Origin of the sequence: Pelomonas candidula, from assembly GCF_043555985.1 — a bacterium.
GTDB lineage: Bacteria > Pseudomonadota > Gammaproteobacteria > Burkholderiales > Burkholderiaceae_C > Pelomonas > Pelomonas candidula.
Genome location: NZ_JBIGIC010000002.1, coordinates 222,081 through 277,801, shown reverse-complemented (window position 1 = coordinate 277,801; position 55,721 = coordinate 222,081). Strand labels below are relative to the sequence as shown.

The following is a 55,721-nucleotide window of genomic DNA, read 5'->3' as shown; positions in this document are numbered from 1 at the left end:
GCTGAACGCGTGGGAGGTCGAGCGCGACCTGCTGTTCAAGAACAACGAGATCCACGACATCTCCGTCGCGCTGGGCGTGGACCCGCACGGCCCGAACGACACGCCGGACCTGTCCGGCCTGCGCTACGGCAAGGTCTGCATCCTGTCGGACGCCGACGTCGACGGCTCGCACATCCAGGTGCTGCTGCTGACGCTGTTCTTCCGCCACTTCCCCAAGCTGGTCGAGGCCGGCCATGTGTTCGTCGCCCGCCCGCCGCTGTACCGCGTCGATGCGCCAGCCCGCGGCAAGAAGCCCATGGCCAAGCTCTACGCGCTGGACGATGGCGAGTTGGCCGCGACGCTGGACAAGCTGCGCAAGGAAGGCGCGCGCGAGGGCTCGTGGAGCATCAGCCGCTTCAAGGGCCTGGGCGAGATGAACGCCGAGCAGCTGTGGGACACGACGCTGAACCCGGAGACGCGGCGGCTGTCGCGTGTCGAGTACGGCCAGTTCGATTTCGGCGCCACCGTCGAGGCGTTCAACAAGCTGATGGGCAAGGGCGAGGCCGCCTCGCGCCGCGAGCTGATGGAGCTTCACGGCGACTCGGTCGAGATAGACATCTGAGCTTGGCATGAGCCTGCGCCTGCGTCCCACGATGCTGTCGGACCTCGACTGGGTGGCCTCGGTCGAGCGCGACGGCGCCAACCTGCCGTTCATCACGCCCTGGGAGCGCACGCAGCACGAGGGCGCGATCCGTTTCCCCGACTCGCGGCATTTCATCGTTGAAGAAGGCGACGAACTGGCGCGCATCGGCTTCGTCATCCTGCAGGGATGTCGCAATCCCAACAGCTCCGTGGAGCTGAAGCGCCTCGTGCTTCAGCCCAAGGGGCGCGGCCTCGGCCGTGCGGCCGTGCGGCAACTCAAGGCGATGGCCTTCACGCAGTTGAGGGCGCACCGGTTCTGGCTGGACGTGAAGGCGCTGAACATTCGTGCGCTGAAGCTCTACCAGAGCGAAGGCTTCGTCGAGGAGGGTCGGTTGCGCGAGAGCGTGCGCGTGACCATCGATGGCGCCGACGGCTACGACTCGCTGGTCGTCATGTCGCTGCTGGACCGCGAATACCAGGCGCGCGTCGCGCTGGGGCTGGAGTCGGCATGACGCGCTGGCTGCCGCTTGTCTTGCTCGCCCTCGCGCTGCCCGTGCGGGCGGAGCTGTGGGGCTATGTCGACGGTAGCGGCGTGGCCCATTTCGCGCAGCGCCAGGTGGACTCGCGTTATGCGCCCGTGCTCGGCGGCGTCGGTATGCAGCGGGTGCCTGGCAAGACCGACGCGGGCCTGGCTTTGCTGAACTGGCTGGATATCGCGCCCGAGGTGAAGGCCGTCCAGCCCTGGCTGCGCGAGGCGGCCGCCGAACATGGCGTCGATGCCGACCTACTGAAGGCCGTTATCGCCGTCGAGTCTGGCTACCAGCGTGGCGCGGTGTCGCCCCGAGGCGCGCTGGGCCTGATGCAGATCACGCCCGAGGCGGCCAGCCGCTACGCGACGCCGGCCGACGCCGCGCGGCTCATCGAGCCGCGCATCAACATCCACATCGGTGCCCGCATGCTCGCCGACCTGATGCGCCGCTTCGGCCGCATCGACGCCGCGCTCGCAGCATGGAATGCCGGCGAGGGCGCTGTGCGTCGCGCCGGCAACCGCGTGCCCGATATCGAAGAAACCCAGGCCCATGTGCAGCTCGTCCTCGAGCTGTACTGGGCCCTGCTGCAGCAGAGCCAGCCGGCTCACGCGCAGCGCTTAGCCCTGCACCCATGAGTTCCCAGACCACGATCGACTTCAACGGCCCCAACGACGGGGGCAGCAACGGCGGCGATGACGCCAACGCGCTGACGCTGGCGGCCTACGCGCAGCAGGCCTATCTCGAATACGCGCTCAGCGTCGTCAAGGGCCGTGCACTGCCGTCCTACTCCGACGGCCAGAAGCCTGTCCAGCGCCGCATCCTTTACTCGATGCAGCGCCTGGGGCTGGGCTGGAGCGGCGCGTCCGGCGCCAAGCCGGTCAAGGGCGCCAAGGTCGTCGGCGACGTGCTGGGCAGCTACCACCCGCACGGCGACCAGTCGGTCTACGACGCGCTGGTGCGCATGGCGCAGGACTTCTCGCTGCGCTACCCGCTCATCGACGGCCATGGCAACTTCGGCAGCCGCGACGGCGACGGCGCTGCGGCGATGCGCTACACGGAAGCGCGCCTAGCGCCCATCGCCCGCCTTGTGCTCGACGAGATCGACGAAGGCACGGTGGACTTCCGTCCCAACTACGACGGCACGACGCAGGAGCCTGCGGAACTGCCGGCGCGCCTGCCCTTCGTGCTGCTGAATGGTGCCAGTGGCATCGCGGTCGGCCTGGCCACCGAGATCCCCAGCCACAACCTGCGCGAGGTGGCTGCGGCCGCTGTCGCGCTGCTGAAGGACGACCAGCTCGCCGACGACGCACTGTTCGAGCTGATCCCCGGCCCGGACTTCCCCGGCGGTGGCCAGCTCATCAGCGCGCCGGAGGAGATCCGTGCCGCCTACACGTCGGGCCGTGGCAGCCTCAAGCTGCGGGCGCGCTGGAAGATCGAGGATCTGGCCCGCGGCCAGTGGCAACTGGTCGTCACCGAGCTGCCGCACGGCACCAGCGCGCAGAAGGTGCTGGAGGAGATCGAGGAGCTGTCCAACCCCAAGGTCAAGGCCGGCAAGAAAACGCTGACGCCCGAGCAGCTGCAGCTCAAGGCCAGCCTGCTGGCGGTGCTGGACGGCGTGCGCGACGAGTCCAGCAAGGACGCGGCCGTGCGCATCGTCTTCGAGCCCAAGAGTCGCACCGTCGAGCAGCAGGACCTCATCAACACGCTGCTGGCCCACACCAGCCTGGAAAGCAGCGCGCCGGTCAACCTGACGATGATCGGCGACGACGGCCGTCCGACGCAGAAGAGCCTGCGTCAGGTGCTGACCGAGTGGGTGGGTTTCCGCCAGACCACCGTGCGCCGCCGCACCGAGCATCGCCTGGCCAAGGTCAACGAGCGCATCCATGTGCTGGAAGGCCGGCAACTGGTGCTGCTGAACATCGACGAGGTCATCCGCATCATCCGTGAGTCGGACGAGCCCAAGGCTGCGTTGATCGCACGCTTCAACCTGAGCTCCGCCCAAGCCGAGGACATCCTCGAAATCCGCCTGCGCCAGTTGGCGCGGCTGGAGGCCATCAAGATCGAGCAGGAGTTGTCCAAGCTGCGTGACGAGCGCGCCAAGCTGGAGGACATCCTCGGCAGCGCCAGCGCACTGCGCCGCACCGTCATCAAGGAGATCGAGGCCGACGCCAAGCAGTACGGCGACGACCGCCGCACGCTGATCCAGGCGGAGAAGCGCGTCACGGCCGAGGTCAAGGTCGTCGACGAGCCGGTCACCGTCATCGTCAGCCAGAAGGGCTGGGTGCGCGCGCTCAAGGGTCACGAGGTGGATGTCGCCGCGCAGACGTTCAAGGCCGGCGACAGCCTGTGGGGCGCCTTCCGCTGCCGCAGCGTCGATCCGCTCATCGTCATGGGCAGCAACGGCCGCGTTTACTCGGTGCCGGTTTCGGTCCTGCCCGGCGGGCGTGGCGACGGCCAGCCCATCACGACGCTGATCGAGCTGGAGAGCGGCACGCAGATCGCGCACTACCTGGCGGCCGCGCCCGCGCAGCGCCTCGTCATGGCCGGCTCGACCGGCTACGGCCTGATCGCCCAGGTCGGCGACCTTGTCGGCCGCCAAAAGGCCGGCAAGACCTTCCTGGCGCTGGACGAGGGCGAGACGCCGTTGCTGGCCGTCGTGCCGAACCACGCCGTCGCGCTGCAGGTGGCCGTGCTGAGCGACCAGGGCCGCCTGTTGAGCTTCCCGCTCGACGAGCTCAAGCACCAGCCCAAGGGTGGCAAGGGCCTGACGCTGATGGACCTGGAGGCCAAGGATGTCGTGCTGTCCATCGCCTGCTTCGCGACCCAGTTGCGTGTGCTCGGCAGCGGCCGTGGCGGCAAGCCGCGCGAGGAGCTTCTGAAGAACCATTCCCTCGCGACGCACGCCGGCAAGCGCGCCCGCAAGGGCAAGGCTGTGGAGGGGCTGCAGAAGGTGGCCGGCCTCGCACCGGATTGAGTCGGCCGCCCAGAATCGGTAGCACTTGCCTTGGACTGGTGCAAATCTGGCAAATTAGGGGCGTAACCTTACAAGCGGCTACAAATACCAGAGGATGTACCCCTAGGCCGAAGGGGGTGTGAGACTTTTCACCGCTTCGCTGCACTGCACAATGACGTCCGGCGGTTGTGCTTGACCGTCAAAGTCAGGAGCTACGCAAATGAAGTTGAAAACCATCGCAGCCCTAGCCGCTCTCTCTCTGGGAGCAGTTGCTGCACAGGCCACTACCGCGAATCTCGGTACCCTGTCCCCCACCATTTCCTCCAGCGGTGGCGTTGCCACATCGTTCGGCGGCGTCGTGAACGACAACTTCACGTTCTCTTTGTCGGTCAATTCGATCGTTCAGAGCAACGTGACGACCTTCCTCGGCAACCTCAACCCGGCCTTCTACGGCATCTACACGGCGGGTGCCGATTCCATCGTCGGCAACGCTGACGACCAACTGGTTGTCGGCCATGGCTTCACGTCCGTGTCCACCAGCCATTTCGACACCGTGACTGCCGGGAGCTACTACTTCAAGGTGTTCGGTCTGTCGAACTCGGCGCTGTCTGCCTACTCGATCTCGGCCACGGCCACCGCTGCGCCGGTGCCGGAACCCGAAACCTACGCCCTGCTGGGTGCCGGCCTGGGCATCGTCGGTTTCGTCGCTTCGCGTCGTCGCCGCGACTACTGATCCGCGAGCAGGTCAGCGGGATCGACCCGATCCCGCGAGTGAATGTCTCCATCGCCCTGGCGCCACAAGCGTCGGGGGCGTTTTTTTTTCTGGTCAGTCGTCCAGGCCGGGGAAGCGACGGCTGGGGAACACCATGCTCTGTGAGGTGCGCAGCACCCGCCCATCCTTGAAGTGGACGTTGAATCGCATGCCGTAGCCGATCTGGTCGGGCTCGATGGTCCAGTCCCAGACGTCCTCTCCGCTCAGCTGGAACAGCACGCGGCTTCGTTCGGTGCCGAGGATGCGGCTGACCTGCTCCGGCGTCATGCCGGGCTCGATGCGGGCGCGGCTGGCGGGTGACAGGCCGTCCTCGATGCCCACCAGCCGGCCATCGGCGGCCAGTCGGATCATGTAGCAGTGCCGGCCCATCGGCTGGCTCGAATACTCCAGCGTGCGACCACCGTCGGCTTCGGGCCAGATGCGGCGAGGCTGGCCGTAGAAGGCCATGACGTCCTCGCTGCGGCTGACCCCGGGCTGCAGTCGCGCATCGCGGTCGGGCGCCGTCACGCAGCCGGCCAGCAGCAGGCTGCAAATTGCGATGGAGGAGGCGAGGGCGGTGATACGCATGGTGTTGTCAGCGGCGGGCGAGGGCCTTCGCGCAGTCGGTGACGAGACCCGGCCCCTTGTAGATGAGTCCGGTATAGACCTGCACAAGGTCGGCGCCGGCATCGATCTTGGCGCGCGCGTCGGCGCCGCTGAGCACGCCGCCCACGCCGATGATGGGGTAGCCGGCTGGCAGCGCTGCGCGCAGCAGGCGGATGACGCGGTTGCTGGCCTCGAACACCGGCGCGCCGGACAGGCCGCCAGCCTCGTTCGCATGGGCAAGACCCTGTACCTTGTCGCGGGCGATGGTGGTGTTCGTCGCGATGACGCCGTCGATGCCGTTGGCCTTCAGCGTCTGCGCGATGACAGCAACCTGGTCTTCCTCCAGGTCCGGGGCGATCTTGACGAACATCGGCACCTTGCGGCCACTTTGGCTTTCCAGCCGCAGCTTGCGTTCCTGCAGGCGGGACAGCAATGCATCCAGCGCCTCGTCGCTCTGCAGCGCGCGCAGGTTTTTCGTGTTGGGGCTGGAGATGTTGACGGTGATGTAGTCCGCGTGCGGGAACACGCCTTCCAGCCCGAGCAGGTAGTCGTCGGCCGCGTTCTCGATCGGCGTTGCGGCGTTCTTGCCGATGTTCAGGCCCAGGATGCCGCCGGCCTTGCGGAAGCTGTGCGCGCGCTGCACGTTGGCGACGAAGCTCTGCAGGCCCTCGTTGTTGAAGCCCAGCCGGTTGATCAGCGCGTTGGCCTCGGGCAGGCGGAACATGCGCGGCTTGTCGTTGCCGGGCTGGCCCTTGGGCGTGACCGTGCCCACCTCGATGAAGCCGAAGCCCATCGCCCCCAGGCCATCGATGCAGCGTCCGTTCTTGTCCAGGCCGGCAGCCAGGCCGATGCGGTTGGGAAAGCGCAGGCCGGCAATCGTCACCGGGTCGCTGATGCGCTCACCGCACCACAGCGCCTGCGCGGGCGTGTTCTGCAGCTTGGCAATGCTGTTCAGCGTCAGTTCGTGGGCTTGCTCGGCGTCCAGGCCGAAGAGGAAGGGGCGGGCGAGGGCGTAGGGGATCAGCGGCATAGTCCGCGATTCTCTCAGCCGTGCGGCCATTGCTTCGCCCAGCCCTGCGGCGTCAGTGCCGGCGATGCCGGCCGTGTGGAGTGCGGTAGCCTCGCGGCCGCGGAAGATTCAAACATTCAAGGAGGTCGCCATGAGTTACGACTACAGCTCGGCTGGAACGACGCTGGAGTTGCCCAACCCCTACAAGGTCCAGAACGCGCTGCTGTTCGTGTGCAGCGCGGTTCTCGTCGCGGGGGGCTTGTTTGCACTGACGGCGGCGCGGCAGAGCCTGGCGCCCGTGCCTCTGGCGATTGGTATCGCCCTGCTGTTCGCCGGCGTGCTGGCGGCGGGTGTGGCGGCCAAGCGCTTGCGCTTCTTCTTCGGCCGCGGGCGCCCGCATTCGCTGGCACCCGAGATCCCTCCGACCGCGACGGGCAACTCGCCCGCGGCCGACTGGATCAAGCGCCTGCTCCGCGAGGGCGCGCTGCCCTACCCGGAGCCCTCGGGTGCCGTGGACGGCGTGCTCTATCACTGGGTGCCGCAACTCATCACGGCGCCGCTGTCGGTGCAGCAGCAGGCGCGTAGCGCCTTCTTCAATGTCTGCGCGATGGTCGCGGCCTCGCTGAGCTTCGTGCTGGCCTGGGGTGTGTTCGGTGCCGAGGCGAGCCGGCCGCTGCTGTCGGCCGCCTATTTCGTGTTCGGGCTGCTTTTCCTGTTGCGGCCGTTCCTGGGCGGTGGCCGCGCTGGCTTCAGCACCAAGACGCTGGTGGCGCTGATCGCTGCCGCCGTGGTGGGGCCTGCAGTGGTGAGCATGGCCGGCAAGGGCCTGCCGGTGCTGCCGTTCTCGCTCGCCCCGCAGACCTTCATGCTGCTGGTTTCGGGCACGCTCGCCGCCGGGCTGCTGCTGCTGGCTGCTTTGCAGCAGGTTTCGTCCCCACCTCCGACGCAGACCAGCATGGAGCAACTCCGTCTGTCGCTGAATGTGCCGCCCAGCCTGTTGCTGGATGAACTGGAGCGGCGCATGCAGGAACAGTGGACGGAGCGCATCCCCAACCGCCGCTATGCGCGCGCCACGCCGGTCATCCAGCCGGAGCTGCATGCCGGTCCGTTCAACGGCGAGCTGCTGGAGGAGTCCCAGCCCATTCCCATTCCCCGCACGGTGCCGGCTTCCATCGGGCAGGCACTGGGCTCAACGCGCCACCGTTTCCTGGCGGGGCTGGATCTCTACGCCACGTTGCTGACGGTGGTGGCCACCGTCTGCGCCTGCCTGTTCACGCAGCGGATGCTGGCGCAGGACGGCCAGGCGCTGCCGCTGCATCTGTTCGGCGCCTCGTCGATCTTCCTGGTCGTGGCGGGCTTCTGCTTCCGTTCGTCGGCCCAACTGTGGGGGCGTTTCGACTTCCAGTCGGTGCTGGTCTGGGTCGAGATGGACGGCACCTACCAGACAGCCAGCGTGGGCACGGGCAACCAGCTCACGGCCAAGGTGCACACCAGCAACCAGATCGTGCGCACCGAGGCCATGACACTGCGCGTCTGGCGTGCGCGTGTCGAGTCGGTCGTGTTCGGCAAGGATGGCCGGCGCCAGATCACCGCCATGTTCTCCACCGACGCCGAGGCGCGGGAGCTGGGTCAGCATCTCAGCGATTTCGGCCGTGCCCGTGCCAGCCTGGTGGCCCCGGACAGTGCCGAGGACATGAGCCGCATCGCTGCACTGGCGCATGCCGAGCGTGCGCTGACGGCAGCCGTCGGGGCGCCTGCGCTGCCGGGCGAGGCGGCCGCGCTGTTGGGCGCACCAGCCGCAGTGGCGGCAGGGGAGTCGCCCAAGCAGCTGTTTTGCCGCCAATGCGGTGCCAGGAATCTGCCGGATGCGCGCTTCTGCCAGGGCTGCGGCGAGCGGATGACGGCTGCCTGATCAGAGGTCGTCGCGGTCCCATGGCGGCACGTCGCCCGTCTTCTCCAGCATGAAGTCGATCAGCGCGCGCACCTTGGGTGCCTGGTGGCGGTTGGGCAGGTAGACGGCGAAGAGCGTGTCGGCGTCGGCCAGGCCTCCCACTGGCTGCCAGCCGGGCAGCACCGCCTTCAGCCGGCCGGCGCGCAGGTCGGCGCCGATGGCGTAGGTCGGCAGCACCGCCAAGCCCATGCCGGCCAGCGCTGCCACGCGCAGGCTCTCGCTGCTGTTGGCCGTCAACCCGCTCTCGAAGCGCAACACGCCGCGGGTCTCTACCTCGGCGTCGCCGTGTTCTGCATGCCGGAAGCGCCAGCGGTCGGGCGATTGCAGGTAGCCGAAGCGCAGGCAGCGGTGGCCGGCGATGTCCTGAACAGACTGTGGCTCACCGTGCGCAGCGAGGTAGGCCGGCGAGGCGCACAGCACGAAGCGGATGGCCGCCAGCCGCCGGGCGACCAGCCCGTCCGACGGCTTGCTCGTCAGCCGCAGCACGACGTCGAAGCCTTCCTCGGCAAGGTCCACGTAGCGGTCGTTCAATCCCAGCACGACGTCGATCTGCGGATGCCGCGCGCAGAACTCGGCCATCAGTGCCGTGAACTGCAGGTTGCCGAAGGCCGTGGACACCGACAGTCGCAGCACGCCGCGCGGCTCGTCGCGGCGGCCGGCGAGCTCGGTCTCCAGCGCGAGCGATTCGTCCAGCAGCCGCAACGCACGCTCGTAGACGGCGCGGCCCTCAGCGGTGGGGCTGACGTTGCGCGTCGTGCGGTGCAGCAGCCGCGTGCCGAGCTGGTCTTCCAGCCGCACGACCTGCTTGCTGACGGCCGACTTGGTCGTGCCCAGCAGCCGCGCGGCGCCGGAGAAGCCGCGCGCGTCGACGACGCGGGCGAAGGCTTGCAGGTCTTCAAGGCGGCCCATTGTGTTGTGCTCAGTTTGGAAACTCTGAATCAACTTTTCGCTGGATTGTGTCCTGATTAGTTGATTTCTAGAGTCGAGCCCCTCGCTTCCAAGGAGCCGCCATGTCCACCACCAGCTTGTCGCCTTGCATCGCCCGGCCGTTGCGGCCCCGTCGTGTCGACCCACTGCTGCGCGCCGCCGCCGGGTCCAGCCTGCCGCTGCTGTTCATCCTGCTGTGGAGCAGCGGCTACGTGGCGGGAAAGCTCGCGCTGCCGCACACCGGGCCATTGACGCTGCTGACGCTGCGCTTCGGCCTCGCCGCCGTCGTGCTGCTGGCAGTGGCTGCGGCCACCGGCGCGCCCTGGCCGAGAAGCGCGCGAGGCTGGGCGCATCTGGCCGTCGTGGGGCTGCTGATGCAGGTGCTGCATTTCTCCTGCATCTACTTCGCGCTGCGGTCCGGCTTGAGCGCCGGCGTGGCCGGCCTGCTGATCGGCCTGATGCCGCTGGCGACGGCGCTGGGTGCGCACCTGTGGCTGGCCGAGCGGCTCGATGGCCGGCAGTGGCTGGCGCTGCTGGGCGGGCTCGCAGGCGTCGCGCTGGTCATCGCCGACAAGCCGCTGGGCGGCGCGTGGACGGCCTACGCCGTCGCCGGCCTCGGCCTGCTCGGGCTGGTGGCCGGCACGCTGTACCAGAAGCGCTTCTGCGCCAACATGGACCTGCGCAGCGGCGCCGGCGTGCAGATGGCCGTGTCGGCGCTGGCCGTGGCCGCGTTCGCCGGGCCGTTGGAGGGGTTTGCCGTCGACTGGACGCCCGAGCTGGTCGGTGCCTGGCTTTGGCTGGGCCTCGTCAACTCCATCGGCGCTTTCAGCCTGATGTTTCTCATGATCCGGCGCGGCCAGGCCGGGCAGGTGGCACGGCTCTTCTTCCTCATTCCGGGCGTGTCGGCGCTGATGGGCTTCGTGCTGCTGGGCGAGCGGCTGGCGCCGCTGGCGATGGCCGGTTTTGCGCTCTCTGCGCTGGCCGTGTGCGCAGCGGCCGCCAAGCGGTGAGAATCACGGGCTTGCTTGGAGCCCTGCGATGAAACCTTTGGACGATCCTCAACACGACCGCGAAGCGGGCTCCCGCGACGAGACGCGCGACACGACGCGCACCGACGACACCCGCATCGGCGCCGTGCGCGCGCTGATCAGCCCGGCGCTGCTGCTGGAAGAGCTGCCCATCCCCGACGCGACGCTGTCGCTCGTCGAGAAGGCGCGCCAGGAGATCAGCGACGTGCTGCACGGCCGCGACGACCGCCTGCTCGTCATCGTCGGCCCGTGTTCCATCCACGACCATGACCAGGCGATGGACTACGCCCGTCTGCTCAAGGTCGCGCGCGATGAGCTGAGCAAGGACCTGCTGGTCGTCATGCGAGTCTATTTTGAGAAGCCGCGCACGACGGTGGGCTGGAAGGGCTACATCAACGACCCGCGCCTGGACGGTAGCTTCCACATGAACGAGGGCCTGCGCCTGGCGCGGCAACTGCTGCTGGACATCAACGGCCTGGGCCTGCCGGCGGGCACCGAGTTCCTGGACCTGCTGTCGCCGCAGTACATCTCCGACCTGATCGCCTGGGGTGCCATCGGCGCGCGCACGACCGAGAGCCAGAGCCACCGCCAACTGGCCTCGGGCCTGAGCTGCCCGGTCGGCTTCAAGAACGGCACCGACGGCGGCATCAAGGTCGCCAGCGACGCTGTGCTGGCCGCCAGCAGCGCCCACGCCTTCATGGGCATGACCAAGATGGGCACGGCCGCCATCTTCGAGACGCGCGGCAACTCGGACTGCCACGTCATCCTGCGCGGCGGCAAGGCGCCCAACTACGACGCGGCCTCGGTCAACGCCGCCTGCGACGCGCTGAAGACCTCCGGCCTGCGCGAGCAGGTCATGATCGACTTCTCGCACGCCAACTCCAGCAAGAAGTACGAGCGCCAGGTCGATGTCGGCCGCGACGTCGCCGGCCAGATCGCCGGCGGTGACGCGCGCATCACCGGCGTCATGATCGAGAGCCACCTGCAGCCGGGCAGGCAAGACCTGGCCGAAGGTCAGACCAGGGCCGACCTCAAGCCGGGCGTGTCGATCACTGACGCCTGCCTGGGCTGGGCGCAGACTGAGCCGTTGCTGCGCGAACTGGCTGCCGCCGTGCAGAAGCGCCGCGGCTGACGCGGCCAGGCGCCGCCCGCGCCTGCAGAAACGCCCTGAACACCCCGCCACGGCGGGGTGTTTTGCATTCGGCGTGGCCATCGCATGTCCCCTCAATCAGGCGGACAGCCCCGGAGCAAGGGGACTCCACATTGACAGGTCCAGGCCAAGGCCATATGGTCGCCGTCGCCATTGAAAGCGCTTTCAGAAAGCGCTTTCAATTTGTGCTGACAGGCGGCAGGCATCGCAGTTCGTCGTCGCCTCGTTCGGGATCAAACCCTCGATGAAAACCATGGAGACGACATGCTGAAACTGAAGACCGGGGCGGCGCTTGCCGCTGCCCTCCTGCTTGCCGGCACGGCCGGCGCCGCCACCACCGATGGCGTCGCCAACGGCGGCTTCGAGTCCGTCGACGCCGGCAGCCACCTGCCAACCGGCTGGGTCGTGGGCGATTCCTCGCCCGCCACGCTGTCCAGCGATGCCCACTCGGGCGCGTATTCCGTGTTGCTGAGCGCACCCGGCGGCTTCGGGGGCTCATCGCTGCTGCAGAACTCCGTGGCCAACGGCGGCCTGCCGGCGTTGACGGCCGCGAACCTGGGCGATACGCCGCTGCTGAGCTTCTGGACCAAGGGCGACGCCAGTACCACCGGCAACGCCAAGTTCGCACTGAGCTACATGGGCGCCGGCGGTGCCGTGCTGTACGACAGTGGCCTGCAGTTCTTCCAGAACAACATCAACAGCAGCGGCTGGACGCAGATCAGCTTCCAGGGGGCCGCGATCCCGGCCGGCACCCAGGCGGTCTACCTGCTGTTCAACACCGCCGTCGGCCCGCTGCTCGATGGCCGCCCCAACGCCGTCTACATCGACGACGTGCAACTCACCCTGCACACCGCGGCCGTGCCCGAGCCGTCGAGCTACGCGCTGCTGCTGGCCGGCCTCGGCGCCGTGGGTGCCATCGTCCGCCGCCGCGCCTGACCTCCAAGGAGACATCCCATGACATTCCAAGCTCACACGCTCTCCAAGACCACCGCCGCGCTGCTGCTGTGCGGCCTGGCCGCGCATGCCAGCGCCACAGGCGCCGTCGTGCTCGACACCTTTGGCCCCGGCGACACGGCGGACCAATGGGCCTCGGACCTGTACCGGGCCGGCTCGGATCACCAGGACATCGCGCTGTCGTTCACGCTCGGCAGCGCCGGGTCGATCCAGTCCATCCTGACCTCCATCGAAGGCTTCGGCCTGCCCGGCGGCGTCACACTGGGCATCATGGCCAAACAGGGTGCCCTGCCGTCCGGCAGCACCTTCCTCTACAGCGCCCACCTCGACAGCCCCACCGCCAACACGCTGCTGTCGCCCACCGGCTGGACGCTGGCCGCCGGCAGCTACTGGCTCACCGCCACGCCCGACGACGGCTTCAGCGGCATCTGGCAGAGCGGCACGAACACGCCCGGCACGGCCTGGGCCTACGGCAGCGCCTCGGGCTGGCAGCCCGTGGCGAGCTCGCTCATCGGCCCCGCCGCCGCACGCATCACCGTAGCCGCGGCCGTGCCCGAGCCGGCTACCTACGGCCTGATGCTGGCCGGCGGCCTGCTCGTCGCCGTGGCCGCGCGCCGCAAATCCAACACCCGCCAGCAAGGATGAATGCCATGAACCGTCAACACATCGTTCGCGCCCTCGCCGGTGCCGCGCTGGCGGTTGCCAGCATCGCCGCCTCCGCCAGCGTCACCAGCCCCGTCATCGGCAAGCTGCTCTGGTCCGAGGAGTTCAATGGCGCCAGTCTGGATGGCAGCGTCTGGAACAGCTACAACGGCAACGGCTGCCAGATCGGCCTGTGCGGTTACGGCAACCAGGAGCTGGAGTACTACAGCCCCAACAACCTCAGCATCGTCAACGTGCCCTTCGAGCCCGGCACGCGAGCGCTGGCCATCGCGGCCCGGCGCGAGACCGTCGGCAGCAATGTCTTCACCTCCGGCAAGATCGATTCCGCCGGCAAGGTGCAGGTCAAGTACGGGATGATCGAAATCCGCATGGCCACGCCCTCGGTCGGCGTGGGCCTGTGGCCAGCAGCCTGGATGCTGGGCACCAGCCTGCAGCCCTGGCCACGCAAGGGCGAGATCGACATCATGGAGCAGGGCGGCCGCCAGCCCGCCGGTGTGCCGGCCGTGTCGCCGGACCGCTTCGTCGGCTCCAACGTCATCACCTATGCCGATGCGGCCTGTGTGCCGGGCAATGAGAGCTGTGCAGCCTCGACCGCGTGGCAGACCAAGAACTGGGTCACTCCCGCCCGTTCGCTGGCCAACCGTTTCGTGATCTATCGCCTGTACTGGACGGACACGCAGATGCGCTTCACGTTGGTGGACGGCGCCAAGGAAACCGACATGTACAACGCCCCGCTGGCCGTCAATTCGACCGCCTTGCAGGCGCCGTTCTACCTGCTGATGAACATGGCCGTGGGCGGCAACTTCACGAACGCCGCCACGCCCGACCAGGTCACCGCGCCGCTGCCGGCCACGATGTATGTGGACTACGTGCGTGTCTACCAGCTGGACGGCCTGGGTGAGGTGAAGTTGGGAGTGGGCATCTCGCCCGAGGTCGGCAAGTTCGGCGTGTTCACCGACACCACGCCTGTGGACAACGGCCAGGCGCTCGGCACGTCGGCGGACTTCTACATCTGGAACACCGGCTCCATGGGTGGCGGCAACATCCCGCCGTACGAGGGCTCCAACGTGCTGGCCCTGAACTATTTCGCCCCTGGCCAGTGGTTCGGCGGTGCCGTCGCGTCCCGCCAGGCGCATGACATGAGCGGTTTCCGCAACGGCAACATCAAGCTCAAGATCAAGGCGCCCGCCAATGTCGCGTTCAAGATCGGCATCCTGGACAACTACACCAACCACAGCTGGGTGACCTTCCCCGCCAACACCACCGCCTACGGCCTGGTGCGCAATGGCGAGTGGGGCACGGCGACGATCCCCGTGGCCGAGATCGCGGGGCCGCTCGTCGCCCTGCAGTCCATGAACTCGCTGTTCGAGTTCCTCAGCGTGGACGGCGCCAACCCGACGGCGCCGTTCCAGATGGCCTTCGACGACATCGTCTGGGACTCCGGCAGTGCCAGCACGCCGCAGGTGGCCGTCAAGGCGCTGGCCGCCACGACGACCACCAGCAGCACCGGTGCGTCCGGCGCCACGCAGACCGGCACCAGCACGCTGCAGTTCTCCGCGACGGCCTCGGGCTGGGTGGATGTGCACTACCGCGTCAATGGCGGCGATCTGCAGAGTGTGCGCATGCGCCAGGACGGCACGACCAGCCGCTACACGGCCGGCGGCCTGAAGGCGGGTGACGTCGTCGAGTACCGCTTCACGGCCTGGGACACGCAGCGCCAGGTGGCGACCGACTCGGCGGCCAAGACCGTCGTCATCAGGTAGCCGACAGAGCGGATCGGGCGGGGTGCCCGCCCGATCCGCGAAAATCGGTGCCATGAACCAAGACCAGCTCAAACAACTCGTCGGCCGCGCCGCGGTCGACTACGTCACCCCGGGCCAGATCGTCGGCGTCGGCACCGGCTCCACGGTGGACTGCTTCATCGACGCGCTGGCCGCCAGCGGCGTCGCCGTCGCGGGCGCCGTGTCCAGCTCGGAGCGCTCCACGCAGCGGCTGCAGAAGCACGGCATCAAGGTGCTGGACAGCGCCGACGTGACCGGCCTCACTGTCTACATCGACGGCGCCGACGAGATCGACGGCAACGGCTTCATGGTCAAGGGCGGCGGCGCAGCGCTGACGCGCGAGAAGATCGTCGCCGACCTCGCCGAGAAGTTCGTCTGCATTGCCGATGCGTCCAAGCTCGTGCAGACGCTGGGCAAGTTCCCGCTGCCGGTCGAGATCATCCCGATGGCCGCCGCGCAGCTGACACGCCGCTTCGCCAAGCTGGGCGGTGAGGCCAGGCTGCGTGCCGGCGTCGTCACCGACAACGGCGGCCACATCCTCGACGTGACGGGCCTGTCCATCACCGACCCGCTGGCCTTCGAGGCCGAGGTCAGCCAGTGGCCGGGCGTCGTCACCGTGGGCGTGTTTGCGCGCAACAAGGCCCAGGTCTGCCTGCTGGGCGGCGCGGACGGCGTGAAGACGCTGATCTTCTAAGCACACCGCATGTCGCGCCGCCCGTTCGGCTTCGACGCGGTCTCGCACGAACGCCACCACTGGTGGCGTAGCGTGCTGCTGAAGCTGGTGATTGCGGGGCTGATCGTCGCGCCGGTGTGGTGGGTGGTCGGCGGCAGGGCGGGGATGCTGCTGGGGCTGCTCATCGTCATGCGTGCGCTCGGGCAGGCGCTGGCGCCGGACCTGATGGCGCTCGTCGCCACGCTGTGGCGCAGCCTGCGGGCGCTGGCCTTCCGGCCGGTGCAGGGGCGCTTCTACCAGTTCAAGGGCCACCGCATCCGCGTCGAGGACGACGAGTTGCTGCGCCAGCGCTGGCTCGCGCTGGACGACCTCGCCACCGCGCTGGGCTTTCCCATGCCGGCCGTCTCGCTGCGTCGCCGCTGGCCCGACGGGCTGCGTCAGCAGTCGGACGGCGTCTACGTGCTTGACGACGTCGCGCTGGCCTGGCTGGGCGAGCAGCGCGACGACCGTGCCGGCCGCCTGCGGCTGTGGGTTGAGCGCGAGGTCTGGTATCCGGCGCGTGGCCGCAAGGCGAGCTACGCGCAAAAAGGGGCGCCGGCAGGCGCCCCTCCACAGGACTGACGGCGCTGCTCAGTTGCGGCCGACCGCGCTCCAGGCGGCGGCCACCTGGGACGAGTAGTCGGCTCCCAGCGTCGTGGCCAGTTCCTGCGCGGCGGCGATGGTCGCGGCACGCGCCCCGGCGTAGTTGGTGCTGGACGTCATCTTGGTCGTCAGCGCCCGGTACCAGATCTTGGCCGCGGCGTTGCGGCCGATGCCCGCCAGCGTGGCCGAGCCGGTGGCGACGCGCGTGTTGCCGCTGACGCAGGTCGGGCTGGTGCCGTAGCTGCTGTTGGTGCCTTCGGCCAGCAGGAGGAAGAAGTGGTTGGCCACGCCCGAGCTGTAGTGCACGTCCAGGCTGCCGACGCCGGAGTACCAGCAGTCCGACGAGCCGCCGTCGCTGCTGGGCTTGACCATGCTGCGCAGCGCGCCGCCGCCCACCATGATCTTCTCGCCGATCAGGTAGTCGCCCGGGTCGGTCGCGTTCGCGGCGTAGAACTCGACCATCGTGCCGAAGATGTCCGACGTCGCCTCGTTGAGCCCGCCGGACTCGCCCGAGTACGTCAGGTTGGCCGTGCGGCTGGTGACGCCGTGGCTCATCTCGTGGCCGGCCACGTCCAGCGACACCAGGGCCTTGATGCTGGTGCCGTCGCCGTCGCCGTAGGTCATGCAGAAGCAGGAGTCCGACCAGTAGGCGTTGGCGTAGTTGCGGCCGTAGTGCACGCGGTTGTAGGCCCCTTTGCCGTCGTTGGCGATGCCGGTGCGGCCGTGTACGTTCTTGTAGTAGTCCCAGGTCACAGCGGTGCCGTACTGCGCGTCGGTCGCGGCGCTGGCGGTGTCGCTGGTGGTGTTGTTGCCCCAGGTGTTGTCGGTGTCGGTCAGGATGCTGCCGCCACTGGTCCTGTTCTTCAGGTTGATCGTGTAGGTGTTGCCGCGGCTGGGGTCACGCAGCTCGTAGCCGCCACTGATGCTGTTGGTCGTCAGCACGACGTTGCCGCTGTAGAGCGTCCTGCCGGTGCCGTTGGCGGCAGCGGTGTGGATGTCGTCCCAGGCGTCCAGCTGGCGGCCCGTGCTGGCGTCGACGATGACGTGCTTCTCGCTGGGCGTGCCGTCGGCCTGCTCGCCGGAGACGGGCACGTCCCAGGCCAGTGCGGGTGCCTGGTCACGGGCGTAGATGACGAGCTCGGGCTTGCCGACCGTGCCGCCCTCGGTGCGCAGCGTGTTCAGCGTCGCGCGGCTGGCGTTCAGGGTGGGCTTGAGGCTCATGTCGATGCGCCAGCGCAGGTTGTGGTGCATGGCGCGCAGGTTGCCAAAGCGGTCGTTCTGCACGACGAGGTCGCCGCCGATGACGCGCAGGCCGCCCACCGTGCGATCCATGCGGACGTGGCTGCTGCCGTCGTCGTCGACGATGACGTCGCGCACCTGGTAGCTGTGGTTGGCGCCGTCCAGGCTGAGGCCGGGGAACTGGCGCACATGGGCCTCGGCGCGGCTCAACGCAGCTTCGGCGCGAGCAGCGCTCAGCGTCTGTGCCTGGGCCAGCGGGGCTGAAAGCAGCAGGCCCAGCAGCGAGAGGCGAAGGAGGGTGGGGTGCATGGAATCTCCTGTCATGTGGGTGCGGCGGGTCTGCCGCGGAGTGCGCCGGTGCGGCGCAGCCATGACTTTGATCACCCCCTTAGGGTGCTGTACCGGGGGGCATCCCGGGTTGGCGCCGCCGCGCAACAGCGACGGGCCGATCCGTGGCGCCCGGGCCAGGTGCGCCCAGAGGAGGGGAGCCGTGCCTGCCCGAATCAGTGACGGGTCCGCCCCGATTCACAAAGGAAAAAGCCGGGCGTTGCCCGGCTTGGTGAGGTGGCGGCGAGCGCCGTTCAGAAGGTTTCCCAGTCGCCGTCGTCCGTGGTCGCCGGCGCGGTCGCGGGCGCAGGACGCGGCGTGGCAGCGACGGCAGCCGGCGCAGCCTTGGTCTTGACGGCCGCAGGCTTCGCTGCGGTTGCCGCCGGCTTGGGCGCCGCAGCCTTGACGGCGGGCTTGAGCGCCGGTGCGGCGAACTTGGCGGCGGCAGGTGCAGCCGCACGGTGGCTGGCGCCGCCGAGGCGGAACACGCTGATGGATTCGGTCATGCGGCCCGACTGCTCGCGCAGGCTCTCGGCGGCGGCAGCGGATTCCTCCACCAGCGCCGCGTTCTGCTGCGTCATCTGGTCCAGCTGCACGACGGAGGCATTGACCGACGCGATGCCCTCGCTCTGCTCGCGGGCGGCGGCGCTGATCTCGCCAATGATGTCGGTCACGCGCTGCACGCTGGCGACGATCTCGGTCATCGTGGCGCCCGCGGCCTGGACCTGCTCGGTGCCCGAGTCCACGCGCTCGACGCTGGCGCTGATCAGGCTCTTGATCTCCTTGGCCGCCTCGGCGCTGCGCTGGGCCAGCGTGCGGACCTCGCCGGCCACGACGGCAAAGCCGCGGCCCTGTTCGCCCGCGCGGGCGGCTTCCACGGCGGCGTTCAGCGCCAGGATGTTGGTCTGGAAGGCGATGCCGTCGATGGTGCCGATGATGTCGTTGATCTTGCGCGAGCTCTGGCTGATCTGGTCCATCGTCGCGACGACCTGCGACACGGCCTCGCCGCCGCGCTGTGCTACCGAGGCTGCGGAGCTGGCGAGCTGGTTGGCGGTCATGGCGGCATCGGCCGTCTGCTTGACGGTGCCGGTCAGCTCGGCCATCGACGACGCCGCGTTCTGCAGGTTGCTGGCCGTCTGCTCGGTGCGCTGGCTCAGGTCCAGGTTGCCGGTGGCGATCTCGGCGCTGGCGGTGCCGATGCTGTCGGCCGCGCTGCGCATGTCACCCATGATCTTCTGCAGCGAGCGCTGCGTGCCTTCCAGGGCCGTCAGCAGGCGGCCCACGTCGTCGGAGCCGCCGCTGGGGATGTTGTGGGTCAGGTCGAAACGGGCCAGCGCCTCGGCGGCCTCGGTGGCCGCATGCAGGCTGGAGCCCTTGCCGCCGCCGCTCGTGACGAAGCCGTAGAGGCTCGCCAGCCATGTGATCACCAGCGTGGCGATGAGCCAGGTCTTGGCCGAGCCGGCGCCGTCGCCAAGGCCGGAGAGCGCCACGCCGACGCCCACGGTCACCACGCCGAGCACCACGCCCAGCACTACTTTCTGCTGCGAACCGCTGCCAGAACCGAACATGCCGTCGTCTCCATCAAGAATAGAAAGCCGGTCCAGCCGGCAACGCCGCGCAGTGTGCTACCGCACCCACCGGGGTTGAGTGGCGATGGGTGCGCCAAAGCGGCAATAGTTGCGCGAACGCGCGGCTCAGCGGCCGGGCCTGCGCTGCCGGCGCAACGCGAAGCGCAGCGGGTCCACGGCATCCAGCAGCTCAGCCTCCAGTGGCCGCGGCGCGCCCAGCGCCAGCGCGGCGACGAGCTGGCCGGCCAATGCCGCCCACGTGATGCCACGCGACGCGAACGCCGTGCAGACGACCAGGCCGGGCCGGCGCGGCTGCAGGCGCAGTTGGTCCGCCAGCGCGCCGGGGGCGGCCAGGCCGCCGATCAGCGGCAGGCGGTCCGGCGCGACGAGGCGCCAACCGACGCGGCCAGCCAGGGGTGCCTGCGGCGGCGTGGCCAGGCCGGCGAGGCGGGCGTAGCGCGTCAGGTTCTCGGTCTGGTCGGCGTCGCGCAACGCGGGGTCGAGGTCGCCGTCCTGAACCGTGGCGCCGCACCAGGCGCCGCCGCGGCCATCGGCAATCGCGTAGCCGTCGCCGGCCACCGGCAGGCCCGGCTGCCAGGGGGCGTCGGCCAGGTGCGTGAGCTGGCCGCGCTGAACGACGAGGCCCTGGGCCCATTCACCCAGGTCACCCAGCAGCGACAGCTGGCCGTGGCCGCCGGCCAGCACGACGAGCCGGGCTTGCTCGATGAGCTGGCCGTTCGCATCCAGCAACTGCCAGCCGCCATCGGCTTCGCGCAGCGCGGCGACGGGTGTGCTCAGCCGCAGCTGCGCGCCGCTCGCGGCGAGCATGGCGCGCGTGTAGGCGGCCGGGTCGACGGCGCCACCGCCGGGATAGAGCCAGGCCGGGTGCGCGAAGCCCGTGCCGGCCTGCGCCGAGGCCTCATCGGCCGACAGGGCCTGGACATAGCCCGGCGCCTCCAGCATCTGCTCAACGGCCAGCCGCGTCTCCAGCCGCAGCAGGCCGGGCTGATGCGCGACGCCCAACTCCGCCAGCAGGCTTTGCGTGGCCAGCGCCGCGGCGCGGTTGAAGCGGGCGTGCGGGCCGTCGTCCGGGTTGACCGTGCCGTGGAACAGGCCGGCCGGGTTGCCCGAGCTGGCCTGTGCCGGGCCCGGCAGCGCGTCGACGACCGTGCAGGCCACGCCGACGCGGGACAGCGCCAGCGCGCAGGCCGCCCCGGCCAGGCCCGCGCCGACGATGACGGCGCGTTTCGCGCCCGGCGCCAGCGGCTCGCGGCCGGCGGGCCGCTGTGGCACGTGGCGCGGCGCGAAGCGGGCGACCGTCATCTCCGGCTTGTTGGCAAAACCCGGTGCCAGCTCGACGTCGAAGCCCAGCGACGCCAGCGTGCGGCGCATCGGGCGGTTGATGCTCCACGTCGCGACGGTCGTGCCGGGCACCGCGTGGCGGGCCAGGCTTTTCAGCAGCCAGTCGTCCCACAGCTCGGGGTTGAGCTTGGGCGAGAAGCCGTCGAGGTAGATCGCATCCGCGTCCAGCACCAGTTCGCGCGACAGCGTGCGCGCATCCCCCAGGCCCAGCAGCAGCTCGACCCGGCCACCGTCGAAGCCCAGCGTGTGCAGGCCGGCCGTCAGCGGCGGCCAGCGCTCGACGAGCTGGGCGGCCAGTTCCGGCAACGGGCTGGCCGCGTGTGCGCGGGCCAGGTCGTCGCGGCGCAGCGGGTGCTTCTCGACGCTGACGAACACGAGCCGCCCGCAGCGTGCCGGGTCTTGCCGCCAGGCGTCCCAGGTCGCGAGGAAGTTGTTGCCCAGGCCGAAGCCTGTCTCCAGCACGACGAAGCGCTCGCGCCCCTGCCAGCGGCCGGGCAGGCCGTTGCCGGCGACGAAGACGTGGCGTGCCTGTGCCAGCGCGCCGGCGCGCGAGTGGTAGACGTCGCCGAAGGCGGGCGAGGCCGGTGCGGCGGGGTCGGAGAAATCGACGTCGGCCGGGAGGATGCTGGGAGACTTCAAGAGGCGGTCGTGGAAGGCGCGGTGACAGCGCCGGATTGGAGCATTGGCCGGCCTCAGCCGGCGTGCAGCAGCGCAGCCAGCCCGCCGCACAGCGCCAGCGGCACGGCCAGTGCCGGGATGATGATGCGCGCGAAGCGCCAGCCGCCGGCGGCGGCCGCGGTGATGCAGCGTGTCACGCTGTTGCAGGTGAAGGCCAGCAGCAGGCCCAGCAGCAGCGGGCCGGTGCTGATCGTGCCGGCGGCCCGCAGGCCGGCCAGCGAGGCGATCGGCGCGTGCACGTCGGCAAAGGCGGTCAACGCCACGGCGCCGTACAGGCCTTCGCTGCCGAACCGCTCGCGCGCCCACGTGACGGTGACCGTCACGGCGCTCAGCATCAGCGACAGCAGCAGGGCCTCGCGCGGGCGCAGCGGCCCGCTGCGCCCGGCGACCGCGGCTGCCGAGGCGGCGTCCTTTTCCAGCCGGTGCGAACGGTGCGCCAGCAGCACCCCCAGGCCGGCGCACAGCAGGCCGCCCAGCAGCGTGACGGGCAGCACGCCCAGCGCGGCCTGCGGAGCGATCGCGAACACCATGGCCTGGGCCTGCAGCCAGGAGGCCGCCGTCGACATGACCGCGCCGGCCACGCAGGCCAGGCGCAGGCCCGGCTGGCTGCGCGACCGGCTGCCCATGGCGGCGATGGTGGCCGTGCTGGACACCAGCCCCGACAGCAGGCCCGACAGCGCCAGCCCCGCCTGCGGGCCGGCCAGGCGCAGCGCGATGTGGCCCGTGGCCTGCAACGCCAGCAGCATCAGCATCAGCCCCATCAGCGAATGCGCCTTCATGTCGGCCAGCCACGGCAGCGGCTGCTGTGGCATCAGCGGCAGCACCACCAGTGCCAGCGCGCCCAGCAGCAGGCCGTCGTGCAATTCCTCCTCGCGCAGCACCTCCGTGGCGAAACGGTGCAGCCTCGGGCGTGCGGCGAGCAGGGCCGTCAGCACGACGGCCGCAGGAGCGCCCAGCAGTGGCGCCGTCACGCACAGCGCGCCGATCAGGCAGGTGACCAGCAGGGCCAGCGCGCGCGTCAGACCGGGGTCGCGGCCGTGGCTGCGTGCGTAGGACAGGCCGCCCAGCGCCGTGACGGCCAGCGCGGTGACGGCCACCAGTCCCGGCAGCGCCAGCGCCTGGGCCAGCGCGCCGCCCAGCGAGGCCAGCGTGAACGTGCGCAGCCCGGCGGGCTCGCCATGCGGACCGCGCTGCTTGTGGCGTTCGCGCTCCAGCCCGATCAGCAGACCGCTGCCCAGCGCCGCGGCCAGCCCGGTGATGAGGTCGGAGGAGACGCCGAAGGCCGCGCCGTCCATCACCAGGCGACGGTCTCGCCGTGCTGCGGCACGCGCACTGGCCAGCCCAGCTCGTCCTGGATGCGGCCGCGCAGCGCGTCGGCGGCGGCGGGTTCGCCGTGCACGACGTAGACCTGCTCGGGCGGTCGTGGCAGCGCGCGCAGCCACTGCAGCAGCCCGTCGGCATCGGCGTGTCCCGAGAAGCCTTCGAGCTGGCTGATCTCGGCATTCACCGGCACCCAGCGGCCGCGGATCTTGATCTCGCGCTCGCCCCCCACCATGCGCGCGCCCCGCGTGCCGCCGGCCTGGAAGCCGGGAAAGGCGATGTGGTGGCGGGGCTGCGGTGCCAGCGTTTCGAGGTAGTTCAGCACCCGGCCGCCGGTGGCCATGCCGCTGGCCGAGATGACCACGGCCGGCTTCGCACGCGGCGCGGCCAGGCTGGCGGCCAGCTTGACGCTCTGGGCCTGCTTGGTGACGTAGCGCACGCGGTCGGTCAGGCTGGCGGCCTCGCTGGCTGAAATGCGCAGCAGCTTGGCGTGCCTCAGGGTCAGCTCGGTGGCCTGCTCGGCCATCGGGCTGTCCAGCCAGATCGGTACGTCCAGCGGCAGCTCACCGGCGTTGCGCAGCCGTTGCAGCACCAGCAGCAGCGCCTGCGCGCGGCCGACGGCGAAGCTGGGCAGCAGCACGGAGCCACCGCGCTTGAGCGTCGTTCGCAGGATCTGCCCGAGCCGGGCCTGCGCGTCCTCGGGCGGATGCAGGCGGTTGCCATAGGTCGACTCGATGAGCACGATGTCAGCCGCCGGCGGCACCTGCGGCGTGGGCATCATGAGGTCGCCCACGCGGCCCACGTCACCCGAGAACAACAGCGAGCGCGTGCCCTGGCGCACGTGGACGGACGTGGCGCCCAGCAGGTGGCCGGCGGGCGTGAAGCGCACCTCGGTGCCGCCCAGCGTGACGCGGCCATCGCGCGGCACGGCGACGAACTGCTTCATCGTCGCCTCGGCCTCGCGCACGCTGTACAGCGGCAAGGCCTTCTCGTGGCGGCTGGAGCCGTCCTTGTTGGCGCGGCGGGCGTCCTCCTCCTGCAGGTGGGCGCTGTCGCGCAGCAGCACGTCGCAGAGGTCGCGCGTGGCGGCCGTGGCGTAGATCTGGCCCTTGAAACCCTGGCGGCGCAACGCGGGCAGGTAGCCGCAGTGGTCCAGGTGGGCGTGGGACAGCAGCACGGCGTCGAGCTGCATCGCGGGGGTGCCGAGGGGCATCCAGTTGCGCTCGCGCAGGGCCTTGAAGCCCTGGAACAGGCCGGCGTCCAGCAGCAGGCGCTGGTCACCCAGCGTCAGCAGGTGGCGCGACCCGGTGACGGTGTCGGCCGCGCCGAGGAAGGTCAGCTTCATGGGGTTCCCAGGGTTTGCAGGTCCCCGGATTCGAGCACCTGCACCGCCGGGCCGGGCTGATCCAGCGCAAGCCGCAGTGCACGGGCCACGCGCTGCGGCGAGATCGGCCGCCAGCGCCTGGGGATGAGGCCGGCGACGGGGCGCACGAGCCGCAGCGTCCAGGCCTCGCCGTTGCGGCGCGGCTGGTCCAGCGCCTCGCGGTGGCCGTCCAGCAGCGATGGCCGGGCGATGACCAGGCGCTCGAAGCCCAGCGCGATCAGCGCGTCCTCGGCCTCGCCCTTGACGCGGTTGTAGAACACGCCGGAGCGCGCGCTGGCGCCCAGCGCCGAGACCAGCCCGCAGTGCGTTGCGCCGCGCTCGCGGGCTGCGCGCGCAACGGCGACGACGGCGGCGAAGTCCACGGCGCGGAAGGCCGCCTGCGAGCCGGCCTGGGCCATGGTCGTGCCCAGCGCGATGAAGACGCGACGCGGCGCGGGCAGGTCGGCAGGCAGGGCTTGCAGGTCGACGATGGCCTCGCGGCGCCGCGCGTTCGGCGGCAGGCCGGCGAGCGGCCGTCGCACGAGGGCGAGCAGCGGTGCGTCGCTCAACTGCGCCAGCAGCTCCCGGCCGATGAGGCCGCTGGCGCCGGCAACCCAGGTCAGGTCGGGGGAAGGCATGGCCCGATCTTAGAGAGGGCCCAGTCGCGGCGCGGAAGGGGCCTGGCGCTTCATCGGCGGGGTGTCATTCGAGCGTGATCTGCAGGGCCTGCAGCGAGGCGGCTCCGGGCTGCCAGCGGCCGCGCACGGTCAGCGAGCGGCCGTTGCGCAGGCCCAGGGCGCTGCCGCTGCCGAAGCGGGTGGCAGCCGTCCACTGCACCTGCCAGCCCTTGAGCATGAAGCTGTTGCGGGTGCGGTCCAGGCCGCTCAGCCGGCCGCTGATCTCCAGCGGCTCGGCCGCCTCGGCGGACACCTCGGTGGCGACCAGCACGCCATTGACCATCTTGCCCCGCACCTCGGCCGTGGCGCCGGCCTGCAACTGAGCCAGGCCTTCGATCTGGGCGTGGCTGGCGTCCACCGGCACGCCGTCGAGCGCGAACTGGCGTGCCGATGTGAACTGCGTGACCAGGCCCTGGAGCTCGGCCTCGAGGCCGTCGGGCGGGCGCAGCGCGTCGTCGCGGGCCTGCAGCAGTTGCCAGCTGCCGTCGGCCAGCGGTGCGCCGAGCACGAGGCGCACGACCGCGCCCGCCGCGAGGCCGGCCGGGATGATGGAGGCGTCCGCCGCCCGTGCGACCAGCGTGCCGACCTGCAGCCAGTCGGCGCCGCGGTCGCCCAGCACGCCGCGCAGCATGGGCGCGTCGTTGGGCTGGGCTCGTTCTATCCGGGTCGCGACGATGCTGCCGGCGGCCAGGTCGAGCCGGCCCCAGACCTGCACGTCGGGCGGCGTGCCGGCCGCATTGGGGCCGCGCAGTGCGCTAGTCGGTGCGCTGACGTGCTGGCCCAGCACGAGCAGGCTGCGGCTGTCCAGCCAGATGGCGGGGCCGACGACCTGGGTGTCGACGATGACCGAATAGGCCTGCGCCGATGCGGCGACGACGGGACCGGCCAGCACGCGGGCCGTCATGCCCGCGGCGATGTCGTTGCCGTGCAGCGCCTCGCCATTGCCGTCGCTGAGCTCGGCGTCGCGTGTGTCGAGGCTGACGCCGCCGACCGTCAACGGCGACGTGGCCGTGATGGCCGCGCTCAGGAAGCTCCGGATGCGCCCGGTGCCGCCGGTTGCGACGCCCAGTGGATGGGCCGTGGGCTCGGCGGCGGGCTGCACATCGGGCAGGTCGCCGCCACCGCCGCCGCAGGCGCTCAGGCTGCCGGCACCGGCGAGGGCCAGCCACTGGCGGCGCGTCAGCGAGGAGGAGTCATGGCTGGGGCAGTGGGTCATCGTCGGGCTCCGATTCGGGCTCGTGGTAGGTGAAGACACCCAGGCGCGCGCGGTGCGTGCCGGGGCGGCCGGCGGCCTGGTCGGCGGCGATCAGGCGCTCCAGTTCGGGGATGAGCTCTGCGCGCAGCCGGGTCCACTGTGCGCGGGCCAGGTCGCCGATGGCGGCGGCTGACTGCTCACTCAGCTCGTCGGCATAGATGGCCTGCTCGAAGTGCCGGCGGTCGCGGTGCACGACGTTGTCCGTGGCGGCGGCGAGGTGGTCGCCGACATTGGCGCCGAGGAAGCCGAACATCTGCGCGTCGTCCTGCGTGGGCGATACACGGTCGGGCTCGAAGTGCACGGTCTGGCCGTCGTCCGACAGGCGCACCAGGCCCAGGCGCAGCATCTCGTCGAGCAGGCTGCGAGGATGGACGTGGCGGGTGATGGCCTGGGCGATGCTGTCGAAGCTGGGCGCCGGGCCGCTGCGCGGCAGCGGGCCTGGCTGGCCGTCGGGGCCGGCGCAGTCGGGGTGGGTCATCCAGTGCGCATAGAGCCGCCCGGCCGGGCTGGGGCGCTGTGCGGGCAGGGGGGGCAGTTCGCCACTGAGCCGCGCCACCTCGCGCCGGCTCAGGCCGGTGGCCGTGGCGACCTGGCTCACGTCGCGCGCTCCGCTGGCTCCCGTGGCCTGGCGGGCGTCGCGAGCGGCGCGCACGAAGGCGCGCTTGAGCAGTTCCTCCACGGGCGCATGCGCCAGGCCGTGGGCCACGCACAGGCGCGCCAGCGGCACGAGCAAGGCCTCGAGGGCGGGAAGTAACAACTCATCACGTTTGTCCATTTGACGGCTTGATTCTGGTCGCCCAACATGAAATGCGCAATTTGCGCATTTGTTCGAAATCGTAAGCGACGAGGAGACGCCAGATGCCGACCTACACCCTCAATGTGAACGGGCGGGACCAGCAGGCCGCCGTCAGTTCATCCGACATGCCTCTGCTGTGGGTGCTGCGTGACGTGCTCGGCCTGACCGGCACCAAGTACGGCTGCGGCATCGAGATCTGCGGCGCCTGCACCGTCTGGGTCAACGGCGAGCCGCAAAAGAGCTGCGACATGGACGTGTCGTCCGCCGTGGGCAAGCGCATCACCACCATCGAGGGCCTGTCCCCCGACCGCAGCCACCCGGCGCAGAAGGCCTGGGTGCTGCATCAGGTGCCGCAGTGCGGCTACTGCCAGAGCGGCATGCTGATGAGCGTGGCGGGGGCGATGAACGCCGGCCACCACGGCGCCGAGATCGCGGGCGAGGTCAGCAACCTCTGCGTCTGCGGCACCTACCAGCGCATCCGCACGGCCGTGGCCGGGCTGTGAGGAGGGCGCCATGAATGCACGCATCCCCGACATCCCCGAAGCAGCCGGCCTGGACCGACGCCAGTTCCTCGCCGCCGGCACCGGCCTGACGCTGGGCCTGGTGCTGGCCGGCAAGGCCGAGGCGGCCACCGCCACCGCCGTCAACGCCTGGCTGACCATCGCCGGTGACGGCAGCATCACGCTGGCCAGCGGTGCGTCCGACATGGGCCAGGGATCGTTCTCGGGCCTGGCCCAGATCCTGTGCGAAGACCTGATGGTGGACCCCGCCGCCGTGCGCGTCGTGCCGGCGGCGCCGTCCCTGGCCAGCCCGGCGCCTGTCGGCGTGGCGATCAACACGGTGGGCTCCAGCGTCACGCGCAGCAACTTCTGGCGGCTGCGCGATGCCGGCGCCGTTGCGCGCGAGATGCTGGTCGGCGCGGCCATGGTGGAGCTGGGCGATGCGGCGCGGGCCAACTACGCCGTGGCCAACGCGGTCGTGACCCACCTGCCCACGGGGCGCCGCCTGGGTTACGGCCAGCTGGCAGCCCGCGCCGCCACGCTGCCGGTGCCGGCCTCGGCGCCGCTGGTGCCGGACGCGCAGCTGCGCTGCATCGGCAAACCGCTGCCGCGGGCCGACATCCCGGCCAAGGTGGACGGCAGTACGGTCTACGGCATCGACGTGCGCCGGCCCGGCATGGTCTACGCGGCCATTCGCCACTGTCCGACTTTCGGTGGCGTGCTGGCGGCCACACCGGCGACGCCCGGCGGCGCGCTGGCGGTCGTGCCCGTCAAGGTGGCGCCGGGCACGGCGCGCGGGCTGGAGGCGGTGGGTCATGTCAACGCGGTGGCTGTCGTGGGCCCGACGACCTGGGACGCCTGGCAGGCCGCCCGGCGCCTCAACCTGAAATGGACGTTGCCGGCCAACGCGGCGGCGCTGAACAGCACGCAGTTCGTGGCCGACGCGCAGGCGCTGATGGCCTCGGCCACACCCTATGCCGCCGGCGCCGCCAACGGCCCCGGCACGGCCTACACGGTGGAGCGTAGCGGCGCCCCCGAGGCCGCCATCGCGGCGGCTGATCTCAAGCTGGAGGCCAGCTACAGCCTGCCCTATGTGTCGCATGCCTGCATGGAGGTGCTGAACTGCACGGTGGACTACCAGGCCGGCGTGGGCTGCGAGGTCTGGGCGCCGACGCAGTCGGCCAAGTCGGCGCTGACGCTGGTGATGGCGCTGACCGGCATGACAGCGTCGCAGGTCACCATCCACGTCACGGCGCTGGGCGGCGGACTGGGGCGCAAGGCCGAGCTGGACTTCATCTCCCAGGCCGTGCAGGTGGCGATGGCAGTCAAGAAGCCGGTCAAGCTGATGTGGCCGCGCGAGGAGGACTTCACCCACGACCAGTACCGGCCCATGGCCCTGGTGCGCGTGCGCGCCGGGTTGAACAAGTCGGGCCAGGTGCTGGGCTGGACCTACCGGAACGTCTCGCCGTCCATCCTCGGCCAGCGTGGCGTGCAGCTGCCAGCCACGGGCGACAGCCAGGGCTACGAAGGCTCGCAGGCGCTGCCCTACGACTTCGGTGCGCGGCTGACCGAGTGGGTCAGCCACACGTCCGGCATCCCGGTGGGCTTCTGGCGTTCGGTGGGGGCGTCCATCAACACCTTCGCGGTGGAATCCATGGTCGACGAGCTGGCCCTCGCGGCCGGTGCCGACCCCTATCAGTACCGCCGCGCGCGGCTGACCGATGCACGCTGGCTGGCCGTGCTGGACGCGGCGGCCCAGGCGGCCGGCTGGGGCGGCGCGGTGCCCGCGGGCCGCGCGCGCGGCATCGCCATCGGCACGGCCTTCAACAGCGTCGTGGCCCAGGTGGTGGAGGTCAGCGCGACGGCGGCCGGCCCCAAGGTCACCCGGGTCTGGCTGGCCATCGACTGCGGCTGGGTCGTGAACCCGGACTCGGTGGAGGCACAACTGATCGGCGGCATCGTGCACGGCCTGAACGCGGCGCTCTACGGCAAGCAGACTTTTGTCAACGGCGCGGCGCAGGCCAGGAACTTCAACGCCAGCCGCATGATCCGCCTCGGCGAGATGCCGCAGGTCGTCGTCAAGCTGATGCCCCAGCCCGCGCTGCTGGACCGCAATGCCGTGATGGGCGGCGTGGGCGAATTGGGCGTGCCGACGCTGGCACCCGCGCTGGCTAACGCCTGGGCGCGGCTCAGCGGCAAGCGGGTGAGAGCGCTGCCCTTCTACCCGAATGCCACGATGAGCGACGGCTGAGGTTTCTCTCGGGTCAACCGCCACCCCGGAACGGCGGCATCGGCTTTCCAAACCAGGGACATCGCCATGAAAACTCTGCTCACGCTTCTCGGTGGACTGGTGCTCTGCACGGCGGCGCAGGCCCAGACCGCCATTGCGCTGACGACGGCCGCTCCCAGCCCCTTCACGGCGCTGGAGCCGTTGGGCTGCAATGTCGCCAACACCGTCTGCCGCTACACCGATGCTGCGACGCATGCGATGAAGATCGTCGTGGCGCCGCAATCGGCCTTGTTCCTGACGGTGGATGACACTGCCTACACCGTCACCCAGGCCACATCGACCGTGCTGGTGAACACGCTCTACCGCGAGGTGTTCGACCTGGAATACACGCTGGCGCCGACGGCCACGTTGTCCGGCACGAAGACGATGGCGCGCAGCGGCTCAGGACGTGGCGGTTGGGCCTGGCACACGCATCTCGACTTCTCGGTGCTGACGATCTACTGAACCCAGGGTCGATCAGCGCAGCACCTGCAGCAGGCGCCGGCTCAGCAGCCCGCGCAGGTCGCGGCGCTGGTCGCAGACGATGTGGATGTAGACGACATCTGCCGTCGGCTCGTAGATGACACGGTTCTTGCCCGAGACGAGCTGGCGGTAGCGCTCGCTGCCGAGTTCGGCGAGTTCGTCGGGCACTGCGCCCGACAGCGGGAAGGCTCTCAGCGTGTCGACCGTGACGCGCAGCCGGGTCAGCGTGTCGGTCCAGGCCGGCGCGCCGAACTTCTTCAGCACGTAGCGGCGAATGTCCTGCAGGTCCTGCTCGGCGCCGGGCAGGAAGACGACCCTCATGCGACGTCGCCCTTTTCAAGGTCGGCGAACACCTCGTCGGCATCGCGCCCGCGCCCGGCGGCGATGTCACGCTGGCCCAGCGACAGCAGCTTCAGCAGGGCCAGCGTCTCCTGCTGCCGTTCGTAGGCATGCACGTCCATGACGACCAGCCGTGCCTCGCCGTTTTGCGTGATCAGCAACGGCTCGCCGGATTCGGCGATGTCGTTGGCGATGCTGGCTGCGTGGCTCTTGAGGTAGCTGATGGGTTTGACTTGGGCGGTGAGCATGTCGGCACCGTTGAGAGGGGTGGCCTGAATATAGACCAAATTCAGTCTCAGTCATCCTCCAGCAGCGCGGCCAGCGCTGCCGCGTCCAGCGGCGCCACCTGACCGTCGCCCTCCAGCATGCCCTCGGCCAGGCCGCGCTTGTCGCGGTGCAGCTCGATGATGCGCTCCTCCACCGAGCCGGCCGTCACGAGGCGGTAGACGGTCACCGGCCGCTGCTGGCCCATGCGGTGGGCGCGGCCGCTGGCCTGGTCTTCGGCAGCGGGGTTCCACCACGGGTCGACGATGAGCACGTAGTCCGCCATGGTCAGGTTCAGGCCGAAGCCGCCGGCCTTCAGGCTGATCAGGAAGACCTCGCCTTCGCCCCGCTGGAAAGCCGCGACGCGCTTGGTGCGTTCGGCCTGCGGCGTGCTGCCGTCCAGCCGCTGGAAGGGCAGGCCCATCTGCATGACGCGCTCGGCCAGCAGGTCCAGGTAGTCGGTGAACTGGCTGAACACCAGCGCCTTGTGGCCTCCCGCCACCAGCTCGCGCACGATGGCTTCGAACTCGGCCATCTTGCTGCCCACCAGGCCTAGCTCGGGCGACACCAGGCGCGGGTCGCAGGCGGCGCGGCGCAGCCGCATCAGCTCGGCCAGCACCTGCATCTGGGCGCCACGCTCGGGGTCGGCTGCGGCAGCAGCGACGCTGGCACGCGCATCGCGGCGCAGCGCTTCAAGGAAGTGCCGCTCCTGCTCGGTCGGCTCCACGCGGTGGACGATCTCGGTGCGGGCCGGCAGATCCTGCAGCACCTGGGCCTTGGTCCGGCGCAGCAGGAAGGGTGCGACGAGGCGGCGCAGCCGTGCGCGGGTGGGTGCGTCCTGCTGGCGCTCGATCGGGCTGGCAAAGCGCTCCGTGAACTGCTGCGGCGAGCCCAGCAGGCCCGGGTTGACGAGGTTCATGATGGACCACAGGTCCGCCAGCCGGTTCTCCACCGGCGTGCCGGACAGCGCCAGACGGAAGTCGGCGTCGAACTCGGCCACCGATTTCGCCCGTTTGGTGGCTGCGTTCTTCAGCGCCTGGGCTTCGTCCAGCACGAGGCTGGCCCATCGCCGCGCGGCGAAGCCGTCGGCATCGATCTGCGCCAGCGCGTAGCTGGCCACGACGACGTCGCCCGGACCGGCGGCCTGCAGCAGCGCGGCGCGGTCGGCGGCATCGGCGTAGACCTGCACGTTCAGCCCCGGTGCGAAGGCGGCGCACTCCGCCGCCCAGTTACCGCAGACCGAGGTCGGCGCCAGCACCAGCGCCGGGCCGAGCGCGTTGCGCTCGATGAGCAGCGCCAGCGTCTGCACCGTCTTGCCCAGGCCCATGTCGTCGGCCAGGCAGGCGCCGAAGCCGGCGGCAGCGAGGCGACTCATCCACGCGAAGCCCTCGGCCTGGTAGCCGCGCAGCTCGGCGCGCAGCGACTTCGGCGGCTGGGGCTGCAGCGCGGCGGCGGCCATCAGCCTCGCCACGCGGTCCTGCCAGGCGGTGTCGCCCGCCAGTTGCACACCGGTCAGGCCTTGCTCCAGCCAGGCCGCGCTGGCCAGGGGCAGCTGCAATTCGCCCTTCTTCGTCTGGCCCAGCGCGTCCAGGTCGCGCAGCTGCTGGCGCAGTTGTTCGGACAGCGCCAGGTAATGCCCCTCGGCCAGCCGCACGAAGCGGCTCTGGCTGGTGCGGCTCAACGCCAGCAGCTCCTGCAGGCCCAGCACGCGGCCTTCGTCGACGCGGGCCTCGCCGTTGACGGCCAGCCAGTCGCGCCTGCTGCTGACCGAGATCTGCACGGCCGCGCCATCGACCGGCAGCACGCGCACCGGCTTGCCCTTGGGCCAGGCGAGCGCGGCGATGCCGGGCAGGCCGGGCAGGCGCTCGACGGCGGCCAGCGCCTCCTCGGCATTGTCCAGCAGCCAGGGCTGGTCGGGCGGCTGCTCGGGGTCCAGGAAGGGCAGGGCGGCGATGACGTCGGCGCGGTGTCGGGCCTCAAGGGTCAAGTCGCGTTCGGTGGCGAGGCTCACGCCCTCGTGCAGGCACATCAGCCGCTCACGGCCCTGGCCCGGCGTGACGGCGGGGCCGAAGTCGCCGAAGGGCTGGGCCACCAGCAGCAGCTGCAGGCCGTCGCCCTGCGGCGTCAGGCGGGCGTGCAGGCGGCTGTCGCCGGCCACGCGCTGGCCGGCCTCGGCGTCGGAGTGCAGCTGGAAGTGGCCCGTCAGCACCTGCAACGCACTGCCCAGCTCGGCGGTGGCGTCGGCCGGCACCTGCCAGCCCTGCGCCACCAGCTCGGCGACGCGGCGCTGCGTCGGCGTGATGCGGATCAGCCGCGCGCGGCCCGGGCCTTCGATCACGACGCGTTGCGCGTTGCGGCGCTCGCGCTCGGCTTCGGCCTGGGCGCCAAACAGCGCGCCGGCGTGCGGCGGCTCGGCGGCGATCAGCGGCGGGTGCAGATGGAACTTGAACGCGGTCGTGCCGCCGTTCTCGACGCGCCGCACCTCCAGCTCGGGCAGGCCCTCGGCCAGCTCCACCCACTGGCCCGGCGCGTCGGCCAGCATCAGGTGCGGGTGACCGATCAGCGCAACCAGAGCCTGGCTCACGTCCAGCCGCAGGTCGTGCACGCCGGCCCAGGCGTCGCGTTCGATGTGGCGCAGCACGAGGTTGTCGCGGCTGCGCTGGGCGCCCTGTTTCTTCAGCTTGGCCAGCGTGACGGGCTTGAACTTGACGCCGCCGCGTGCGCCCGTGGTCATCTCCAGCGGCTCGAGCGTGTGGACGCGGCCGGCAGCGTCGAGCTTGAGCTGCCAGGCCAGCTCGGCCTTGGCGGCGCCACCGGCAGGCTTGCCGTCGTCGCTGATGCTGGTGATGGCCGCCAGCGCGTCGCGCCACGCCGGGCGCGGCTGGCTGAGCATGTTGGTGGCGTGCGTAGGCTCGGCGCCACCGAGTTGCAGCCGGTGCAGTGCGGCATCGACGTATTCGGCCAGCAAGGCCTGCTCGGGCCTCAGGTGGGCCAGCAGGTCGGCACCCAGCTCGGGCGTCCAGCCGGGCGCGGGCTTGCCCAGCCAGGCGCACAGCAGCAGCCGGTCGGCGGGCGCGGCATCGCCCGGCGCGTGGGGTACGAAGGCGGCTTCGAGGAAGCTGTCCTCGCCGAGCCGGACGCCGATGCCGTGCGCCCACAGCCCCCAGGCCTCGTAGGCAGTGGGGCTGCGGCTGCCGGACTCGGCGACGGCGTACTTGCGCGCCTGCGCCCAGGCCTTGGGGTCGTCCTGGGCCAGCAGCGCGAGCAGGTAGAGCCGTGCCGTGTCCAGCGGCAGCGCATTGCGGCGGCTGCGGCTGGCGGTGTGGATGGCCTTGATGGCGGTCTCGAAGCCTGTGGCTGCCTCGGCCCAGCGGCCGGCGACGAGGGCGCGCGTGGCGGCCAGCAGCGTGATGCCGGGACCTTCGAGGCCGTGCTGCAGTTGCGCCGCGCGGTCCAGCTGCAGGGCATGCAGATCCGCCTCGGCCAGGCGGGCACGCATGGAGATGCTGAGCTCGCCGGTGTGGGCCAGCAGCCAGGCGCGCAGCTCCGCGCGCACCGGATGGCTGGCGGGCAGGGTGTCCAGCAGCAGGCCGAGTGTGACGTCGCGCAGCTCGGGGTCGATCTGCGACAGCAGGCCGGGCAACCAAGGGGTGACCAGGGCCTCTGCCGCCAGCATCGGGTCGCTCAGCTCGGTCAGCCGCGTGGCGAGCAGTTCGTGGAACTGGGCGGCCGGCATGCCGGTGTACAGCATCAGGCGCAGCACCGTGCGCATGTCGTCGAGGTGGCGGAAGCTGACCCAGCCGACGGGCTCGCGCCAGTCGCCGCGGCCCGGTCCCAGCAGCCACAGGCGCTGGCGCCAGTAGTGCTCGGCCTCGGGAGCCAGCAGCAAGGTTTGCAGGCGTTCGGCATGGTCGGCCAGCACGACGTGCGTGCCCTTGCCTTGCAGGTACTCGGCGCGTTGCTGCGCCGCGAGGGCCTGCAAGCCGTCACGCACCGAATAGTGGTCGAAGCTGCTGCCGTCGGCGCGCTGGCGCCCGGTCATGGCCAGCCACTGCAGCACGGCGTTGATGCTGGCGGTGCCGCCCAGCAGCAGCACGGCGTCGAGCAGGGCCTGGAGGTCGGCCTCGGGCGGCGGCTCGGTGGCGGATGCTCGTGCGGCGGCTCCATCGCGTGCCCGACGCAGCATCTCTTCGCCGGAGACGACGCTGCCGTCGGGCAGCTGGAACTTGAGTGAGTTGTCGATCGGGGAGCGGGCCATGCGCGGGATTAGATCAGCCAAGAAAAAACGGCCTGCCCCGTGAAGGGCAGGCCGTCGCGTCGATGAAGCGGCGTGCTCAGCGCTTGGGTTGCGTCAGGCGCGGGCCGTTGGTGTGGCGTGGTGCGCCACCGTCACGGCTGGGCTGGCCTTGCGGCTTGGGCGCCGTGCGGGCGCCGCCATGGCCGGTATGCGCACCGGCGGGCTTGGCGCCACCGTGGCCGGCGTGGGCCTGGGGCTTGCCGCCACCGCCGCCACCTGGGCGGCCACCGTCACGCGAGCCGCCACGGTTGTCGCCGCCGCGGCCGCCGCCATTGCCACCACCCGGGCGGCCGCCACGGCCGGCGTGCTGCGGCGGGTTGGGGTTGCGGCCCCGGCTGCCATTGGGGTTCAGCACGGTGCGGCCCAGCACGATGGGCTCGGCCTTCTCGTTCGGGTCGGGCGCGAAGCCGGGCACGATCTCCTTCGGGATCTCGCGCTTGATGAGCTTCTCGATGTCGCGCAGGAAGCCGTTCTCGTCCACGCAGACGAGGCTGACGGCTTCGCCCTGGGCGCCGGCGCGGCCGGTGCGGCCGATGCGGTGGACGTAGTCCTCCGGCACGTTGGGCAGCTCGAAGTTGACGACGTGGGGCAGCTGGTCGATGTCGATGCCGCGGGCCGCGATGTCGGTGGCGACGAGGCAGGTCAGGTCGCCCGACTTGAAGTCGGCCAGCGCCTTGGTGCGCGCGCCCTGGCTCTTGTTGCCGTGAATGGCCATGGCGCTGATGCCCTGGTCGTTCAGGTAGTCCGTCAGGCGGTTGGCGCCGTGCTTCATGCGCGTGAACACCAGCACCTGGTGCCAGTCGCCGCTCTTGATGAGGTGCACCAGCAGTTCCTTCTTGCGCTCGCGGCCCACGGGGTGGACCTTCTGCGCGATCTGGTCGTTGGTCTGGTTGCGGCGGGCCACCTCGATGAGGGCCGGCTGGTTCAGCAGGCGGTCGGCGAGGTTCTTGATGTCGTCGCTGAAGGTGGCGCTGAACAGCAGCGTCTGCTTCTGCGCCGGCAGCAGGGCCAGCACCTTCTTGATGTCGTGGATGAAGCCCATGTCCAGCATGCGGTCGGCTTCGTCCAGCACCAGGATCTCGACCTTGCTCAGGTCGAGGTTGCCCAGGCCGGCGTGGTCCAGCAGTCGGCCGGGGGTGGCGACGAGGATGTCGACGCCGTCACGCAGCTTGTTGATCTGCGGCTGCATGCCGACGCCGCCGAACATGACCATGCTCTTGAGCTGGGGCAGGTACTTGCCGTAGGTCTGCACGCTCTCCTCGACCTGGGCAGCCAGTTCGCGGGTGGGCGTCAGCACCAGGGCGCGCACGGCGGGGCGGCCGCGCTTGTCCAGCGTGCGCTGGCCGGCCTGCAGGCGGTGCAGCATGGGCAGCGTGAAGCCGGCGGTCTTGCCGGTGCCGGTCTGGGCGCCGGCCATCAGGTCACCGCCCTTCAGAACGGCGGGAATGGCCTGGGCCTGGATGGGGGTGGGGGAGGTGTAGCCAGCGTCGGCGATGGCCTTGAGCAGCGGTGCCGCAAGGCCGAGGGTGTCGAAACTCATCGAATCCTAGGAAAGGGGAGGGCACGCCAACAATCACCGGGGCTCGCCGTGCCGCCGGGCGGCGACACCAGTCTTCGGGCAAGCCAGGCCGCGTGCGGGGGCTCAGAAAAATGAAACGCCGCGCAAGACTGAGAGCGCGGCGTTCGCGGCCATTCTAACGGCCCCACCATGAAGCGGCCGTGACCGAGGTCATGCCCGGTCCGCCATTGCGGCGACAATAGCGCGATCGCAGGCCCTCCACGGGGCCTGCCGCCATTTCAGCCTCACAGGATTTGCCCCATGGCCCAGTACGTTTTGCCTTCGGCCAAACGATTGCCTGCCTTCGGCAGTCCTCGTTCATCTCATTCACTCGGAGCCCTTTAGCCATGGCGCAATACGTTTTCAGCATGAACCGTGTCAACAAGACGGTTCCCCCCAAGCGCCACATCCTCAAGGACATCTCGCTGTCCTTCTTCCCCGGCGCCAAGATCGGCGTGCTGGGCCTGAACGGTTCCGGCAAGTCCACGCTGCTGAAGATCATGGCCGGCGTCGACAAGGAGATCGAGGGCGAAGCCGTGCCGATGCCCGGCATCAAGATCGGCTACCTGGAGCAGGAGCCCAAGCTGAACGCCGAGCAGACCGTGCGTGAGGCCGTCGAGGAAGGCATCGGCGGCGTGCTGGCGGCCAAGAAGCGCCTGGACGAGGTCTATGCGGCCTACGCCGAGCCGGATGCCGACTTCGACAAGCTGGCCGCCGAGCAGGGCGAGCTGGAAGCCATCATCGCCGCCGCCGGTTCCGAGAACACCGACCTGCAGCTGGAACTGGCTGCCGACGCGCTGAACCTGCCGCCGTGGGACGCCGTCATCGGCGTGCTGTCCGGCGGCGAAAAGCGTCGTGTCGCGCTGTGCCGTCTGCTGCTGAGCAAGCCCGACATGCTGCTGCTCGACGAACCGACCAACCACCTGGACGCTGAAAGTGTCGAGTGGCTGGAGCAGTTCCTGCAGCGCTTCCCCGGCACCGTCGTGGCCATCACCCACGATCGCTACTTCCTCGACAACGCCGCCGAGTGGATTCTCGAACTCGACCGTGGCCACGGCATCCCCTGGAAGGGCAACTACTCCGACTGGCTGGACCAGAAGGAACGCCGCCTGGAGCAGGAGCAGAAGTCCGAGGACGCCCGCGCCAAGGCGATGAAGGAAGAACTCAAGTGGGTGCGCTCCAACGCCAAGGGCCGCCAGGCCAAGAGCAAGGCGCGTCTGGCCCGCTTCGAAGAACTGAGCGACGTCGAATACCAGAAGCGCAACGAGACGAACGAAATCTTCATCCCCGTGGCGGACCGCCTGGGCAATGAAGTCATCGAGTTCGAGGGCGTGTCCAAGAGCTTCGGCGACCGCGTGCTCATCGACAACCTGTCGTTCAAGGTGCCTGCCGGCGCCATCGTCGGCATCATCGGGCCCAACGGTGCCGGCAAGTCGACGCTGTTCCGCATGATCCAGGGCGTGGAGCAGCCGGACTCGGGCACGGTCAAGATCGGCAAGACCGCCAAGCTGGCCTTCGTGGACCAGAGCCGCGCCAGCCTCGACGGCAGCAAAACCGTGTGGGAAGACGTCTCGGGCGGCCTCGACAACATCGTCGTCGGCAAGTTCGTCATGCCCAGCCGCGCCTATCTGGGCCGCTTCAACTTCAAGGGCAACGACCAGCAGAAGCTCGTCGGCTCGCTGTCTGGCGGTGAGCGTGGTCGCCTGCATCTGGCCAAGACGCTGGCGCAGGGCGGCAACGTGCTGATGCTCGACGAACCGTCCAACGACCTCGACGTCGAAACGCTGCGCGCGCTGGAAGAGGCGCTGCTGGAGTTCGCCGGCTCGGCCATGGTCATCAGCCATGACCGCTGGTTCCTGGACCGCATCTGCACGCACATCCTGGCCTGCGAGGGTGACTCGCAGTGGTTCTTCTTCGACGGCAACTTCCACGAGTACGAAGCCGACAAGAAGAAGCGTCTGGGCGAGGAAGGCGCGCGCCCGAAGCGCATGCGTTTCAAGCCCATCAAGTAACGGGTTTTCGTGGCGGAGTGGGCGGCGTTCCACCAAAAGCAAAACGTTCCCTGTTTGCTTTCACAGTTCTTTACGCCGTCCCCAAAGATCCCACACAGGTGCCCTGGAAGATGACCTCACTGACTCTTCAACCAGGAGACCTTTGATGAAAGCCTTCCAGTTCCAGAACCTTCTGCGCGTCGGCACCGTGGCCGTGGCGCTGGCCCTCGGCGGCGTGGCTGCCCAGGCTCAACCCGGTCACCACGGCGGCCCGCAGGGCGGCCCGCCGCCGATGGGCCTGTTCGGTGGCCACATCGAGCATGTGCTGGACCTTGTCGGCGCGACTGACTCGCAGCGCAGCCAGATCGAAGCCATCTTCAAGGCCGCCCATGAAGACCTGAAGGGCCAGCACGAAGCCGGCCGCAAGCTGCACGAGCAACTTGGCACGCTGTACACCGCCGCCAACATCGACGCTGCCGCCATCGAGTCCGTGCGCGCGCAGATCAGCGCCCAGCAGGACGTTGCCTCCAAGCGCCTCAGCCAGGCCACGATCGACGCGGCCCGTGTGCTGACGCCCGAGCAACGCGCGAAGATCGCCGACGTGGCGCAGAAGCGCCAGGCTCGCGCCGCAGCCCACCGTCCGGGCTGATTGCCCCTCGGCGAGGAGTTCTGCGATGCTTGAGCCCCGACCCACCGGCGCCGAAGCGCGCCGGCCTCCGTTTACTTCGCTGGCTCCCCCGATGAGTGCTCGACTGCTGTTGATTGATGACGACGCCCGCCTGACCGGCATGGTGGGCGACTACCTGCGCTCCGCCGGCTTCGAGGTCAGCGCTGCCGGCAGCCTGGCCCAGGCCCGCGACGCGCTGGCCCACGGCCGTTTCGAGCTGCTGGTGCTGGACCTGATGCTGCCCGATGGCGACGGCCTGGACTTCTGCCGATGGCTTCGCGGCGACGCGCGCTGGCGCCACCAGCCGGTGCTGATGCTGTCAGCCCGTGGCGAGCCCATGGACCGCATCCTGGGCCTGGAGCTGGGTGCGGACGACTACCTTGCCAAGCCCTTCGAGCCCCGCGAGCTGCAGGCGCGCATCAAGGCGCTGCTGCGCCGCCTGGAGCCCAAGCTCGACGGCGACGAGGTGCTGCGCTTCGGGCGTCTGGAGATCGACCTTGCCGCCCGCGTGGCGCGCCTGGACGGCAAGATCTGCGACCTGACCAGCCATCAGTTCGACCTGCTCGTCGTGCTGGCGCAGAGCCCCGGCCGCGTGCTGAGCCGCGACCAGATCATGGATGCACTCAAGGGCCACCCGCTGGAGGCCTTCGACCGTTCCATCGACGTGCACATCTCGCGCATCCGTGCCGTCATCGAGGACGATCCCAAGAACCCGCGCCGCGTGTTGACAGTGCGCGGTGCAGGCTATGTCTTTGCCCGCAAGCAGGACGCCGACGCCGACGCTGCATGACGTGGTACCCCTCGCCCAGTCTCACCGCGCTGAACGCGGGCGAGCCCAGTCGGTCCCCCGAGGGGACGGCGATGCTTGCCGGATCGACCGGCAAGCACATCGCCAACGCGGGCCGGCTAGGGAGCGGCCCGGCGCTCGGCCCGCAAACCATGCCCCGCTGAATTGAAATCTCTTTACGTCCGCATCTATCTGACGCTGGTGGCGCTGCTGCTGGCGTTTGCCTTTGGGTCCGCCTGGCTGTTCCAGCGTCACATCGAGCAGGAGCGCGGCAGCGCCGAACAGTCGGCGGGCGAGCGGCTGAACGCGATGGCGGCGCTGCTCAGGCTCGCGCTGCCGCCAGCCACCGCCCCTCGTGAGGCGCAGGCGGCTTCGTTTGCCGAGTGGGGGGGGCGGCTGCGCATGCCGGTGGCCCTGGAGGACGCGGACGGCAAGGTCATCGCGACCACGCCGATGTTCCAGCGCCGTGTGGACGACCCGGGGGCCATCGTCGTCAGCGCCGCCCTCGGCGATGGACGCAGCCTGGAGACGGTGCGTACCGTCCGCCCGCCGAACACGCAGGCCGGCGGTCCGGGTGCCTCCGGTCCCGAGGGCCGCGGCGGTTTCGGCCATGGCGCCGTACCCGACAGCGGCCCTGGGCCTGGCCCTGGCGCGCGCCCGCAGCGCCAGGACGACGGCCCCTGGACAAGCCCCTGGCTGCACCGCCCGGTGTCGCCGGGGGCGCCGGCCGTGTCGACGCTGGCCATCGTTCTGGTCCTGCTGTTCATTGGCGTCGCCGTGGGCGCCTATCCGGTCGTGCGTCGGCTCACGCGCCGCTTGGAGTCGCTCAAGCGGGGCGTCGAGCAGTTCGGTGCCGGGCAACTGCACCACCGTGTGGACGACAGCGGCCGCGATGAGGTGGCAGCCGTGGCCCACAGCTTCAACCAGGCGGCCGAGCGCATCGAGACGCTGCTGCGCTCGCACCAGACGCTGCTGGCCAATGCCAGCCACGAGCTGCGCTCGCCGCTGGCGCGTCTGAAGATGGCCTTCGCGATGCTGGACGACGCCGCGCCGGCTCAGCGCGAGCGCCTCGCGCGCGAAATCGACGTCAACATCGCCGAGCTCGACGCCCTCGTCGAGGAGGTGCTGCTGGCCAGCCGCCTCGAGGCGGGCAGTTCGATGGGTGACACGTTCGCCGTCGAACTGCTGGCTCTGGGCGCCGAGGAGGCGGCCCGTGCCGAGGCGAGCTTCGAGCCCGAGACCGATACCGCCCGTGTCGACGGCCAGGAGCGGCTGCTGCGCCGTGCGCTGCGCAACCTGCTGGACAACGCGTGCCGCTACGGCGGGCCGGACGTCGAACTCTCGCTGCGCCCGGTGGCCGGCGGCTACGAGCTCGCCGTGGCCGACCGCGGCCCCGGCGTGCCGGCGGAGCTGCGCGAGCGCATCTTCGAGCCGTTCTACCGTCTGCCCGGCCATGCCGAGATGGCGGGTGGCGTGGGCCTGGGGCTCAGCCTCGTCAAGCAGATCGCCGAGCGCCACGGCGGCAACGTGCGCTGCCTGCCGCGCGATGGCGGCGGCAGCCGTTTCGTGATCTTCCTGCCTGCAGCCAAGCGCTGATCGCGATGCGACGCAGGTATTTCGGGCCGAGCGCTGGGCCGCTCCCGAGCCGGCCCGCCTGACGTCGCTTGCGGCTCAAGGCCGCCAGCGACGGCGTCCCCGCTGGGGACCGGCCAGACGCATCGCGTTCAGCGGCGTGCGGCGGGACGCGGGGTTGCGTGATCTAGCGGTTTTCGTCGAAGACACGCTTGAGCAGCAGGCTCAGCAGCAGCCCGGCTGCCAGCAGGCCAGCCGTTGCGGCCTGCCAGAAACCCACTGCACCCTTGGCGTGGGCACCGAACGCCAGGAAGTAGCCGCCGCCGATGCCCAGGCCCCACAGCGCGATGATGTAGATGACCATCGGCAGCGTGGCCACGTGGTACGCGCGCAGCACATGGGCCGCCACCGTCTGCAGCGCGTCGCCGAGGTGGAAGAACCACACCCACACCAGCAGCGGCAGCGCCGCGGCGGCGGTCTCGGGGTTGGACGTGTACAGCGACACGATGGGTTCCCGCGCCAGCGCCACGACGGCGCCCACCGTGGCCGCCACCAGCACGCCCAGCACCATCGCATGCCGGCCCACCGTGCGCGCCTCGCGCTTCTCGCCGGCGCCCAGGTGCTGGGCCACCAGCGTGAGTGCCGACATGGCCAGCGCGAGCGCGATCATGAACATCATGGCCACGAGGTTGACGGCGATCTGGTGGCCCGCCACCGGCGTCGCGCCGACGCGCGCGATGAAGAAGGCCATGAAGGTGAAGCCCGTCACCTCGACGAGGATGGAGCCGCCCATCGGCAGCCCCAGCCGCACCAGCGCCCACAGCTCGGTGCTGTCGGGGCGCGTGCGCCACAGGTGCGGCACGGCGAAGGACCGGTAGAACGGGTCGCGGCGCAGCAGCGCCAGCGCGACGAGGGCCTGCGCCGTCATGGCGATGGCCGTGGCCCAGCCGCAGCCGCCCACACCCATCGCCGGGATGGGCCCCCAGCCGAAGACGAGCATCGCGTTCAGCGGCACCTTGGCAGCGAGGCCGGTCAGCTGCATGGCCATGACGGCCTTGGGGCGACTCACCGCCGTCGAGAAGCCGCGGAAGGCCGTGAACAGCAGGGCGGCCGGCAGCGCGAAGGCCTCGGGGCGCGTGTAGGCCTGCACCTTGGCTGCCTGCGCCGCGTCCAGCTGCGCCAGCCAGATGAAGGGCGTGGGGAACCACAGCGCCAGGCAGCCCGGTACGCACAGCAGCAGGGCCATCCACTGCGCCTGCACAAAGCTGCGGCCGGCGCCGGGCCGGTCATCGGCGCCGAAGTGCCGCCCGGCGATGGGGCCGATGGCGAGCACGATGCCCATCAGCCCGACGAAGATGCTCACGTAGGCCGCCGAGCCGACGGCGAACGCCGCCAGGTCCTGGGGGCCGACGCGTCCCATCATCAGCGTGTCGACCGTGCTGAACATCATCACGGCGATCTGCCCGACGAGCACCGGCCAGGCCAGCGGCACGAGGCGGCGGACGCTGTCGACGAAGCGAATCCTGGTCGTCATCTCTGCGCGCGTTCGGCGTAGCGGTTGAAGCGCCAGGCCGTGCCGTCGGACGTGATGCGATGCCAGACGACGCGCTTCTCGAACGGGTCGAGCGCGGGCCAGTGCTGCACCTCATCGAACGTGCGGCCGCAGCCTTTGCAGATGCCGTCGCCCTGGGCCGTGGAGCAGATGGCAATGCAGGGCGAGTCGGGCGTCGTCGCGTACCAGGCGAACCAGGCGTCCAGGGCCGCGTCACTCAGAGAGTCAGGGTCCAGCTCGGTCGCGCGGCTCCAGGCGAGCAGTGCATACGCCTCGGCCAGCGCGCGTACCTCGGGCGCGGCGCTGACGCCGTCGGGCGACGGCGAACGCTCGCGCCACCAGTTGATGGCGGCTTCGAGATCGGTGACATGGATCGTCGAATTCACGCAGCCAGTCCCATCGCCGCACGCACCTCGCGCAGCGTCTTGCGCGCGACGGCGCGGGCGCGCTCGGTACCGAGCTCCAGCGTCCACTTGACCTGCTGCGGGTCCAGCGCCGCGGCGCGTTCGCGCCAGGGGGCCTGTTCCTTCTGGATCGCCTCGATGAGTGGCTGCTTGCAGTCCAGGCAGCCGATGCTGGCGGTGCGGCAGCCTGTCTCGCAGGCGGTGCGCGTGCTCTCGTCGGTATAGATCTGGTGCAGCGGCCAGACGGGGCAGCGTGCCGGGTCGCCGGCGTCGGTGCGGCGCACGCGCCGCGGGTCGGTCGGCATGGTGCGGATCTTGGCCGCCGTGGCCTCGGGCTCGTCGCGCATCGCGATGGCGTTGCCGAGGCTCTTGCTCATCTTCTGGCCGTCCAGCCCGGGCACGCGGGCGGTCTCGGTCAGCAGCGCCTGGGGTTCGGCGAAGACCGGCGCGTCGGCCGCGTAGAGCCGGTTGAAGCGCCGCGCGACTTCGCGCGTCACCTCGACGTGGGCGGCCTGGTCCTCGCCCACCGGCACGCCGGCCGGCTTGTAGAGCAGGATGTCGGCCGCCTGCAGCAGCGGGTAGCCGAGGAAACCGTAGGTGGCCAGTTCGGGGTCTTCAGCGATCTGGTCCTTGTAGCTGGGCATGCGGGCCAGCCATGACGACGGCGTGCACATCGCCAGCAGCGTGAACAGCTCGGCGTGCTCGGGCATGCGGCTCTGCAGGAACAGCGTGCAGCGCTCGGGGTCGACGCCGGCGGCCAGCCAGTCGGTGACCATGTCGTAGCTGTGGCGGGCCAGCGTGTCACCGCTGGGGCGCTGCGTGGTCAGCGCATGCCAGTCGGCGACGAAGAAGAAGCCCTCATGGCTGTCCTGCAGCCGCACCCAGTTCTTGAGTGCGCCATGGTAGTGGCCGAGGTGGAGTGCGCCGGTCGGGCGCATGCCCGACAGGATGCGCGGGCGGGTGAGGACGGGTGTCGTCATGGGGCGCGGATTGTCGTTCAACGCCCTTGTCCTGCCGGTCGACATGGGTGGGCCGCCTACACTGACGCCCCATGAAGAGAGTGGTAATTCTGATTTCGGGGCGGGGCTCCAACATGGAGGCCATCGTGAAGGCCTGCAAGGCGGAGGGCTGGCCGGCCGAGGTGGCCGCAGTCATCAGCAACCGGCCCGACGCGGGTGGTCTGCAGTTCGCTGCCCAGCATGGCATCGCCACTGCCGTCGTCGATCACAAGGCCTTTGCCAGCCGTGAGGACTTCGACGCCGAGCTGGCCCGCGTCATCGACGGCTTCTCGCCCGACCTGGTCGTGCTGGCCGGCTTCATGCGTATCCTGACGCCGGGCTTCACGGCCCGCTACGCGCGGCGCATGCTCAACATTCACCCGTCGCTGCTGCCGGCCTTCACGGGCCTGCATACGCACGAGCGCGCGATCGAGATGGGCTGCAAGATCGCCGGCGTGACGGTGCATTTCGTCACCGCCGAGCTGGACCACGGCGCCATCGTCATGCAGGCGGCCGTGCCGGTGCTGGCTGGCGACGATGCGAAGACGCTGTCGGCCCGTGTGCTGACGGCCGAGCACCGTATCTATCCGCAGTCGGTGCGCTGGTTCGTCGAGGATGCGCTGGTGTGGGATGGTGAGAAGGTGCGCCACCGCGATGGCGCGGCGCAACATCTTCTGCTTGGCTAGACATCGCGCGCTCGCGGTGCATCGAACTTGCCGGCCAAGCGCTGGGCCGGTCCCGAGCTGACCCCTCTGGGGACCGCTAGGCTTGCCCGCGTTCAGCGAGGCAAGACTGGGCGAGCGGCTTAAGTCATTTTCAGCTGATCAAGCTGGCCAGGATGTTGATCGTCAGCGCCAGTACCCCCGTGTTGAAGGCGAAGGCCAGCAGGGCCTGAACCAGCACCAGCCGGCGCATTGCCTTTGAGCTGACGCCGACGTCCGACGTCTGCGACGTGGCGGCCACGGTAATCGAGAAGTACAGGAAGTCGCCGTAGTCCGGTGCGCCATCGTCACCTGGGAACTCCAGCCCGTGGGCCGCCTTGCCGCCCCCGTGGTACAGCGCGGCGTAGGCAATGCCGAACTCCACCGGCAGCAGCAGCCAGGAACTGCAGACCGTGGCCACCGCGAAGATCAAGGTGGGTGCCGGGGCTGAGTGGGCGGCGCGCGCCGTGTTCAGCTCCAGAGCGATGGCGCCGAAGCTGGCTACGGCGCCGCCGATGGCCAGCATCAGCATTACCGGCAGTCCGTCGGCGAGCCGGCTGGCGCGCCGCTGCACATCGACCGAACCGCCGTGCCCCAGCATCATCCACAGCACCAGCGGCAGGTAGATCCACAACGTGAAGTCCCAGCCCAGCAGCAGCCGTGTCGTCAGGGACAGGTCGGCGGGCCACAAGGCGGCGAGTGCGCCGCCGACAGCGATGGCCGACAGCAGCCGGGGGCGGAGACGCAATTGGGTCCAGAGATTCATCCGGCGGCAGGGCAGCCCGGCAAGGGCTTGGGATAATGGCGCGATGCATCCTAATGCCCTGCTGGAGCTGTGCGCCGAGCTGATCGCCGCCGTCAACAAGCTCGACGCGCCGGCCGACGCCACTGTTTCGGCCTTTTTCCGTCAACACAAGAACCTCGGCCAGCGCGAGCGCGCCAGCCTGGCCGAAACCGTCTACGCGTTGTTGCGCGAGCGGCTGAAGTTCCAGAACCTGGCCCAGAGCGGCAGCGGGCCGCTGAACCGCCGCCTGGCCATGTTGGCCTGGCGTGGCAGCGACAGCTTCCTGCGCGGCGCGCTGAGCCCGGCCGAGCAGCAGTGGCTGGCCCAGGTCCAGGCGATCTCGCCGGAGAGCCTGGCTCCAAAGCTGCGCCACAACATGCCCGACTGGCTGGCCGAGCCGCTGCGTGACCGCCTCGGCGAGGACGAGTTCTGGAAACTTGCCACGTCGCTGAACGAGGCCGCGCCGCTGGACCTGCGCGTCAATACGCTCAAGCTCAAGCGTGAGGAGGCCCAGGCGCAGCTCAAGACCTTGGGCATCGACGCGACACCCACGCCGTACTCGCCGCTCGGCCTGCGCATCGAAGGCAAGCCGGTGCTGAACAAGCTGGAGCTGTTCACCAGCGGCGGCGTCGAGGTGCAGGACGAAGGCAGCCAGTTGCTGGCCTTGTTGCTGGCGCCCAAGCGCGGCGAGATGGTCGTGGACTTCTGTGCCGGCGCTGGCGGCAAAACGCTGGCACTGGGGGCGGCGATGCGCAACACCGGCCGGCTGTACGCCTTCGACGTGTCTGGCCACCGGCTGGACGCGCTCAAGCCGCGACTGGCTCGCAGCGGCCTGTCCAACGTCTACCCCGCCCAGATCGCCCACGAGCGCGATGACCGCATCAAGCGTCTGGCCGGAAAGATCGACCGCGTGCTGGTCGACGCGCCGTGTTCTGGCCTGGGCACCTTGCGCCGCAACCCGGACCTGAAATGGCGCCAGTCACCACAGGCCGTAGCGGAGCTGCAGGCCAAGCAGCGTGCCATCCTGGCCAGCGCCGCCCGCCTCGTGAAGCCGGGAGGCCGCCTCGTCTACGCGACGTGCAGCCTGCTGGATGCCGAGAACGAGGTCATCGCGGCCGAGTTCGCTGCAGCCCATCCAGACTTCAAGCCGCTGGACGCCGCTGAGGCGCTGGCCAAGGTCCAGGTCGAGCGGACCGGCGAACTGGTGGAAAACGGCGCACTTCGGATGTGGCCGCACCGGAACGCCACCGATGGCTTTTTCGCCGTCGTCTGGGAACGGGCGGCTTGACCTACGTCAAAGAACGCGTCGCAACGCACGCCCACGCTTGAATGCGGTGCTCTCGCCCCCTTGTTTTTGGGGGCTCTCCTCTACAATTGACATTCCTTTGCATACCCGTCGCGGGTGAGGTCTTGGACGCATGAACGAAATTCTGAACGCGCTGTTGAACTGGCTGGCCAACGGCTTGGCCAACTTCAGTGCTTGGCAACTCGTGATCTACACGCTGGTCGTGACCCACATCACGATTGCATCGGTCACCATCTTCCTGCATCGCGCCCAGGCTCACCGTGCACTGGACCTTGGCCCCATCCCGTCGCACTTCTTCCGCTTCTGGCTGTGGATGACGACCGGCATGGTCACCAAGGAGTGGGTGGCCATCCACCGCAAGCATCACGCCAAGTGCGAGACCGAGGAAGACCCGCACAGCCCGCAGACGCGTGGCCTGAAGAAGGTGCTGGCCGAAGGTGCCGAGCTCTATCGCGCCGAGGCCAAGAACGCCGAGACCATCGCCAAGTACAGCCGCGGCACGCCGGACGACTGGATCGAGAACAACGTCTACCTCAAGCACAGCGCGCTGGGCGTGTCTCTGATGCTGATCATCAACGTGGCACTTTTCGGCGCCATCGGGGCGACGATCTGGGCCATCCAGATGGCTTGGATTCCGATCTGGGCTGCTGGCGTCGTCAACGGCATCGGTCACTACTGGGGCTATCGCAACTTCGAGGCGCCCGATGCGTCGACCAACCTGACGCCCTGGACGTTGATCATCGGCGGCGAAGAGCTGCACAACAACCACCACACCTACCCGACGTCGGCCAAGTTCTCGGTCAAGCCCTACGAATTCGACATCGGCTGGATGTACATCCGCGGCCTGGAGATGCTGGGCTGGGCCAATGTCCGCAAGACGGCGCCCAAGCTGAGCCTGGGTGAGATCAAGCCTGCGGACGCCCGCACGCTGGAGGCACTGATCGCCAACCGTTACGAAGTCATGGCCAGCTACGCCCGTGACCTGAAGGCGGCCTGTGCGGCCGAGCTGGACAAGATCAAAGCCGAAGGCGGCAAGCACACCGAGCGCTTCGCCCAGTTCAAGCAGGCGACCCGCTGGCTGCACCGCGACGAGGAACGCATCCCTGCGGGCGTTCACGGCGACCTGGCCCACGCCCGCGCCGCCAGCCCGGTCATCGACAAGCTGGTGACGATGCGCGAGGAACTGCGCCAGATGTGGACCCGCACGAATGTGTCGGCCGAGCAACTGGTGGCTGACCTGCAGGCCTGGTGCCGTCGTGCCGAGGAAAGCGGCATCGCCGAGCTTCAGGCCTTCTCGATGCGCCTGCGATCCGCGCATGCTTGAGCGCGTTTCGCTTGCGTAAAAGGGCGTCCCTACGGGACGCCCTTTTTCTTATGCTGACCTAGACTTGGTATACGCAGCCTTCCATTCAGGAGCCATGCCATGAAATACCGCTGGATCGCAACGGCCCTGTTCGCGCTGAGCGCGGTTGCTCGGGCCGACGTGCAGGTGAACTTCGTGAAGCCCGAGACGTTCGTCGACATCAAGGACAACCAGGGCTTCAACGACGACAAGGTGCTGGACGACATCAAGGCGCATCTGGTCGAGCAGGCGCAGAAGTACCTGCCTGGTCGCGATGTGCGCATCAACGTGACGGACGTGGATCTGGCTGGTCGCGTCGAGCCTTTCGGCCATAGCGCTGTGTGGGTGCGGGTCATGCGCACCGTCACGCTGCCGTCCATCACGCTGGACTACGAGGTGCGCGAGGGCGACAAGGTCGTGCAGCAGGGTAAGGCCACGATGCGCGACATGAACTACCAGCAAGGTTTCAACAACTACTTCAGCGACGACTCCTTGCGCTATGAGAAGCGCATGATCGACCGCTGGTTCCAGGATCAATTCCGTACGACGACGGCTTCTGCGGCGGCGACACCTTGAGGCGGCTCCAGAAAGAAAAAGCCCGCCAGCGTTGCCGCTAGGCGGGTTTTTTTTGGCTGGTGCCGGAGGTGGCTCGCGCCGCCTGCCATCACTTCAGCTTGATTTCCTTGTACAGGACGTGCTTGCGCGCCTTGGGGTCGAACTTCATGAATTCGAGCTTTTCGGGCGTGGTCTTCTTGTTCTTGTTCGTCGTGTAGAAGTGGCCGGTGCCCGCGGTGGACTCCAGCTTGATCTTTTCGCGGCCGCCTTTGGATGCCATGGTCGTGTTCCTTCAGTAGGTCAGTGAGCGGCGTGCTTTACAGCTCGCCCTTGGCACGCAGGTCGGCGACGACCTGGTCGATGCCGACCTTGTCGATCAGACGCAGAGCGGCGTTGGTGATGCGCAGGCGCACCCAGCGGTTCTCGGATTCCACCCAGAAACGGCGGTATTGCAGGTTCGGCAGGAACCGGCGCTTGGTTTTGTTGTTGGCGTGGGAAACATTGTTCCCGACCATGGGCTTCTTGCCCGTGACTTGACAGACGCGTGCCATGACGCTTCTCCACTCTGACGTTTGACCAGTTGCCCAAGCTGCTTGGGCAACCCTTTGACCGCAAATGCCTGCTAAATCCTCGGCTGAAAGCTCTGGATGCGGTCCATCCGGCAGGCAAGCCCGCGAGTATAGCGGAAAACCCGCGAGCCCCCAAGGGGCTTGGCGGGTTGGCTGGCTCAGCCCTGTTCCTGCTCCAGGAAGCGCTGTGCGTCCAGCGCGGCCATGCAGCCGGTGCCGGCGCTGGTGATGGCCTGGCGGTAGATGTGGTCCTGTACGTCGCCGGCGGCGAAGACGCCCGGCACGCTGGTCATCGTCGCGAAGCCGTTCAGGCCACTGCGCGTGACGATGTAGCCGTCCTTCATCTCCAACTGGCCCTGGAAGATCTCCGTATTGGGCTGGTGGCCGATGGCGATGAAGCAGCCGTGCACGGGGATGTCGACCTTGCTGCCGTCGTTCACGTTCAGCGTCCGCACGCCGGTCACGCCGGAGGCATCGCCCAGCACCTCGTCGAGTTGCTGGTGCAGATGCAGCACGATCTTGCCGGCAGCGGCCTTCTCCATCAGCTTGTCGACGAGGATGGGCTCGGCGCGGAACTTGTCGCGGCGGTGGATGAGGTGGACGACGTTGGCGATGTTCGACAGATAGAGCGCTTCCTCGACGGCGGTGTTGCCGCCGCCGACGACGCAGACTTCCTGGCCGCGGTAGAAGAAGCCGTCGCAGGTCGCGCAGGCGCTGACGCCGCGGCCCATGAAGGAGGTCTCGGACTCCAGGCCCAGGTACTTGGCCGAGGCGCCGGTGGCGATGATCAGCGCGTCGCAGGTGTAGGTGCCGCTGTCGCCAAACAGCGTGAACGGGCGCTTGGAGAAGTCGACCTTGTTGATGTGGTCGAAGACGATCTGCGTGTGGAAACGCTCGGCGTGCTCCTGGAAGCGCTGCATCAGCTCGGGGCCCTGCACGCCCATCACGTCGGCTGGCCAGTTGTCGACCTCGGTCGTCGTCATGAGTTGCCCTCCCTGAGCCATGCCGGTCAGCAGCGTGGGCTTGAGATTGGCGCGCGCAGCGTAGATGGCAGCCGTGTAGCCGGCTGGGCCCGAACCGAGGATGAGCAGGCCGTGATGTTGGATGTTGGCGGTCATGTGAGGGGAGGTGAGGGCGCCAGAGCGTCTCGCAAGGGCGTTTTAGGGGGCGAACCCCGGCGTAACCCGGAGCGGCGAAGCGTGCCGCGTGTGCACAATGCACGCCATTTTAGGCAGGCGTCTTTTGTGGCGCCGGCCTGGGGCCCCAAACCTGGAGAGTGCATATGGCGATGATTTCCAACCTTGACCTGATCCGCCGGGTTCCGCTGTTCTCGATGCTGACGACCGATCAGGCGCAGTCCATCGCCGACAGTGTCGTCAAGCGCCGTTTCAAGCGTGGCGAGCTGATCGTCGAGCAAGGTACGAAGTCCAACGCCCTGTTCATCCTGCTCAACGGCCGTGCGCGCGTGCTGACTGCCGACCAACGCGGTCGCGAGGTCATCCTGGCTGTGCTGCAGTCCGGCGACTACGTTGGTGAGATGAGCCTCATCGACAACGAGCCGCACTCGGCCACCGTGCGCGCCGAGGTGCAGACCGACATGCTCGTGCTGGGGCGGCTGGAGTTCGCGCGCTGCCTGCCCGAGAGCAGCAGCCTGTCCTACGGCATCCTGCGAGGCCTCGTCGCGCGCCTGCGCAACGCCGACCGCCAGATCGAGTCGCTGGCGCTGCTGGACGTCTATGGCCGTGTCGCGCGCACGCTGCTGGACATGGCCGAGGACGAGAAGGGCATCAAGATCATCCGCGGCAAGGTGTCGCGCCAGGACATGGCCAAGGTCGTCGGCGCGTCGCGCGAGATGGTCAGCCGCGTCATGAAGGACCTGGAAGAGCGCGGCGTCATTGAAACGCTTGAGAACGGTTCGGTGGTCATCAAGGAACGGCTGACCCACGACTAAGAGGGTGCCAGGGTGCCCGACATGCCCGTCTTGTCGCCGCAAACGTCCTACCCGTCGTTGCAAATGCTCGCCGTAGTCAACACTACGACTGCGCTTTGCGCCTAGGCTGAAACGCTTTGGAGCAACCTTCCGAGCTCGCCGGGCGCCCTCTCACCCTCTGACGGCACAATGCGGGAATGAGTTTTCCCCTCGGTTCCCTGTTGGGCGGCGCCGATGCCGCCGGCGAACCCGCCAGCCCCAAACCCACCCGCCGCCAGGCGCCCAAGCGCGATGCGGCACCGCCGTCCGCGGCGTCCCGGCTGCTGCGCACGCCGCTCTGGCTGGCGCTGACGGCGCTGCTGCTCGCGCTGCTCGTGCTGGCGATGGGCACGCACGACCTGGGCGATGCGGCCTTCAGCACCAGCGGCAGGCACGACCTCGTCGCCAACCGCGTCGGCAGCCTCGGCGCCTGGGTGTCGGACGGTCTGTTGTTCGTGTTCGGCTTCTCTGCCTGGTGGTTGCCGCTGCTGGCGCTGCGCGGCTGGCTGCGCAGCCTGGCAGGCCTGCTGCGGCATGACGTCGCCCCCGTGCCGCGTTGGAGCCAGCGCGCGCGCTGGTGGGCCGGCGTCGTGCTGCTGATCGGCGCGAGCTGCGCGCTGGAATGGAGCCGCCTCTACGCCTTGGAGCCGCGCGTGCCGGGCAGTCATGCCGGCGGCATCGTCGGTTACGTCCTGGGTCCTCTGGGCATAAAGGGCCTGGGCTTCGCCGGCTCGGGCGTCGTCTGGATCGTGCTGCTGCTGACGGGCATGTCATGGGCGCTGCGTTTCTCGTGGGGCCACCTGGCCGAGCGCATCGGCGAAGGCATCGAGGAGCTGCGCGAGAAGCGCATCGAGAAGCGCGAGATCAAGGCCGACCAGAAGGCCGGTCAACAAGCGGTGAAGGAACGCGAGCAGGAGGTCGAGGTCGAGCGCGAGGCGGAGCGTCAGCTGGAGCGCGACCTTGGCATCGAGCACGATGCGCCGCTGGTCATCGAGCCGCCTGTCGTCGAGGTGCCGCAGTCCACGCGAGTCGCCAAAGAGCGCCAGCAGACGCTGTTCACCGACGTCGGCGACGCCAAGCTGCCCCAGGTCGATCTGCTGGACGCCGCACCCGGCCGCCAGGAGACGGTGACGCCCGAGTCGCTGGAGATGACCAGCCGCCTCATCGAGAAGAAGCTGCGCGACTTCGGCGTGGAGGTGCATGTCGTCGCCGCATCGCCGGGCCCGGTCATCACGCGCTACGAGATCGAGCCTGCCACGGGCGTGAAGGGCTCGCAGGTCGTCAACCTCGCGAAGGATCTGGCCCGCTCGCTGAGCCTCGTGTCCATCCGCGTCGTCGAGACCATCCCGGGCAAGAACTACATGGCGCTGGAGCTGCCCAACGCGCGGCGTCAGACCATCCGCCTTTCGGAGATTCTTGGCTCGCAGGTCTACGCGGACGCTGCGTCCCAGTTGACCATGGGCCTGGGCAAGGACATCGTCGGCCTGCCCGTCGTCGCTGACCTCGCCAAGATGCCGCACTGCCTCGTCGCCGGCACGACCGGCTCAGGCAAGTCGGTGGGCATCAACGCGATGATCCTCAGCCTGCTCTACAAGGCCGAGGCCCGCGATGTGCGCCTCATCCTCATCGACCCCAAGATGCTGGAAATGAGCGTCTACGAGGGCATCCCGCACCTGCTGGCGCCGGTCGTGACGGACATGAAGCAGGCCGGCAACGCGCTGAACTGGTGTGTCGGCGAGATGGAGCGGCGCTACAAGCTCATGTCCAAGATGGGCGTGCGCAACCTGGCCGGCTACAACAAGAAGATCGACGAGGCCAAGGCCAACGGCATCAGCATCCCCAACCCCTTCGCGCTGAACAACGACGACCCCGAGCCGCTGGAGCGCCTGCCTTTCATCGTCGTCGTCATCGACGAGCTGGCCGACCTGATGATGGTGGTCGGCAAGAAGATCGAGGAACTGATCGCCCGCCTGGCACAGAAGGCGCGCGCGGCCGGCATCCACCTGATCCTGGCCACGCAGCGGCCGTCGGTGGACGTCATCACCGGCCTCATCAAGGCCAACATCCCGACGCGCCTGTCCTTCCAGGTCAGCTCCAAGATCGACAGCCGCACCATCCTCGACCAGATGGGCGCTGAGGCGCTGCTGGGCATGGGCGACATGCTCTACATGCCGTCCGGCACCGGCCTGCCCATCCGCGTGCACGGCGCCTTTGTCAGCGACGACGAGGTCCACCGCGTTGTGGAGTACATCAAGTCGCAAGGTGAACCGAACTACATCGAAGGCATCCTCGAAGGCGGTGTGCTCGACGGCATCGACGGCGAGGCGCCCGCGCCGGGCGAGTCCAGTGGTGAGCAAGACCCTATGTACGACCAGGCCGTCGCGATCGTGCTGCAGCATCGCAAGGCGTCCATCTCGCTGGTGCAGCGCCATCTGCGCATCGGCTACAACCGGGCCGCACGGCTGCTGGAGCAGATGGAGAACTCGGGCCTTGTCGGCGCCCTGGCGGCCAATGGCAGTCGTGAGTTGATCATCCCGAAACGAGACGAATGAAGAACCTTCTGCTTTCCCTGACGCTGCTGGTTGCCAGCGTGGCGCATGCCGACGCCGTCGACGCGCTGCGTGATTTCGCCAAGGACGTGAAGAGCGGCAAGGCCAACTTCACGCAGACCGTGACGTCGCCAGACGGCAAGCGCAAGAAGGTGTCGTCGGGCAGCTTCGAGTTCGAGCGGCCCAACCGCTTCCGTTTCGCCTATGCCAAGCCCTTCGAGCAGACCATCGTGGCCGATGGCCAGAAGGTCTGGATCTACGACGCCGACCTCAACCAGGCCAGTTCGCGCAAGCTCGCCGACGCGCTGGGCGCCACACCTGCCGCGTTGCTGGCCGGCACGAACCTGGAGCGCGACTTCACGCTGAAGGCCCAGCCCACTGACGCCGGCCTGGACTGGGTGCAGGCGGTGCCCAAGCAGGCGGAGTCGACCATCCAGTCGCTGAAGCTAGGCTTCAAGGGCAAGGAATTGGCGGCGATGGAGATCGTCGACGGCTTCGGCCAGCGCTCGCGGCTGGACTTCAGTGCCGTGCAGGCCAACGTGCCGCTCACGGCCGAGCGCTTCCAGTTCAAGCTGCCGGCCGGGGCCGACCTGATCGAGCAGTGAGCGGGTCTCTCTTCGACGACGACGACCCGCTGCCCGCCGCCGCGGCAGCCCCTGCTGCACCCACTGCAGGCATCCCGCTGGCCGAGCGCCTGCGACCGAAGACGCTGGACGAGGTCATCGGCCAGCGCCACCTCCTGGGGCCGGGCATGCCGCTGCGCGTCGCCTTCGACGCGGGCCGCCTGCACAGCATGATCCTGTGGGGGCCGCCGGGCGTCGGCAAGACGACGCTGGCGCGGCTGATGGCCGGCGCCTTCGACGCGCAGTTCATCGCCATCTCGGCCGTGCTGGGCGGCGTGAAGGAGATCCGCGAGGCGGTCGAGCGTGCTCAGGTGGCCGCAGCCCAGGGCCGGCGCACGGTCGTGTTCGTCGACGAGGTACACCGCTTCAACAAGTCGCAGCAGGATGCCTTCCTGCCGCACGTGGAGGCCGGGCTGTTCACCTTCATCGGCGCGACGACGGAGAACCCGAGCTTCGAGGTCAATTCGGCGCTGCTGTCGCGTGCGACGGTGCAGGTGCTCAAGAGCCTGGATGCCGAAGAGCTGGGCCAGCTTATCGCCCGCGGCGCGGCGGAGCTGGGCGTGCCCGAGCCGACGCCCGCTGCCGCGCAACGCCTGATCGGCTATGCCGACGGCGATGCGCGCCGGCTGCTGAACGCGTTCGACACGTCGGCTTCGCTGGCGCAGGGCGTGCAGATCGACGAGGCCCTGTTGGAGCGTGCGCTCGGTGAGCAACTGCGCCGCTACGACAAGGGTGGCGACCAGTTCTACGACGTCATCTCGGCGCTGCACAAATCCGTGCGCGGCAGCAACCCGGACGGCGCGCTGTACTGGTTCGCG

At 69.4% G+C, this 55,721-nt stretch carries 50 protein-coding genes (2 of these 50 cut by a window edge); 28 read left to right on the top strand and 22 right to left on the bottom strand.

Translation table 11 applies throughout. The features are described from left to right. The 5 genes from ACG04R_RS04800 to ACG04R_RS04780 form a co-directional block, all read left to right on the top strand. Positions 1-601 carry the 3' end of a DNA topoisomerase IV subunit B gene (locus tag ACG04R_RS04800; RefSeq protein WP_394406807.1) on the top strand. It extends 1,394 nt beyond the left edge of the window, so the window shows 601 of its 1,995 coding nt (coding positions 1,395-1,995); the start codon falls outside the window, past its left edge; its stop codon occupies positions 599-601. Between the two features lie 7 nt (positions 602-608). Beyond that, complete coding sequence (locus ACG04R_RS04795; protein WP_394406806.1) at positions 609-1,133, top strand: GNAT family N-acetyltransferase; 525 nt, start codon at positions 609-611, stop codon at positions 1,131-1,133. After that, positions 1,130-1,786, top strand: coding sequence for a lytic transglycosylase domain-containing protein (locus ACG04R_RS04790; RefSeq protein WP_394406805.1), 657 nt, complete (start codon positions 1,130-1,132; stop codon positions 1,784-1,786). Before ACG04R_RS04795 ends, ACG04R_RS04790 begins: the two co-directional genes overlap by 4 nt. 14 nt (positions 1,787-1,800) lie before the next feature. Next, entirely contained in the window at positions 1,801-4,125 is a 2,325-nt protein-coding gene (gene parC / locus ACG04R_RS04785) for a DNA topoisomerase IV subunit A (RefSeq protein ID WP_394407258.1), read from the top strand. A 199-nt stretch (positions 4,126-4,324) separates the two neighbouring features. Beyond that, a complete protein-coding gene (locus ACG04R_RS04780) occupies positions 4,325-4,837 on the top strand; it encodes an FxDxF family PEP-CTERM protein (RefSeq protein WP_394406803.1) in 513 nt (170 codons plus the stop codon). 93 nt (positions 4,838-4,930) lie between these two features. On the opposite strand, the gene ACG04R_RS04775 is transcribed toward ACG04R_RS04780, so the two are convergent. Together ACG04R_RS04775 and ACG04R_RS04770 are read right to left on the bottom strand one after the other, a co-directional pair. Continuing rightward, positions 4,931-5,443 (bottom strand): outer membrane protein assembly factor BamE, encoded by a 513-nt coding sequence (locus tag ACG04R_RS04775; protein WP_394406802.1) that lies wholly within the window; start codon positions 5,441-5,443, stop codon positions 4,931-4,933. A gap of 7 nt (positions 5,444-5,450) precedes the next feature. Continuing rightward, positions 5,451-6,491 (bottom strand): quinone-dependent dihydroorotate dehydrogenase, encoded by a 1,041-nt coding sequence (locus ACG04R_RS04770; protein ID WP_394406801.1) that lies wholly within the window; start codon positions 6,489-6,491, stop codon positions 5,451-5,453. 130 nt (positions 6,492-6,621) lie between these two features. Here ACG04R_RS04770 and ACG04R_RS04765 point away from each other — a divergent pair, with 130 nt between their 5' ends. Then, entirely contained in the window at positions 6,622-8,382 is a 1,761-nt protein-coding gene (locus tag ACG04R_RS04765) for a zinc ribbon domain-containing protein (protein ID WP_394406800.1), read from the top strand. Here the strand turns inward: ACG04R_RS04765 and ACG04R_RS04760 are convergent, their stop codons facing one another. Next, a complete protein-coding gene (locus ACG04R_RS04760) occupies positions 8,383-9,330 on the bottom strand; it encodes a LysR family transcriptional regulator (RefSeq protein WP_394406798.1) in 948 nt (315 codons plus the stop codon). Positions 9,331-9,431: 101 nt separating this feature from the next. On the opposite strand from ACG04R_RS04760, the gene ACG04R_RS04755 reads away from it, so the two are divergent. From ACG04R_RS04755 to ACG04R_RS04725, 7 genes are all read left to right on the top strand, one after another. After that, a complete protein-coding gene (locus tag ACG04R_RS04755; RefSeq protein WP_394406796.1) occupies positions 9,432-10,358 on the top strand; it encodes a DMT family transporter in 927 nt (308 codons plus the stop codon). Between the two features lie 28 nt (positions 10,359-10,386). After that, positions 10,387-11,508 carry a 3-deoxy-7-phosphoheptulonate synthase gene (locus tag ACG04R_RS04750; RefSeq protein ID WP_394406794.1) on the top strand — a complete coding sequence of 374 codons (1,122 nt, stop codon included), beginning with the start codon at positions 10,387-10,389 and terminating at the stop codon, positions 11,506-11,508. Between the two features lie 282 nt (positions 11,509-11,790). Continuing rightward, on the top strand, positions 11,791-12,462 hold the full coding sequence (locus ACG04R_RS04745; protein ID WP_394406791.1) for a PEP-CTERM sorting domain-containing protein: 672 nt from the start codon (positions 11,791-11,793) through the stop codon (positions 12,460-12,462). Positions 12,463-12,480: 18 nt separating this feature from the next. Beyond that, positions 12,481-13,125 carry a PEP-CTERM sorting domain-containing protein gene (locus ACG04R_RS04740; RefSeq protein WP_394406789.1) on the top strand — a complete coding sequence of 215 codons (645 nt, stop codon included), beginning with the start codon at positions 12,481-12,483 and terminating at the stop codon, positions 13,123-13,125. 5 nt (positions 13,126-13,130) lie between these two features. Beyond that, positions 13,131-14,906: a glycoside hydrolase family 16 protein gene (locus tag ACG04R_RS04735; RefSeq protein ID WP_394406787.1), complete on the top strand. Its 1,776-nt coding sequence runs from the start codon at positions 13,131-13,133 to the stop codon at positions 14,904-14,906. Between the two features lie 52 nt (positions 14,907-14,958). Then, positions 14,959-15,618, top strand: a complete 660-nt coding sequence (rpiA, locus tag ACG04R_RS04730) for a ribose-5-phosphate isomerase RpiA (protein WP_394406786.1) — start codon at positions 14,959-14,961, stop codon at positions 15,616-15,618. A 9-nt stretch (positions 15,619-15,627) separates the two neighbouring features. Next, positions 15,628-16,218, top strand: coding sequence for a hypothetical protein (locus tag ACG04R_RS04725; RefSeq protein ID WP_394406784.1), 591 nt, complete (start codon positions 15,628-15,630; stop codon positions 16,216-16,218). Positions 16,219-16,227: 9 nt separating this feature from the next. Here the strand turns inward: ACG04R_RS04725 and ACG04R_RS04720 are convergent, their stop codons facing one another. The 8 genes from ACG04R_RS04720 to ACG04R_RS04685 all read right to left on the bottom strand — a co-directional run bounded on the left by ACG04R_RS04720 (position 16,228) and on the right by ACG04R_RS04685 (position 26,803). After that, positions 16,228-17,787, bottom strand: a complete 1,560-nt coding sequence (locus tag ACG04R_RS04720) for a M4 family metallopeptidase (RefSeq protein ID WP_394406782.1) — start codon at positions 17,785-17,787, stop codon at positions 16,228-16,230. Positions 17,788-18,059: 272 nt separating this feature from the next. Next, positions 18,060-19,373 (bottom strand): methyl-accepting chemotaxis protein, encoded by a 1,314-nt coding sequence (locus ACG04R_RS04715; RefSeq protein ID WP_394406780.1) that lies wholly within the window; start codon positions 19,371-19,373, stop codon positions 18,060-18,062. 126 nt (positions 19,374-19,499) lie between these two features. After that, on the bottom strand, positions 19,500-21,374 hold the full coding sequence (mnmC, locus tag ACG04R_RS04710) for a bifunctional tRNA (5-methylaminomethyl-2-thiouridine)(34)-methyltransferase MnmC2/FAD-dependent 5-carboxymethylaminomethyl-2-thiouridine(34) oxidoreductase MnmC1 (RefSeq protein WP_394406779.1): 1,875 nt from the start codon (positions 21,372-21,374) through the stop codon (positions 19,500-19,502). A gap of 53 nt (positions 21,375-21,427) precedes the next feature. Further along, a complete protein-coding gene (locus ACG04R_RS04705) occupies positions 21,428-22,708 on the bottom strand; it encodes an MgtC/SapB family protein (protein ID WP_394406777.1) in 1,281 nt (426 codons plus the stop codon). Then, the gene (locus ACG04R_RS04700; protein ID WP_394406775.1) at positions 22,708-24,078 is read right to left on the bottom strand and encodes an MBL fold metallo-hydrolase RNA specificity domain-containing protein; all 1,371 of its coding nucleotides are present in this window, start codon (positions 24,076-24,078) and stop codon (positions 22,708-22,710) included. Before ACG04R_RS04700 ends, ACG04R_RS04705 begins: the two co-directional genes overlap by 1 nt. Further along, complete coding sequence (locus tag ACG04R_RS04695; RefSeq protein WP_394406774.1) at positions 24,075-24,734, bottom strand: Rossmann-fold NAD(P)-binding domain-containing protein; 660 nt, start codon at positions 24,732-24,734, stop codon at positions 24,075-24,077. The genes ACG04R_RS04700 and ACG04R_RS04695 overlap by 4 nt, the downstream gene beginning before the upstream one ends. A gap of 64 nt (positions 24,735-24,798) precedes the next feature. Then, entirely contained in the window at positions 24,799-25,989 is a 1,191-nt protein-coding gene (locus ACG04R_RS04690; RefSeq protein WP_394406772.1) for a DUF5666 domain-containing protein, read from the bottom strand. Continuing rightward, on the bottom strand, positions 25,967-26,803 hold the full coding sequence (locus ACG04R_RS04685) for a DUF6502 family protein (RefSeq protein WP_394406770.1): 837 nt from the start codon (positions 26,801-26,803) through the stop codon (positions 25,967-25,969). The genes ACG04R_RS04690 and ACG04R_RS04685 overlap by 23 nt, the downstream gene beginning before the upstream one ends. An 83-nt stretch (positions 26,804-26,886) precedes the next feature. Here ACG04R_RS04685 and ACG04R_RS04680 point away from each other — a divergent pair, with 83 nt between their 5' ends. From ACG04R_RS04680 to ACG04R_RS04670, 3 genes are all read left to right on the top strand, one after another. Beyond that, positions 26,887-27,327: a (2Fe-2S)-binding protein gene (locus tag ACG04R_RS04680; RefSeq protein ID WP_394406768.1), complete on the top strand. Its 441-nt coding sequence runs from the start codon at positions 26,887-26,889 to the stop codon at positions 27,325-27,327. A 10-nt stretch (positions 27,328-27,337) separates the two neighbouring features. Continuing rightward, the gene (locus ACG04R_RS04675) at positions 27,338-29,575 is read left to right on the top strand and encodes a xanthine dehydrogenase family protein molybdopterin-binding subunit (protein ID WP_394406766.1); all 2,238 of its coding nucleotides are present in this window, start codon (positions 27,338-27,340) and stop codon (positions 29,573-29,575) included. A gap of 66 nt (positions 29,576-29,641) precedes the next feature. Next, positions 29,642-30,058, top strand: coding sequence for a hypothetical protein (locus tag ACG04R_RS04670; RefSeq protein ID WP_394406764.1), 417 nt, complete (start codon positions 29,642-29,644; stop codon positions 30,056-30,058). Between the two features lie 12 nt (positions 30,059-30,070). Here ACG04R_RS04670 and ACG04R_RS04665 read toward each other — a convergent pair whose 3' ends face one another. The 4 genes from ACG04R_RS04665 to ACG04R_RS04650 form a co-directional block, all read right to left on the bottom strand. Beyond that, a complete protein-coding gene (locus tag ACG04R_RS04665; protein WP_394406762.1) occupies positions 30,071-30,397 on the bottom strand; it encodes a type II toxin-antitoxin system RelE/ParE family toxin in 327 nt (108 codons plus the stop codon). Then, positions 30,394-30,663, bottom strand: a complete 270-nt coding sequence (locus ACG04R_RS04660) for a type II toxin-antitoxin system Phd/YefM family antitoxin (protein ID WP_394406760.1) — start codon at positions 30,661-30,663, stop codon at positions 30,394-30,396. The genes ACG04R_RS04665 and ACG04R_RS04660 overlap by 4 nt, the downstream gene beginning before the upstream one ends. A 47-nt stretch (positions 30,664-30,710) precedes the next feature. Then, positions 30,711-34,937: a DEAD/DEAH box helicase gene (locus ACG04R_RS04655; protein WP_394406757.1), complete on the bottom strand. Its 4,227-nt coding sequence runs from the start codon at positions 34,935-34,937 to the stop codon at positions 30,711-30,713. A 76-nt stretch (positions 34,938-35,013) separates the two neighbouring features. After that, complete coding sequence (locus ACG04R_RS04650; protein WP_394406755.1) at positions 35,014-36,516, bottom strand: DEAD/DEAH box helicase; 1,503 nt, start codon at positions 36,514-36,516, stop codon at positions 35,014-35,016. 365 nt (positions 36,517-36,881) lie between these two features. Between ACG04R_RS04650 and ettA the strand changes: the two genes are divergently transcribed. The 4 genes from ettA to ACG04R_RS04630 all read left to right on the top strand — a co-directional run bounded on the left by ettA (position 36,882) and on the right by ACG04R_RS04630 (position 41,575). Continuing rightward, positions 36,882-38,546: an energy-dependent translational throttle protein EttA gene (gene ettA / locus ACG04R_RS04645; RefSeq protein ID WP_394406753.1), complete on the top strand. Its 1,665-nt coding sequence runs from the start codon at positions 36,882-36,884 to the stop codon at positions 38,544-38,546. A 145-nt stretch (positions 38,547-38,691) separates the two neighbouring features. After that, complete coding sequence (locus ACG04R_RS04640; protein ID WP_394406750.1) at positions 38,692-39,174, top strand: Spy/CpxP family protein refolding chaperone; 483 nt, start codon at positions 38,692-38,694, stop codon at positions 39,172-39,174. A gap of 91 nt (positions 39,175-39,265) precedes the next feature. Continuing rightward, a complete protein-coding gene (locus ACG04R_RS04635) occupies positions 39,266-39,982 on the top strand; it encodes a response regulator (RefSeq protein WP_394406748.1) in 717 nt (238 codons plus the stop codon). A 162-nt stretch (positions 39,983-40,144) separates the two neighbouring features. Further along, positions 40,145-41,575 carry a sensor histidine kinase gene (locus tag ACG04R_RS04630; protein ID WP_394406746.1) on the top strand — a complete coding sequence of 477 codons (1,431 nt, stop codon included), beginning with the start codon at positions 40,145-40,147 and terminating at the stop codon, positions 41,573-41,575. Between the two features lie 163 nt (positions 41,576-41,738). On the opposite strand, the gene ACG04R_RS04625 is transcribed toward ACG04R_RS04630, so the two are convergent. From ACG04R_RS04625 to trpS, 3 genes are read right to left on the bottom strand one after another with little or no spacing between them, the layout of a single operon-like run. Next, entirely contained in the window at positions 41,739-43,085 is a 1,347-nt protein-coding gene (locus ACG04R_RS04625) for an MATE family efflux transporter (protein WP_394406743.1), read from the bottom strand. Then, the gene (locus tag ACG04R_RS04620; protein ID WP_394406741.1) at positions 43,082-43,489 is read right to left on the bottom strand and encodes a DUF3717 domain-containing protein; all 408 of its coding nucleotides are present in this window, start codon (positions 43,487-43,489) and stop codon (positions 43,082-43,084) included. Before ACG04R_RS04620 ends, ACG04R_RS04625 begins: the two co-directional genes overlap by 4 nt. After that, positions 43,486-44,487 (bottom strand): tryptophan--tRNA ligase, encoded by a 1,002-nt coding sequence (trpS, locus tag ACG04R_RS04615; protein ID WP_394406739.1) that lies wholly within the window; start codon positions 44,485-44,487, stop codon positions 43,486-43,488. Before trpS ends, ACG04R_RS04620 begins: the two co-directional genes overlap by 4 nt. Before the next feature lie 71 nt (positions 44,488-44,558). Between trpS and purN the strand changes: the two genes are divergently transcribed. Next, positions 44,559-45,191: a phosphoribosylglycinamide formyltransferase gene (purN, locus tag ACG04R_RS04610; RefSeq protein WP_394406736.1), complete on the top strand. Its 633-nt coding sequence runs from the start codon at positions 44,559-44,561 to the stop codon at positions 45,189-45,191. A gap of 130 nt (positions 45,192-45,321) precedes the next feature. Here the strand turns inward: purN and ACG04R_RS04605 are convergent, their stop codons facing one another. Beyond that, positions 45,322-45,954, bottom strand: a complete 633-nt coding sequence (locus tag ACG04R_RS04605) for a DUF1345 domain-containing protein (protein ID WP_394406734.1) — start codon at positions 45,952-45,954, stop codon at positions 45,322-45,324. A 61-nt stretch (positions 45,955-46,015) separates the two neighbouring features. Between ACG04R_RS04605 and ACG04R_RS04600 the strand changes: the two genes are divergently transcribed. From ACG04R_RS04600 to ACG04R_RS04590, 3 genes are all read left to right on the top strand, one after another. Next, positions 46,016-47,278: an RsmB/NOP family class I SAM-dependent RNA methyltransferase gene (locus ACG04R_RS04600; protein WP_394406732.1), complete on the top strand. Its 1,263-nt coding sequence runs from the start codon at positions 46,016-46,018 to the stop codon at positions 47,276-47,278. A 130-nt stretch (positions 47,279-47,408) separates the two neighbouring features. Next, the gene (locus ACG04R_RS04595; RefSeq protein ID WP_394406730.1) at positions 47,409-48,620 is read left to right on the top strand and encodes a DesA family fatty acid desaturase; all 1,212 of its coding nucleotides are present in this window, start codon (positions 47,409-47,411) and stop codon (positions 48,618-48,620) included. 99 nt (positions 48,621-48,719) lie between these two features. Beyond that, positions 48,720-49,214 (top strand): DUF3016 domain-containing protein, encoded by a 495-nt coding sequence (locus tag ACG04R_RS04590; protein ID WP_394406728.1) that lies wholly within the window; start codon positions 48,720-48,722, stop codon positions 49,212-49,214. A gap of 88 nt (positions 49,215-49,302) precedes the next feature. On the opposite strand, the gene rpmG is transcribed toward ACG04R_RS04590, so the two are convergent. From rpmG to trxB, 3 genes are all read right to left on the bottom strand, one after another. Beyond that, positions 49,303-49,473 carry a 50S ribosomal protein L33 gene (rpmG, locus tag ACG04R_RS04585; RefSeq protein WP_025564431.1) on the bottom strand — a complete coding sequence of 57 codons (171 nt, stop codon included), beginning with the start codon at positions 49,471-49,473 and terminating at the stop codon, positions 49,303-49,305. A 37-nt stretch (positions 49,474-49,510) separates the two neighbouring features. Beyond that, complete coding sequence (gene rpmB / locus ACG04R_RS04580; protein ID WP_025564080.1) at positions 49,511-49,744, bottom strand: 50S ribosomal protein L28; 234 nt, start codon at positions 49,742-49,744, stop codon at positions 49,511-49,513. 176 nt (positions 49,745-49,920) lie between these two features. Then, a complete protein-coding gene (gene trxB, locus ACG04R_RS04575) occupies positions 49,921-50,880 on the bottom strand; it encodes a thioredoxin-disulfide reductase (protein ID WP_394406725.1) in 960 nt (319 codons plus the stop codon). A gap of 164 nt (positions 50,881-51,044) precedes the next feature. Between trxB and ACG04R_RS04570 the strand changes: the two genes are divergently transcribed. From ACG04R_RS04570 to ACG04R_RS04555, 4 genes are all read left to right on the top strand, one after another. Beyond that, on the top strand, positions 51,045-51,713 hold the full coding sequence (locus ACG04R_RS04570; protein WP_394406723.1) for a Crp/Fnr family transcriptional regulator: 669 nt from the start codon (positions 51,045-51,047) through the stop codon (positions 51,711-51,713). A gap of 176 nt (positions 51,714-51,889) precedes the next feature. Then, positions 51,890-54,283, top strand: a complete 2,394-nt coding sequence (locus ACG04R_RS04565) for a DNA translocase FtsK (protein ID WP_394406721.1) — start codon at positions 51,890-51,892, stop codon at positions 54,281-54,283. Continuing rightward, positions 54,280-54,885: an outer membrane lipoprotein periplasmic chaperone LolA gene (lolA, locus tag ACG04R_RS04560; RefSeq protein WP_394406719.1), complete on the top strand. Its 606-nt coding sequence runs from the start codon at positions 54,280-54,282 to the stop codon at positions 54,883-54,885. The genes ACG04R_RS04565 and lolA overlap by 4 nt, the downstream gene beginning before the upstream one ends. 29 nt (positions 54,886-54,914) lie before the next feature. Then, positions 54,915-55,721 carry the 5' portion of a replication-associated recombination protein A gene (locus ACG04R_RS04555; protein WP_394407257.1) on the top strand. Its footprint extends 501 nt past the window's final position, so 807 of the gene's 1,308 nt are visible here — the first part of the coding sequence; its start codon is at positions 54,915-54,917; its stop codon lies beyond the right edge, outside the window.

What these genes read in the sequence shown, in the direction of transcription:
- ACG04R_RS04795 (WP_394406806.1), top strand. Translation starts at nt 609, where the DNA reads ATGAGCCTGCGCCTGCGTCCCACGATGCTGTCGGACCTCGACTGGGTG.
- ACG04R_RS04790 (WP_394406805.1), top strand. Translation starts at nt 1,130, where the DNA reads ATGACGCGCTGGCTGCCGCTTGTCTTGCTCGCCCTCGCGCTGCCCGTG.
- ACG04R_RS04780 (WP_394406803.1), top strand. Translation starts at nt 4,325, where the DNA reads ATGAAGTTGAAAACCATCGCAGCCCTAGCCGCTCTCTCTCTGGGAGCA.
- ACG04R_RS04775 (WP_394406802.1), bottom strand. Translation starts at nt 5,443, where the DNA reads ATGCGTATCACCGCCCTCGCCTCCTCCATCGCAATTTGCAGCCTGCTG.
- ACG04R_RS04770 (WP_394406801.1), bottom strand. Translation starts at nt 6,491, where the DNA reads ATGCCGCTGATCCCCTACGCCCTCGCCCGCCCCTTCCTCTTCGGCCTG.
- ACG04R_RS04765 (WP_394406800.1), top strand. Translation starts at nt 6,622, where the DNA reads ATGAGTTACGACTACAGCTCGGCTGGAACGACGCTGGAGTTGCCCAAC.
- ACG04R_RS04760 (WP_394406798.1), bottom strand. Translation starts at nt 9,330, where the DNA reads ATGGGCCGCCTTGAAGACCTGCAAGCCTTCGCCCGCGTCGTCGACGCG.
- ACG04R_RS04755 (WP_394406796.1), top strand. Translation starts at nt 9,432, where the DNA reads ATGTCCACCACCAGCTTGTCGCCTTGCATCGCCCGGCCGTTGCGGCCC.
- ACG04R_RS04750 (WP_394406794.1), top strand. Translation starts at nt 10,387, where the DNA reads ATGAAACCTTTGGACGATCCTCAACACGACCGCGAAGCGGGCTCCCGC.
- ACG04R_RS04745 (WP_394406791.1), top strand. Translation starts at nt 11,791, where the DNA reads ATGCTGAAACTGAAGACCGGGGCGGCGCTTGCCGCTGCCCTCCTGCTT.
- ACG04R_RS04740 (WP_394406789.1), top strand. Translation starts at nt 12,481, where the DNA reads ATGACATTCCAAGCTCACACGCTCTCCAAGACCACCGCCGCGCTGCTG.
- ACG04R_RS04735 (WP_394406787.1), top strand. Translation starts at nt 13,131, where the DNA reads ATGAACCGTCAACACATCGTTCGCGCCCTCGCCGGTGCCGCGCTGGCG.
- rpiA (WP_394406786.1), top strand. Translation starts at nt 14,959, where the DNA reads ATGAACCAAGACCAGCTCAAACAACTCGTCGGCCGCGCCGCGGTCGAC.
- ACG04R_RS04725 (WP_394406784.1), top strand. Translation starts at nt 15,628, where the DNA reads ATGTCGCGCCGCCCGTTCGGCTTCGACGCGGTCTCGCACGAACGCCAC.
- ACG04R_RS04720 (WP_394406782.1), bottom strand. Translation starts at nt 17,787, where the DNA reads ATGCACCCCACCCTCCTTCGCCTCTCGCTGCTGGGCCTGCTGCTTTCA.
- ACG04R_RS04715 (WP_394406780.1), bottom strand. Translation starts at nt 19,373, where the DNA reads ATGTTCGGTTCTGGCAGCGGTTCGCAGCAGAAAGTAGTGCTGGGCGTG.
- ACG04R_RS04705 (WP_394406777.1), bottom strand. Translation starts at nt 22,708, where the DNA reads ATGGACGGCGCGGCCTTCGGCGTCTCCTCCGACCTCATCACCGGGCTG.
- ACG04R_RS04700 (WP_394406775.1), bottom strand. Translation starts at nt 24,078, where the DNA reads ATGAAGCTGACCTTCCTCGGCGCGGCCGACACCGTCACCGGGTCGCGC.
- ACG04R_RS04695 (WP_394406774.1), bottom strand. Translation starts at nt 24,734, where the DNA reads ATGCCTTCCCCCGACCTGACCTGGGTTGCCGGCGCCAGCGGCCTCATC.
- ACG04R_RS04690 (WP_394406772.1), bottom strand. Translation starts at nt 25,989, where the DNA reads ATGACCCACTGCCCCAGCCATGACTCCTCCTCGCTGACGCGCCGCCAG.
- ACG04R_RS04685 (WP_394406770.1), bottom strand. Translation starts at nt 26,803, where the DNA reads ATGGACAAACGTGATGAGTTGTTACTTCCCGCCCTCGAGGCCTTGCTC.
- ACG04R_RS04680 (WP_394406768.1), top strand. Translation starts at nt 26,887, where the DNA reads ATGCCGACCTACACCCTCAATGTGAACGGGCGGGACCAGCAGGCCGCC.
- ACG04R_RS04675 (WP_394406766.1), top strand. Translation starts at nt 27,338, where the DNA reads ATGAATGCACGCATCCCCGACATCCCCGAAGCAGCCGGCCTGGACCGA.
- ACG04R_RS04670 (WP_394406764.1), top strand. Translation starts at nt 29,642, where the DNA reads ATGAAAACTCTGCTCACGCTTCTCGGTGGACTGGTGCTCTGCACGGCG.
- ACG04R_RS04665 (WP_394406762.1), bottom strand. Translation starts at nt 30,397, where the DNA reads ATGAGGGTCGTCTTCCTGCCCGGCGCCGAGCAGGACCTGCAGGACATT.
- ACG04R_RS04660 (WP_394406760.1), bottom strand. Translation starts at nt 30,663, where the DNA reads ATGCTCACCGCCCAAGTCAAACCCATCAGCTACCTCAAGAGCCACGCA.
- ACG04R_RS04655 (WP_394406757.1), bottom strand. Translation starts at nt 34,937, where the DNA reads ATGGCCCGCTCCCCGATCGACAACTCACTCAAGTTCCAGCTGCCCGAC.
- ACG04R_RS04650 (WP_394406755.1), bottom strand. Translation starts at nt 36,516, where the DNA reads ATGAGTTTCGACACCCTCGGCCTTGCGGCACCGCTGCTCAAGGCCATC.
- ettA (WP_394406753.1), top strand. Translation starts at nt 36,882, where the DNA reads ATGGCGCAATACGTTTTCAGCATGAACCGTGTCAACAAGACGGTTCCC.
- ACG04R_RS04640 (WP_394406750.1), top strand. Translation starts at nt 38,692, where the DNA reads ATGAAAGCCTTCCAGTTCCAGAACCTTCTGCGCGTCGGCACCGTGGCC.
- ACG04R_RS04635 (WP_394406748.1), top strand. Translation starts at nt 39,266, where the DNA reads ATGAGTGCTCGACTGCTGTTGATTGATGACGACGCCCGCCTGACCGGC.
- ACG04R_RS04625 (WP_394406743.1), bottom strand. Translation starts at nt 43,085, where the DNA reads ATGACGACCAGGATTCGCTTCGTCGACAGCGTCCGCCGCCTCGTGCCG.
- trpS (WP_394406739.1), bottom strand. Translation starts at nt 44,487, where the DNA reads ATGACGACACCCGTCCTCACCCGCCCGCGCATCCTGTCGGGCATGCGC.
- purN (WP_394406736.1), top strand. Translation starts at nt 44,559, where the DNA reads ATGAAGAGAGTGGTAATTCTGATTTCGGGGCGGGGCTCCAACATGGAG.
- ACG04R_RS04600 (WP_394406732.1), top strand. Translation starts at nt 46,016, where the DNA reads ATGCATCCTAATGCCCTGCTGGAGCTGTGCGCCGAGCTGATCGCCGCC.
- ACG04R_RS04595 (WP_394406730.1), top strand. Translation starts at nt 47,409, where the DNA reads ATGAACGAAATTCTGAACGCGCTGTTGAACTGGCTGGCCAACGGCTTG.
- ACG04R_RS04590 (WP_394406728.1), top strand. Translation starts at nt 48,720, where the DNA reads ATGAAATACCGCTGGATCGCAACGGCCCTGTTCGCGCTGAGCGCGGTT.
- rpmG (WP_025564431.1), bottom strand. Translation starts at nt 49,473, where the DNA reads ATGGCATCCAAAGGCGGCCGCGAAAAGATCAAGCTGGAGTCCACCGCG.
- rpmB (WP_025564080.1), bottom strand. Translation starts at nt 49,744, where the DNA reads ATGGCACGCGTCTGTCAAGTCACGGGCAAGAAGCCCATGGTCGGGAAC.
- trxB (WP_394406725.1), bottom strand. Translation starts at nt 50,880, where the DNA reads ATGACCGCCAACATCCAACATCACGGCCTGCTCATCCTCGGTTCGGGC.
- ACG04R_RS04570 (WP_394406723.1), top strand. Translation starts at nt 51,045, where the DNA reads ATGGCGATGATTTCCAACCTTGACCTGATCCGCCGGGTTCCGCTGTTC.
- ACG04R_RS04565 (WP_394406721.1), top strand. Translation starts at nt 51,890, where the DNA reads ATGAGTTTTCCCCTCGGTTCCCTGTTGGGCGGCGCCGATGCCGCCGGC.
- lolA (WP_394406719.1), top strand. Translation starts at nt 54,280, where the DNA reads ATGAAGAACCTTCTGCTTTCCCTGACGCTGCTGGTTGCCAGCGTGGCG.